Annotated in this window: 47 protein-coding genes; 33 read left to right on the top strand and 14 right to left on the bottom strand. The window is 43.6% G+C overall.

Translation table 11 applies throughout. The features are described 5' to 3' along the window. Nucleotides 1-108 precede the first annotated feature (108 nt). The 13 genes from HUJ21_RS15725 to HUJ21_RS15665 all read left to right on the top strand — a co-directional run bounded on the left by HUJ21_RS15725 (nucleotide 109) and on the right by HUJ21_RS15665 (nucleotide 14975). Entirely contained in the window at nucleotides 109-477 is a 369-nt protein-coding gene (locus tag HUJ21_RS15725) for a hypothetical protein (RefSeq protein WP_291371435.1), read from the top strand. After that, nucleotides 474-1232: an exodeoxyribonuclease III gene (locus HUJ21_RS15720; protein ID WP_291371433.1), complete on the top strand. Its 759-nt coding sequence runs from the start codon at nucleotides 474-476 to the stop codon at nucleotides 1230-1232. Before HUJ21_RS15725 ends, HUJ21_RS15720 begins: the two co-directional genes overlap by 4 nt. A 42-nt stretch (nucleotides 1233-1274) precedes the next feature. Continuing rightward, nucleotides 1275-1676, top strand: a complete 402-nt coding sequence (locus HUJ21_RS15715; RefSeq protein WP_291371431.1) for an ATP-binding protein — start codon at nucleotides 1275-1277, stop codon at nucleotides 1674-1676. A gap of 1 nt (nucleotide 1677) precedes the next feature. Next, nucleotides 1678-2124, top strand: a complete 447-nt coding sequence (ybeY, locus tag HUJ21_RS15710) for an rRNA maturation RNase YbeY (RefSeq protein WP_291371429.1) — start codon at nucleotides 1678-1680, stop codon at nucleotides 2122-2124. Between the two features lie 56 nt (nucleotides 2125-2180). Then, on the top strand, nucleotides 2181-4046 hold the full coding sequence (mnmG, locus tag HUJ21_RS15705) for a tRNA uridine-5-carboxymethylaminomethyl(34) synthesis enzyme MnmG (protein ID WP_291371428.1): 1866 nt from the start codon (nucleotides 2181-2183) through the stop codon (nucleotides 4044-4046). Between the two features lies 1 nt (nucleotide 4047). After that, complete coding sequence (locus HUJ21_RS15700) at nucleotides 4048-4932, top strand: class I SAM-dependent methyltransferase (RefSeq protein WP_291371426.1); 885 nt, start codon at nucleotides 4048-4050, stop codon at nucleotides 4930-4932. A gap of 71 nt (nucleotides 4933-5003) precedes the next feature. Beyond that, nucleotides 5004-6677 carry an Ig-like domain-containing domain gene (locus HUJ21_RS15695; protein WP_291371424.1) on the top strand — a complete coding sequence of 558 codons (1674 nt, stop codon included), beginning with the start codon at nucleotides 5004-5006 and terminating at the stop codon, nucleotides 6675-6677. A 604-nt stretch (nucleotides 6678-7281) separates the two neighbouring features. After that, entirely contained in the window at nucleotides 7282-7716 is a 435-nt protein-coding gene (locus tag HUJ21_RS15690) for a MarR family transcriptional regulator (protein ID WP_291371422.1), read from the top strand. 25 nt (nucleotides 7717-7741) lie between these two features. Continuing rightward, nucleotides 7742-10147 carry a 3-hydroxyacyl-CoA dehydrogenase/enoyl-CoA hydratase family protein gene (locus HUJ21_RS15685; RefSeq protein WP_291371420.1) on the top strand — a complete coding sequence of 802 codons (2406 nt, stop codon included), beginning with the start codon at nucleotides 7742-7744 and terminating at the stop codon, nucleotides 10145-10147. An 85-nt stretch (nucleotides 10148-10232) separates the two neighbouring features. Continuing rightward, nucleotides 10233-11408, top strand: a complete 1176-nt coding sequence (locus tag HUJ21_RS15680; RefSeq protein WP_291371418.1) for an acetyl-CoA C-acyltransferase — start codon at nucleotides 10233-10235, stop codon at nucleotides 11406-11408. Nucleotides 11409-11451: 43 nt separating this feature from the next. After that, a complete protein-coding gene (locus HUJ21_RS15675; RefSeq protein ID WP_291371416.1) occupies nucleotides 11452-13260 on the top strand; it encodes an acyl-CoA dehydrogenase family protein in 1809 nt (602 codons plus the stop codon). A 41-nt stretch (nucleotides 13261-13301) separates the two neighbouring features. Beyond that, nucleotides 13302-13814, top strand: coding sequence for a DinB family protein (locus HUJ21_RS15670; protein ID WP_291371414.1), 513 nt, complete (start codon nucleotides 13302-13304; stop codon nucleotides 13812-13814). 81 nt (nucleotides 13815-13895) lie between these two features. Further along, on the top strand, nucleotides 13896-14975 hold the full coding sequence (locus HUJ21_RS15665; protein WP_291371412.1) for a phosphoglyceromutase: 1080 nt from the start codon (nucleotides 13896-13898) through the stop codon (nucleotides 14973-14975). 292 nt (nucleotides 14976-15267) lie between these two features. Here HUJ21_RS15665 and HUJ21_RS15660 read toward each other — a convergent pair whose 3' ends face one another. After that, nucleotides 15268-15450, bottom strand: a complete 183-nt coding sequence (locus tag HUJ21_RS15660) for a fasciclin domain-containing protein (protein WP_291371410.1) — start codon at nucleotides 15448-15450, stop codon at nucleotides 15268-15270. A gap of 290 nt (nucleotides 15451-15740) precedes the next feature. On the opposite strand from HUJ21_RS15660, the gene HUJ21_RS15655 reads away from it, so the two are divergent. The 4 genes from HUJ21_RS15655 (at nucleotide 15741) to HUJ21_RS15635 (ending at nucleotide 20877) form a co-directional block, all read left to right on the top strand. Further along, on the top strand, nucleotides 15741-17591 hold the full coding sequence (locus HUJ21_RS15655; RefSeq protein WP_291371408.1) for a Xaa-Pro dipeptidyl-peptidase: 1851 nt from the start codon (nucleotides 15741-15743) through the stop codon (nucleotides 17589-17591). Nucleotides 17592-18115: 524 nt separating this feature from the next. Beyond that, a complete protein-coding gene (locus HUJ21_RS15650) occupies nucleotides 18116-18331 on the top strand; it encodes a helix-turn-helix domain-containing protein (protein WP_291371406.1) in 216 nt (71 codons plus the stop codon). A 239-nt stretch (nucleotides 18332-18570) separates the two neighbouring features. Beyond that, nucleotides 18571-19833, top strand: coding sequence for a PD-(D/E)XK nuclease family protein (locus HUJ21_RS15645; RefSeq protein WP_291371404.1), 1263 nt, complete (start codon nucleotides 18571-18573; stop codon nucleotides 19831-19833). Nucleotides 19834-20040: 207 nt separating this feature from the next. Continuing rightward, on the top strand, nucleotides 20041-20877 hold the full coding sequence (locus HUJ21_RS15635; protein WP_291371402.1) for a DUF3883 domain-containing protein: 837 nt from the start codon (nucleotides 20041-20043) through the stop codon (nucleotides 20875-20877). A 285-nt stretch (nucleotides 20878-21162) separates the two neighbouring features. Here the strand turns inward: HUJ21_RS15635 and HUJ21_RS15630 are convergent, their stop codons facing one another. Further along, on the bottom strand, nucleotides 21163-22257 hold the full coding sequence (locus HUJ21_RS15630; RefSeq protein ID WP_291371401.1) for a hypothetical protein: 1095 nt from the start codon (nucleotides 22255-22257) through the stop codon (nucleotides 21163-21165). A 1346-nt stretch (nucleotides 22258-23603) separates the two neighbouring features. Between HUJ21_RS15630 and HUJ21_RS15625 the strand changes: the two genes are divergently transcribed. Then, nucleotides 23604-24116 carry a redoxin domain-containing protein gene (locus tag HUJ21_RS15625; RefSeq protein WP_291371399.1) on the top strand — a complete coding sequence of 171 codons (513 nt, stop codon included), beginning with the start codon at nucleotides 23604-23606 and terminating at the stop codon, nucleotides 24114-24116. 118 nt (nucleotides 24117-24234) lie between these two features. Then, nucleotides 24235-25425, top strand: coding sequence for a cation:proton antiporter (locus HUJ21_RS15620; RefSeq protein ID WP_291371398.1), 1191 nt, complete (start codon nucleotides 24235-24237; stop codon nucleotides 25423-25425). A 92-nt stretch (nucleotides 25426-25517) separates the two neighbouring features. On the opposite strand, the gene HUJ21_RS15615 is transcribed toward HUJ21_RS15620, so the two are convergent. Then, a complete protein-coding gene (locus HUJ21_RS15615; protein ID WP_291371396.1) occupies nucleotides 25518-26738 on the bottom strand; it encodes a DSD1 family PLP-dependent enzyme in 1221 nt (406 codons plus the stop codon). 196 nt (nucleotides 26739-26934) lie between these two features. Here HUJ21_RS15615 and HUJ21_RS15610 point away from each other — a divergent pair, with 196 nt between their 5' ends. From HUJ21_RS15610 to HUJ21_RS15570, 9 genes are all read left to right on the top strand, one after another. After that, nucleotides 26935-27957 carry a zinc-binding dehydrogenase gene (locus HUJ21_RS15610; protein ID WP_291371394.1) on the top strand — a complete coding sequence of 341 codons (1023 nt, stop codon included), beginning with the start codon at nucleotides 26935-26937 and terminating at the stop codon, nucleotides 27955-27957. Nucleotides 27958-28037: 80 nt separating this feature from the next. Then, nucleotides 28038-29096, top strand: a complete 1059-nt coding sequence (locus tag HUJ21_RS15605; RefSeq protein ID WP_291371392.1) for a hemolysin family protein — start codon at nucleotides 28038-28040, stop codon at nucleotides 29094-29096. Between the two features lie 11 nt (nucleotides 29097-29107). After that, the gene (locus tag HUJ21_RS15600; RefSeq protein WP_291371390.1) at nucleotides 29108-29698 is read left to right on the top strand and encodes a Crp/Fnr family transcriptional regulator; all 591 of its coding nucleotides are present in this window, start codon (nucleotides 29108-29110) and stop codon (nucleotides 29696-29698) included. An 87-nt stretch (nucleotides 29699-29785) separates the two neighbouring features. Beyond that, entirely contained in the window at nucleotides 29786-30178 is a 393-nt protein-coding gene (locus tag HUJ21_RS15595) for a VOC family protein (RefSeq protein WP_291371388.1), read from the top strand. A gap of 10 nt (nucleotides 30179-30188) precedes the next feature. Continuing rightward, nucleotides 30189-30665, top strand: coding sequence for a DUF4199 domain-containing protein (locus HUJ21_RS15590; protein WP_291371386.1), 477 nt, complete (start codon nucleotides 30189-30191; stop codon nucleotides 30663-30665). 88 nt (nucleotides 30666-30753) lie between these two features. Beyond that, entirely contained in the window at nucleotides 30754-32055 is a 1302-nt protein-coding gene (locus tag HUJ21_RS15585; RefSeq protein ID WP_291371384.1) for a DUF2254 domain-containing protein, read from the top strand. 158 nt (nucleotides 32056-32213) lie between these two features. Next, entirely contained in the window at nucleotides 32214-32750 is a 537-nt protein-coding gene (locus HUJ21_RS15580; RefSeq protein WP_291371382.1) for an outer membrane beta-barrel protein, read from the top strand. A gap of 29 nt (nucleotides 32751-32779) precedes the next feature. Beyond that, nucleotides 32780-33364 carry a hypothetical protein gene (locus tag HUJ21_RS15575; RefSeq protein WP_291371380.1) on the top strand — a complete coding sequence of 195 codons (585 nt, stop codon included), beginning with the start codon at nucleotides 32780-32782 and terminating at the stop codon, nucleotides 33362-33364. A gap of 636 nt (nucleotides 33365-34000) precedes the next feature. Next, nucleotides 34001-34477 carry a Dps family protein gene (locus HUJ21_RS15570; RefSeq protein WP_291371378.1) on the top strand — a complete coding sequence of 159 codons (477 nt, stop codon included), beginning with the start codon at nucleotides 34001-34003 and terminating at the stop codon, nucleotides 34475-34477. 1 nt (nucleotide 34478) lies between these two features. Here the strand turns inward: HUJ21_RS15570 and HUJ21_RS15565 are convergent, their stop codons facing one another. Beyond that, entirely contained in the window at nucleotides 34479-35966 is a 1488-nt protein-coding gene (locus HUJ21_RS15565) for a DUF1501 domain-containing protein (RefSeq protein ID WP_291371376.1), read from the bottom strand. A 1-nt stretch (nucleotide 35967) separates the two neighbouring features. Further along, the gene (locus HUJ21_RS15560; RefSeq protein ID WP_291371374.1) at nucleotides 35968-39174 is read right to left on the bottom strand and encodes a DUF1553 domain-containing protein; all 3207 of its coding nucleotides are present in this window, start codon (nucleotides 39172-39174) and stop codon (nucleotides 35968-35970) included. Nucleotides 39175-39367: 193 nt separating this feature from the next. Here HUJ21_RS15560 and HUJ21_RS15555 point away from each other — a divergent pair, with 193 nt between their 5' ends. Continuing rightward, the gene (locus HUJ21_RS15555; protein ID WP_291371372.1) at nucleotides 39368-40213 is read left to right on the top strand and encodes an OmpA family protein; all 846 of its coding nucleotides are present in this window, start codon (nucleotides 39368-39370) and stop codon (nucleotides 40211-40213) included. A gap of 105 nt (nucleotides 40214-40318) precedes the next feature. Here HUJ21_RS15555 and HUJ21_RS15550 read toward each other — a convergent pair whose 3' ends face one another. The 3 genes from HUJ21_RS15550 to HUJ21_RS15540 all read right to left on the bottom strand — a co-directional run bounded on the left by HUJ21_RS15550 (nucleotide 40319) and on the right by HUJ21_RS15540 (nucleotide 44393). Next, nucleotides 40319-41056 (bottom strand): NAD(P)H-binding protein, encoded by a 738-nt coding sequence (locus tag HUJ21_RS15550; protein ID WP_291371370.1) that lies wholly within the window; start codon nucleotides 41054-41056, stop codon nucleotides 40319-40321. 277 nt (nucleotides 41057-41333) lie between these two features. Next, on the bottom strand, nucleotides 41334-41774 hold the full coding sequence (locus tag HUJ21_RS15545) for a DinB family protein (protein WP_291371368.1): 441 nt from the start codon (nucleotides 41772-41774) through the stop codon (nucleotides 41334-41336). A 384-nt stretch (nucleotides 41775-42158) separates the two neighbouring features. Further along, nucleotides 42159-44393 carry an NADP-dependent isocitrate dehydrogenase gene (locus tag HUJ21_RS15540; RefSeq protein WP_291371366.1) on the bottom strand — a complete coding sequence of 745 codons (2235 nt, stop codon included), beginning with the start codon at nucleotides 44391-44393 and terminating at the stop codon, nucleotides 42159-42161. Nucleotides 44394-44571: 178 nt separating this feature from the next. Between HUJ21_RS15540 and HUJ21_RS15535 the strand changes: the two genes are divergently transcribed. The 3 genes from HUJ21_RS15535 (at nucleotide 44572) to HUJ21_RS15525 (ending at nucleotide 49488) form a co-directional block, all read left to right on the top strand. After that, nucleotides 44572-45105 carry a CAP domain-containing protein gene (locus tag HUJ21_RS15535; protein WP_291371365.1) on the top strand — a complete coding sequence of 178 codons (534 nt, stop codon included), beginning with the start codon at nucleotides 44572-44574 and terminating at the stop codon, nucleotides 45103-45105. A gap of 619 nt (nucleotides 45106-45724) precedes the next feature. After that, complete coding sequence (locus tag HUJ21_RS15530; RefSeq protein WP_291371363.1) at nucleotides 45725-46642, top strand: sugar phosphate isomerase/epimerase family protein; 918 nt, start codon at nucleotides 45725-45727, stop codon at nucleotides 46640-46642. A 194-nt stretch (nucleotides 46643-46836) separates the two neighbouring features. Continuing rightward, on the top strand, nucleotides 46837-49488 hold the full coding sequence (locus HUJ21_RS15525; RefSeq protein ID WP_291371361.1) for a PVC-type heme-binding CxxCH protein: 2652 nt from the start codon (nucleotides 46837-46839) through the stop codon (nucleotides 49486-49488). Here the strand turns inward: HUJ21_RS15525 and panB are convergent. The 6 genes from panB to HUJ21_RS15495 all read right to left on the bottom strand — a co-directional run bounded on the left by panB (nucleotide 49482) and on the right by HUJ21_RS15495 (nucleotide 54251). Next, nucleotides 49482-50303, bottom strand: coding sequence for a 3-methyl-2-oxobutanoate hydroxymethyltransferase (panB, locus tag HUJ21_RS15520; RefSeq protein WP_291371359.1), 822 nt, complete (start codon nucleotides 50301-50303; stop codon nucleotides 49482-49484). The two genes, HUJ21_RS15525 and panB, sit on opposite strands and share 7 nt — an antisense overlap. A 1-nt stretch (nucleotide 50304) precedes the next feature. Then, nucleotides 50305-50808, bottom strand: a complete 504-nt coding sequence (locus tag HUJ21_RS15515) for a phosphoribosyltransferase family protein (protein WP_291371357.1) — start codon at nucleotides 50806-50808, stop codon at nucleotides 50305-50307. A 139-nt stretch (nucleotides 50809-50947) separates the two neighbouring features. Then, nucleotides 50948-51871 (bottom strand): ribosome small subunit-dependent GTPase A, encoded by a 924-nt coding sequence (gene rsgA, locus HUJ21_RS15510; RefSeq protein ID WP_291371355.1) that lies wholly within the window; start codon nucleotides 51869-51871, stop codon nucleotides 50948-50950. Then, a complete protein-coding gene (locus tag HUJ21_RS15505; protein WP_291371353.1) occupies nucleotides 51856-53106 on the bottom strand; it encodes a glycosyltransferase N-terminal domain-containing protein in 1251 nt (416 codons plus the stop codon). The genes rsgA and HUJ21_RS15505 overlap by 16 nt, the downstream gene beginning before the upstream one ends. Before the next feature lie 9 nt (nucleotides 53107-53115). Continuing rightward, nucleotides 53116-53763 carry a dienelactone hydrolase family protein gene (locus tag HUJ21_RS15500; RefSeq protein ID WP_291371437.1) on the bottom strand — a complete coding sequence of 216 codons (648 nt, stop codon included), beginning with the start codon at nucleotides 53761-53763 and terminating at the stop codon, nucleotides 53116-53118. Then, nucleotides 53763-54251: a cytidine deaminase gene (locus HUJ21_RS15495; RefSeq protein WP_291371351.1), complete on the bottom strand. Its 489-nt coding sequence runs from the start codon at nucleotides 54249-54251 to the stop codon at nucleotides 53763-53765. The genes HUJ21_RS15500 and HUJ21_RS15495 overlap by 1 nt, the downstream gene beginning before the upstream one ends. Before the next feature lie 398 nt (nucleotides 54252-54649). Between HUJ21_RS15495 and HUJ21_RS15490 the strand changes: the two genes are divergently transcribed. After that, on the top strand, nucleotides 54650-57127 hold the full coding sequence (locus HUJ21_RS15490) for a SusC/RagA family TonB-linked outer membrane protein (RefSeq protein WP_291371349.1): 2478 nt from the start codon (nucleotides 54650-54652) through the stop codon (nucleotides 57125-57127). Nucleotides 57128-57179: the final 52 nt, after the last annotated feature.

The raw sequence follows: 57179 nt of genomic DNA, 5'->3' as shown, positions 1-57179 counted from the left end.
ATTATACCTGTTATATTTGTACTTTACAGACACCATTGAATTTACAAAAAATTCGTTAAGGATAAAAAAACATGGTCAATGGGACTATCAATAAATAATCTTTCTTGAATGACATTATTAAAAAAAGATCTGGATCTTGAAAAAAGGTGGGGCAAACTTCTGGAGGGCTTAAGAGAAATTTTCGGTAAAAAACCTGCAGACTTAAATGCCGTACTGTTTATCATCGGGGTGCAGGAATTGGGCAAGGGACCCCGTCATTTTTCTAAAGAGGAAAAACAAGATTTGATGCATATTGCAACATGTAAAGTCCTGAGCTTATCAGGCTTTTATGTTTTGGATTTTATCGATCAGGATGGTTGGCCTCATTGGAAATTAGAGAAATCCTTGCCACACTTAAATGCCTCCGAACAGGAAAAATTATTAAAAATTCATGTTTTGGAGTATTTTGAAGAAGAATTTGAAATAGACATCCAATGAAAATAATAACCTACAATGTCAATGGGATCAGAGCAGCCATAAAAAAAGGATTTGTGGATTGGTTGAAAATTGCTGATCCTGACATTATCGGGCTTCAGGAAATAAAATCTCTGGAAAACCAGATTGATACCACTATGTTCAAAGACCTGGGATACCATGTTTATTGGTATCCGGCAGTTAAGAAAGGTTATAGTGGCGTAGCGATTTTAAGTAAAAATCCGGCTGATAAGGTCAAATACGGAATGGGAATCGATGCTTACGATGATGAGGGAAGAATCATCCAGGCAGATTACAAAGATTTCACCTTTATTAGTGCTTATTTTCCATCAGGCACCACAGGAGACATTCGACAAGATTTTAAATACCGGTTTTTGGATGATATTTACCATTATACTCAGGATTTATTAAAGGGTTATCCTGATTTGATCCTTAGTGGGGATTACAACATATGTCACAAAGCCATTGACATACACAACCCCATCTCAAATAAAAACACTTCCGGGTTCTTACCTGAGGAGAGGCAATGGATGGACAAACTCACCTCTTCTGGATTGGATGATAGTTTCCGTTTACTCAATAAGGAAGCCCATCAATACAGTTGGTGGAGCTATCGTGCCAATGCCAGGGACAACAATAAAGGATGGCGAATAGACTACCACATGACAAGTCCATCTATTAGCAAGCAGGTAAAGGAAGTAGACATACTACAGCAGGTACATCACTCGGACCATTGTCCTGTAAGCCTAAATCTCTAATTGAAAAAATTAATTTAATCATGATTAAAGCCTAAAAAATCAATGAAATCAATAAAAATTTCTATACCATCTATAATTGAAAATATAACAATTATTGAGAGTTTCATTGATAATGCCAAAGAGAAATTCCAAATCAGCGATGACATCTACGGCAATATCATGATTTCTGTTACCGAATGTGTGAGCAACGCCATTATCCATGGTAACAAGGAAGACAAAAAGAAATCTGTACGTTTAGAGGTAAAATTTCTGGAGGACCAGCTGAAATTCATCATCGAGGATGAAGGAAGGGGTTATGATTACCAACATTTGAACGATCCAACCTCGCCTGAAAACCTGCAAAAATCAGGGGGTAGGGGAGTCTTTATCATGAGGCATTTGTGCGATGAAATTAATTTTGAAAATGAGGGAAGCAAAATCACCCTCACTTTTTATATGAATTGACATGGCCATAAATTTCTTTGAAGAAGGAGTCCAATCAAGAATTAACCAAAAAAGAAAAATCAAGGATTGGATTAAAACAGCAGCAAAAGAAAAAGGATTCCATATTTCAACCCTCAATTACATCTTTTGCACGGATGATTACCTGTTACAAATCAATAGAAATTATTTAAACCATGATACATTCACAGATATTATCACCTTTGACCAGGCAGAGCAGGAAGGAGAAATTGAGGGGGATATTTATATCAGCATTGATCGTGTAAAAGAAAATGCAACCACCCTGGGAGTAATCTATCATGAGGAACTTTTAAGGGTATTGATACATGGTCTCCTTCACCTTTGTGGATTAAAAGATAAAAGTACAAAGGAAAAAAAACGGATGAGGGAGGAAGAGGAAAAAGCACTGAACTTGTTTCAATCACTAAGTGTTCCACGTGGAACACTTTAAGAATAAAAATCAAACAACATTTATGTGTTCCACGTGGAACACCTGAAAAAATCTATATGTTTCCAATTTATGATGTAATCGTAGTAGGGGCAGGGCATGCCGGTTGTGAAGCAGCACAAGCTGCAGCAAAAATGGGTTCAAGGGTATTGTTATGTACGATGAACATGAACACCATAGCGCAGATGTCATGCAACCCAGCTATGGGAGGGGTAGCAAAAGGGCAGATAGTTCGGGAGATTGATGCATTGGGAGGTAAGTCAGGAATCGTTGCAGACAAGTCAATGATACAATTCCGGATGCTCAACAGGTCTAAAGGACCAGCCATGTGGTCTCCAAGAAGCCAAAACGATAGAATGAGATTTGCCGAAGAATGGCGGTTGATATTAGAAAACACCCCCAACGTAGACTTCTGGCAGGAAATGGTTACGGGTCTCATCGTCAAAAACAAGAAAATCGCAGGGGTTAGAACAGGATTAGGACTCGAGATTCAGGCAAAGTCGGTGGTCCTGACTAATGGGACCTTCCTAAATGGTATCATCCATATAGGAGAAAAACAAATGGGGGGAGGAAGAACAGGAGAGAAGGCAGCAACAGGAATTACCGAAGATTTGCGTCAATTGGGCTTTGAATCAGGCAGAATGAAGACTGGTACTCCTCCCAGAGTTGACGGGAGAAGCTTGAATTATTCCTTGATGGAAGAACAAGAAGGAGACGAAAATCCCGAGAAATTTTCCTATTCTCCAACTACCCAGGCACCCATTAAGCAGAGAAGCTGTTGGATCACCTATACGAATAAAGAGGTCCACGACTCGCTTACAGAGGGCTTTGACAGGTCCCCCATGTTTAATGGCAGAATTCAAGGACTGGGACCACGCTATTGCCCTTCCATAGAAGACAAGATCAATCGGTTTGCCGAAAGAGACCGGCATCAAATTTTTGTCGAACCGGAAGGCTGGGACACGGTAGAGATATATGTAAATGGCTTTTCCACATCTTTGCCGGAAGACGTACAATTCAAGGCTTTGAGGAAAATAACCGGCTTTGAAAATGCCAAAATGTTCCGACCTGGTTATGCCATAGAATACGACTATTTTCCTCCCACACAGTTAAAATTGAGTCTGGAAACTAAATTGATTGACAACCTCTTTTTTGCAGGACAAATTAACGGTACTACAGGATATGAGGAAGCAGCCTCACAGGGATTAATTGCCGGCATCAATGCTCATAAAAAAATCAAGGATGAAGAACCATTTATCCTTAAACGCTCAGAATCTTATATTGGCGTTTTGATAGATGATCTGATCAATAAAGGCACAGAAGAACCCTATAGAATGTTTACTTCCAGAGCTGAGTTCCGACTGCTATTGCGTCAGGATAATGCTGATCTCCGATTGACATCCTATGGTTATCAAATGAATTTAGCTGATGAAACCAACTATCAGTTAATGAAAGACAAGATGTACGATACTGAAAAGCTCATAGCCAAACTGGAAAAAATCCGGGTTACCCCGGACGCTATAAATGCTGCATTGATTCAAAACAAAACGGCTACAATCAAAGAAAATACTACCATAGAAAAATTACTGAAACGGCCCCAGTTGGGAATAAGCGATCTGATGAGAATGAATCAAGAGCTAAAAGATGAGTTAGCTCCATTTGATAAAAATGTACTCGAGCAAGCAGAAATTCAGATCAAGTACCGATCCTATATAGACAAAGAGAGACAAATGGTGGAAAAAATAAGCAATCTGGACAATATGAAAATTCCCAGCCATATGGATTATTCAACCATAAAGGCACTTTCAGCAGAAGGAAGACAAAAATTAAACAAGATCAAGCCAGAAACCATAGGCCAGGCATCCAGAATAAGTGGTGTTTCACCCGCAGACATGTCCATTATAACCATATACCTAGGGAGATAAAATGTATGAAAGATTAACCAAATGCCCTCTTTGTAAAAGTGAGCTTTTTATTAATCAAATGGTGGTAAAGGACCATGCTTATAGCAAAGAATCATTCATCATTTGTGCATGTAAGAATTGCAACCTTTGGTTTACCAACCCGCGACCTGATGAAAAAAACATTGGAAAATATTACGCTGGAGACAACTATATATCCCATCAAAGTAAAATCAAAGGTTTAAAGGATTTCTTATACAAGGCAGTAAGAAAATATACCTTAAAGCAAAAGCTGAAAGAAATTAATTCGCGTTCCATTCAAAAAGGGAAAATTCTGGATTTCGGTTGCGGTATGGGCCATTTTGTCAAAACCTGTCAGGATAATGGCTGGGAAGCTTATGGAATGGAACCAAACCAATCAGTTGCTAAACTTGCTCAAGAAGACAATAAAATCAATTTAATTGAAGATTTTTCTGCTCTGGAGAAACAAAAAAAATTCGATGTTATTACGCTATTCCATGTTCTGGAACACATACACCATCTAAATAAAACAGTTAAAATTCTATTGAGCAAATTAAAGAAACGGGGACTTCTTTATATTGCAGTACCCAATAGAACATCTCAAGACGCAGCATTTTTTAAGGAAAATTGGGCAGCATTGGACGTACCAAGGCACCTGTATCATTTTAATGAAGCATCCATGAAGTACCTGGTAGAGAAAAATGAATGTAGAATTACTGAAATCTTACCCATGCCTTTTGATAGTTATTATGTGTCACTTTTAAGCCATCAATACACTGGATCAAAAAACAAATACTTGAAAGCCATAAAAGCCGGGTATCTGTCCAACAAAGCAGCGCAAAAGAACAATAATTATTCAAGCTTACTTTTTATCATCAAAAAGAAATGAGGTTCATCTTTAGGTACTTTCTTCCAATAACCACTCTAATTATTAGCTCATGTGCAAAACAAAGCTCTCCAATGGGTGGACCAGTAGATGAAGATCCACCAGTCCTGCTATACTCCAATCCACAAAATGAAAGTACGAACACCTCACCTTCAGAAATCAATTTGGAATTTAATGAATATGTGAAATTAGAAAACCCAAACCAATCCATAATCATTACACCAAGAGTTGAAAAAGATAAAATGGAATTTCTGGCTATCAAAAATAGAGTCAATATTGAATTGAATCAGGAATTGGAAGAAAATACAACTTACTTATTCAATTTTCAAAAAAGTATACAAGACATTACAGAAGGCAATCCCGCAGAGAGATTGAAACTTGTATTTTCCACTGGCGAAAATATTGATAGTTTAAAAGTTTCAGGTACGGTTGCTTATATTGATCCATTTGTGGAACAAAATTTCGAAGATGTCCTTGTCGGTCTGTACAGCATTGCCGACACTACAGATTTATTCAATGCTCCGCCGTATTACATTGCACAACCCGACTCAACCGGATATTACGAGATAACGAATATTAAGGCCGGGACATTCAAGGCTTACGCCTGGCATGATGAGAACGGATCCTTAAAGGCAGAATACAGAAATGAAGCTTATGGCTTTGCACCAGACACCATTACCATAGATAAAAACCGGCAAAATTTACACTTCAATTTAGCCAAAGGAGATTTATCGCCATTAAAAATTAATCGAAGTTCAAGCACAGGCTCAAATTTCGATATCATTCTTAGCAAACCTCTAGCGGAATTTTCTATAGTCCATCCGGATATCAATACCAACCTTTTTTACAGAATCAATGATAAAAACATCAGGCTATATCATAGAACAATCAAAAATGATAGCATTCCAGTCAACATACTACTTCAAGATTCAGTAGGTTTTAAGGTTGATACAACATTATACGCAAAGTTTGAAGAAAGCGACCGACCTAAAGAAGAATTGAAAATAACTACCAACACGGGTGCCAAGTTTAATCAAACTATCCAGGCAAAACTGGACTTTAACAAACCTCTTTACCAAATAGTCTACGATTCCCTTTACGTACAGTATGATTCCGCTTCCTATATCCCGATAAATCAATCAATGGTCAGTATACCTGACAGCAGTCATTTACATACTACGATTAACATTAATATAGCATTACCCGATTCGGTAAAGAACAGTTCTTTTAAGCTATTTGCAGCTGATTCTACATTTATGGATGTGGAAGGTCTTTGGAATGAGTCACCTGTAGACGCTACTTACACACGGTTGAAAACTGATAATCTTGCAGACGGTATTAATGGAACAGTTAATATAAACGAAAGACCGATTATCTTACAACTACTCAATAGCAAAGGACAGCTCATCAGAGAAATATACCTGACTGACACCAATTATTTTGAATTCAAGGCCATAGAAGCTACCAATTACAAGATACAAGCCATTATTGACAGAAATCAAAACAGAAGATGGGATCCAGGTAATTATTATGAGAATATTCAACCAGAACCTATTTATGCCTTCTTTGATGAAGAAACCAACAAACATGAGTTTATTTTGAGAGGAGGATGGACATTAGATGACCTGGTTATAGAACCAAAATTAAATTCTGGGTTTAATATAGAAGAAGATATGACCAAGGATGGACCCGCAATAAAATTACCCATTGAAATTTTGACCATTACTGAAGAAGACTTACTTAATTAACTCATAATCAGACAATTATGTTAATTTTATTTCAAGAGAAAAACTGTTGATAAGACAAAATTAACAGTGGATAAAAAACAAAAAGACCTGAATAACAAACAACGGAAGTTCATTAAAAAAAGCCATTACCGTATAGAAATGTATCCCTGGTGATAAGTCCATTTTTATCAACCCTTATCAACACCTAACCACCAAAATAAATATACACATCATTGCTTGAAACACATTATCAACCAAAAACAACCGAATCAAATTAAACATCTCATTTACACTAAATTAAGCAAGAAATAATTGTGTATAAGCTGTTGATGAAAGTAAATTGATGAGGGAGAAAAGTTGAAAACATTTATTTAACTGAGATACCCACATATCCACCTTATAATAATAACAATAGATTTTTTTAATTCAATCTTTTCTAATTGTTATATCCTTGTTGATATCTCTTTTCTGTTTTTGAATCGTAGTTCTTAGGTGGCTTATTTTTGAATCGATTCTTTATTTTAAATGCAGTTTATACCTAGATGATTCTCAAAAATAAATTATCCGTTTTATTATGCATGCATAATTATTTTCAGTAACTTAAAGTTAAGATTAACTTTAACTGATGAAAAAGGAAGAAACGATAGATTTTCATATCAAATCCTGCTGGCATTCCATATCCAGAATGTACAATCAAAAAGCCAATATGGAGGGCCTTACGACATCTATGGGATTTGTTCTGATTAATATTGATTCTACCGAAGGAGCGGCAGCAACAAAAATTGCCCCCTTGATGGGTTTGGAATCCAGAAGTTTGACCCGGATCTTAAAATCCATGGAGCAGAAGGGATTGATTAGAAAATCTCCGGATCCGGTCGATAAAAGATCCGTAAGAATATTTCTTACACCACTGGGAAAGGAAAAAAAATCCGTTGCGGTACAGACTATAAAGTATTTTAACGAACAGGTTAGGAATGTTCTTTCAGAACAGGAAATGAAATCGTTTTTTACGCTGTTTGAAAAAATTAATCGGGTGATTCAAAACATTCAGAAAGGTTAGAAAGCATTAAAAAAATAATAGATCAATGAAAAAAAGCATAAAAAAAGTAGCCGTTTTGGGATCAGGAATTATGGGATCCAGAATAGCTTGCCATTTTGCAAATATCGGCGTTCAGGTATTGCTTTTGGACATGGTTCCAAAAGAGCTTAACGATCAGGAAAAGAAAAAAGGGCTGACACTGGAAAATGAGCAGGTCAGAAATAGGATTGTAAATAAAGCTTTGCAGGATACGCTATCGGCTAAGCCTTCTCCCATATATGACAAAGAATTTGCCAATCGTATTGCTACCGGGAATTTTGATGATGATTTACCCAAAATCAAAGATGCTGACTGGATCATTGAAGTGATTATCGAGAACCTTGAAATCAAACAGGGACTCTTCGAAAAAGTAGAAAAATACCGGAAACCCGGCACTTTAATTTCTTCCAATACTTCAGGTATACCTATTCATTTGATGGCAGATAACAGATCTGAAGATTTTCAACAATGTTTTGCCGGTACCCACTTTTTCAATCCACCAAGGTATCTTCGCTTATTGGAGATTATCCCCGGTCCCCAAACAAACCCGGAAATTATTGATTTCATGATGGATTATGGGGATCGATTTTTAGGGAAAGAAACAGTTTTGTGCAAGGATACACCCGCATTCATTGCCAATAGGATTGGAGTTTATGCCATCATGTCGGCCATACATATTATTGAGAAAATGGGTATGGGCGTATCAGAAGTAGACAAACTTACTGGTACAGTCATTGGCAGGGCAAAATCAGGAACTTTCAGAACCTTAGATGTAGTAGGATTGGATACCACTGTACATGTAGCCACGAATTTGTACCAGGTTCTTGAGCATGATGAATCAAGAGAGCGATTTAAGCTGCCAAAAAGTGTATCTGTACTCAAGGAGAATGAATGGTATGGTGATAAAAGTGGCAAGGGCTTTTACCATATGATCCGACATGAGAATGGCAAAAAGGAACTTAAGGAAATTGATTTCAATACCTATTCCTACAAACCAGCGGAAAAACCAAAAATCAAAGCTTTGGAGGCTTCCAAAGGAATAGATAACCTGAAGGAAAGAATCAAATTTCTTGTAAATTTTGATGATAAAGCCGGTGAATTTTACCGGGCAACATTTTATGATCTTTTCAGGTATTGTTCTTTTAGAATTCCTGAGATAGCCGATGAATTGTACCGCATCGATCAGGCTGTTTGTGCAGGTTTTGGTTGGGAATACGGACCCTTTGAAAACTGGGATATTCTTGGCGTTAAGGAAACGGTTCAACAGATGGAAAAATCCGGAGACAAACCGGCCAGCTGGGTTTATGAAATGTTGGAACAAGGAGTAGGCAGTTTTTATAAGGTTGTTAATGGAAGTAAAAACTATTATGATATAGCGTCTAAAAGCTATAAAGTCGTCCCTGGATTGGAGGATTTTATCTTGCTGGATACCCTCAAATCGGCCAACAAAAAATTATGGGGAAATGAGGGAGCTTCTATTTATGATATCGGCAATGAAGTAATAGGTTTGGAATTTCATACAAAAATGAATTCTCTGGGCCAGGAAGTAGTGGAAGGCATTAACAAGGCAATCGGTATGGCAGAGAAGTCGTACAAAGGTCTGGTAATTGGCAATGAAGGAGCAAATTTTTCCGCAGGTGCAAATTTGGCCATGCTGTATATGTTTGCCGGAGATCGGGATTTTGATGAAATTGATATGATGATTGCGCAATTTCAACAAACCATGATGCGAGCCCGTTTTTCATCTATTCCAGTCGTGGTTGCACCACACAATATGGCATTGGGGGGAGGATGTGAATTGTCTCTTCATGCAGATCTCGTACAGGCCCATGCAGAATTGTATATGGGATTGGTAGAAGTAGGTGTTGGCTTAATTCCGGCTGGAGGCGGGACCAAGGAAATGACCCTTAGGTTTTCAAAGAATCTGGTTTCAGGAGATGTTGAACTCAACCGATTACAGGATACATTTATGAATATAGCCACAGCCAAAGTTTCCACATCAGCGGAAGAGGCCAGAAATTTAGGTTACCTGGAACAAAAGGATAGTATTTCCCTGAACCGAAAAAGACAGTTGGCAGATGCCAGGGAAAAAGTCTTGATGCTGCATGATGCCGGCTATAGCAGGCCACTGGAGAGAGAAGATATCCGGGTGTTGGGCAAATCTTCTTTGGCCTTGTTTGAAGCGGGAATTACAGGTATGCTTTATGGATCTTATATCTCTGAACATGATGCCAAAATAGCTAGAAAGCTGGCCTGGGTCATGAGTGGTGGGGATTTATCCGAAGCTACCGAAGTAAGCGAAAAATACCTTTTGGATTTGGAAAGGGAAGCCTTCCTAAGTCTTACCGGAGAAAAGAAGACCTTGGAAAGAATTCATAGTATTCTATTTAAAGGAAAGCCTTTAAGGAATTAAGCAATAACATGATGCTGCAGGGAAAATACCATTCCGTATTTCCTTTGGCAGTGATTATACTTAAAATTTTAAATCAAATCTAACAATGGACGCATATATCATCGAAGGTTATCGGTCAGCAGTGGGAAAAGCAAAAAAAGGAAGTTTTCGTTTTTATCGACCGGATGACCTGGCAGCTGATGTTATCAAACATTTGGTTGCTGAAATTCCCGGCTTGGAAAATAAAATGGTGAACGATCTTATTGTCGGCAATGCCATACCGGAAGCGGAACAGGGTATGCAAATGGGGCGCATGATTTCCTTGCTGGCATTGGGAAAAGAAAATCCGGGCTTTATTGTTAACCGGTATTGTGGTTCGGGTTTAGAAGCCATTGCCCTGGCTACAGCGAAAATCAAAATGGGTATGGCAGATTGTATCATTGCCGGGGGTACGGAATCCATGTCAATGGTACCGATGATGGGTTATAAAACAGCATTGAACTGGAATATTGCCTCAAAAAACGCAGACTATTACCTGAGTATGGGTTTGACAGCCGAAGAACTGGCCAGGGATTACCAGGTAAGTCGTGAAGATGCGGATCAGTTTTCCGTCAAATCTCATGAAAAAGCATTGAGCGCCATAGAAAATGGCAGGTTCAAGGACGAAATTGTCCCTGTGGAGGTAGAAGAAACCTATCTGGATGAAAATAAAAAAAGACAAACAAGAAAATTCACTGTGGAAACCGACGAAGGTCCCCGCCCAGGTACTACCATGGAGGTTTTGGCAAATTTAAAACCTGTATTCAAACAAGGAGGACAGGTAACGGCAGGTAATTCTTCTCAGACTTCTGATGGGGCTGCTTTTGTGGTGGTTATGTCGGAACGATTGATGAAAAGCCTTAATCTGGAACCTAAAGCAAGGTTGGTTTCTTACAGCGTGGCTGGGGTTGAACCCAGGATTATGGGAATCGGACCTAAAGAAGCTGTCCCAAAAGCCTTAAAGCAGGCGGGTTTAAGCCTTAATCATATTGACCTGATAGAGCTGAACGAAGCATTTGCCACTCAGGCACTGGCCGTGATCCGTTCGCTGGATTTTGATCCGGATATTGTAAACGTAAATGGTGGGGCTGTGGCATTAGGTCATCCTTTGGGATGTACGGGTGGAAAACTTACCGTACAGATGATGTATGAATTGGCCAAAAGGAACAAAACATATGGTCTGGTTACCGCATGTGTCGGAGGTGGTCAGGGCGTAGCTGGGGTAATCGAAAGGCTCAGCTAAAAAAAATGCTTGATAAAATTCTCTAAGCTAACAAAAAATTAAAATGGAACCGTTGACAAAAAATAATGCCCTAAATGGTGGAGCGTATTTGATCAGGGAAACAGCAGCTGCTGATGTTTTTATTCCTGAGGCATTTACCGAAGAACAAAAAATGATGGCGCAGGCTTGCCAGGAATTTTTGGATAAAGAAATTTTACCCAAAATGGAAGAAATTGACAGCATGCAAAACCCTGATTTGGTACCTCAAATTTTAAAAAAGGCAGGAGAATTGGGTTTGCTGGCAATTTCGGTGCCGGAAGTGTATGGGGGTCTGGGCATGAGTTTCAATACTTCCATGCTGATCGCAGATATCATTGGTGCTGCCGGTTCTTTTTCTACTACCTATGGGGCGCATACCGGCATTGGAATTCTCCCTGTATTGTATTATGGTACTGATCAACAAAAAGAAAAATACCTTCCCAAACTTTCCAATGCAGCATGGGCAGCTTGTTATTGCCTGACAGAACCTGATGCGGGATCGGATGCCAATAGCGGAAAAACCAAAGCTACCTTAAATCCGGAAGGGACCCATTACCTGATTAACGGGCAAAAAATGTGGATTTCCAATGCAGGCTTTGCCGATTTTTTTATTGTCTTTGCCAAAGTGGATGAGGACAAAAATCTTTCCGCCTTTTTGGTGGAAAAAACCTTCGGTGGTATTTCCATGAATGAGGAAGAGAAAAAGATGGGCATTAAGGGAAGTTCCACCCGCCAGGTATTTTTCAAGGACTGTCCGGTTCCGGTAGAAAACATGCTCGCTGAAAGAGGTCAGGGATTTAAGATTGCCGTTAATATTCTGAATATTGGCCGGGTAAAATTAGGGGCAGGCGTGCTGGGAGGATGTCGCAGGATTTTGGGTCTTTCCCTACAATATGCATCCGAAAGAAAGCAATTTGGGGTTTCCATTGATTCCTTTGGTGCAATAAAGGCCAAACTGGCAGAGATGGCCGTCAAAACTTATGCATGCGAATCATTGTGTTACCGTGCCGGACAAGATATAGAAGATCGTATTGCAGCATTGGAGGCTGAAGGTATGGAATCCAACAAAGCCAAGCTTAAGGGTGTTGAGGAATTTGCCATTGAATGCGCTATTGCAAAGGTTCATGGGTCTGAGGTATTGGATTATGTGGTAGACCAGGGTGTTCAGGTATACGGAGGCATGGGTTATTCTGCCGAAGCACCCATGGAGCGGGCTTACCGCGACGCACGGATTTCCAGGATTTACGAGGGAACAAACGAAATCAATCGGATATTAATGGTGGGCATGCTGCTAAAGCGAGCCATGAAAGGGGAATTGAACATCATGGAGGCTGCCCAAAAAGTAGGGGAGGAATTAAAAGCCGTTCCCGATTTTTCAAATCCGGATGATGATGCACCTTTATCCAGGGAAAAAGCCGTTTTGAATAATCTGAAGAAAGTTTTCCTTATGATTGGAGGGCAGGCAGCCCAAAATCTGGGAGATAAACTGGAAACAGAGCAGGAGATCATGATGAATCTGGCCGATATCATGATTGAAATATATGCAGCGGAGTCGACAATCTTGAGAACGGAGAAGTTGATTGCCCTGAAAGGCAAAGACGCTGCGAAGATCCATCTGGCCATGAGCCAGGTGTATCTTTATGAAGCAGTGGAAAAAATAAATGCTGCCGGCAAAGAAGCCATTTATTCCTTTACCTCCGGGGATGAGCAAAAAGTACTATTAATGGGATTGAAAAGGTATACTAAAATTAATGCAGTCAATACCAAAGCCCTGAGAAGGGAAATAGCGGCTTCCCTGATAGCAGAAGGCAAGTACTTCTTTTTTCATGCCTGAATGCTGAGCAAGTAAAATGTTACCTACTAATACAGATCAAAATGCCTGAAGCCTGGCTTAGGGGAGCAGTCCCCGAAATTCCTTTTTTATTGCAACCTGCTGCCCATGCCCTGATACAAAGTGCAGAAGACCTGAAAATTTACATGGAAAATTTTCGGGAGGAATATTTATGGGAAAAAGTCGCCGGCCGTGCTGCTGTGGGCTTTCATATCCAGCATATGGCAGGAGTAATAGACCGGCTTTTTTCCTATGCGGCAGGAAAATCCCTGAATAGCAAACAACTCGAATATTTAAAAAAAGAAGGTATTCCTGATCCCGGATTAACAAGCCAAATGTTGGTTGATACTTTTGAAAATAAAGTGATGCAGGCCCTGGCTATTTTTAAAAGCACAACAGCCGAAACTTTGATGGAACCCCGTTATGTTGGACGGAAAAGGTTACCCAGTACTGTTTTAGGTTTATATTTTCATGCTGCCGAACACAGCCAGCGGCATCTGGGTCAATTGTTGGTAACGGTAAGTGTGCTTAAAGAAAAAGAAGAAAAGCGGATATAGACAACTGTTAATTCAAGGAAAAAATAATCCTGCAGACCCTAGGAAAAAATCAAAATCCTTATCTTTAGTCCTATGAAAAAAATGGCTATTCTACTGATATTGATGGGGCTGGGTTTTGGTTATGCCCCTGCTCAAAAAACCACCCAAACCGAAAACATCTTCCTGATAACAGTGGACGGCCTTCGCTGGCAGGAAATGTTTAAAGGTGCTGATTCTTTATTTGTGGATGACACGGGAATGATCGAATCTCAAGGCTCACTGCTGAAGGAATTTTGGGATACAGATCCCCAGAATCGCAGGGAAATGCTCATGCCCTTTACCTGGTCTACTCTGGCAAAAAAAGGGCAGCTTTATGGCAACCGTGCCTATGGAAATCAGGTCGATCTGCAAAATGATATGCTTTTTTCCTACCCTGGCTACAACGAAATTTTAACCGGCTCTGCAGATGATGAACGCATCAATTCCAATGCAAAAAAAAATAATCCAAACATTACCCTGTTGGAACACCTGCAACAGGTACCTGAATTTAAGGGAAAGATATTGGCTTTTGGCAGTTGGGATGTTTTTCCCTATATCATCAATAAGGAGCGCAATGGAATCCCGGTGAATGCCGGGTTTGATAAAGCAGCAGGTCCCGATCTCACTGAGAGGGAAATGCTGATCAACCAGTTTCAGGATGAAATTCGTGGTCCCTGGGCAGGGGTAAGGCTGGATGCCTTCACCCACCACTATGCCATGGAAGCCATCAAAAAAACCGGTCCCAGATTGGTGTACATTGCTTACGGGGAACCTGATGACTGGGCCCATGACAACAGGTATGACGAATACCTGCATTCCATCAAGCAGTTTGATGCCTACCTGAAAGAACTTTGGGAATACATTCAGTCCACACCACAGTACAAGGACAAAACCAGCATGATCATTACCACAGATCATGGCAGAGGTATTGATAAGGCTACCTGGACGGGCCATGGTTCAGAAATTCCCCGTTCCAAAGAAATTTGGCTTGCAGCTATCGGCCCTGATAGTCCGGCATTGGGAGAAGTGAAAAAGGAGGAAGTATCTTATGCCTCCATGATTGCCCGGACAGTATTCCAATTGCTGGGACTGAAATATCCCGATGATAAAGCTGCAGCTTCCATTGCCGGGATTTTGCCATGAATAAGTGGTTTGCCCTGATTTGGCCATGTTTTTTTCTCCAGGCTCTTGGGCCGGATCAGGAATGGGTAGGCTATAGGGAGGCATTTTTTGAAAATGATCAAAAATCACCTTTATGGAATCCTGGAGATCGATTCGAGCAGAATACATTTCAAAGTCTATGACCTGGAAGGAAATACCATGGATGAAATGAGCTTCTCGAAATGAAAATAATCTGAATTTATTCTCAGGAAAGTGACATAAACGAAAAAAGGCCTGCCATTTGGCAAGCCTCGCTGATTAGGTTTTTATGGTATTATTCTGGTAACAAGACTCCGTCTATGACATGTATCAGGCCATTGCTTCCGGAAAGATCAGCAGTTGTGACCGCGGCCCCATTGATCATCACTTTTCCGTCGGTAATGGAAACGGTTATTTCCTGTCCATTTAGCGTTTTTACTACCTGTCCGCCTGACAAATCCGCTGCCAACCATCGCAACGACAGGCGAGGGGAGATCCTCTCTCAGGATTCGGAAGGGTTTAAAAAAAAAGTTATTTTTAAGCCTTGAAATCGACACGATTAATATAATCATTAAATCCAGGGCAATGATTATTTTAATCGTCAAAGATTCCATCTGACCATTAAAATCAAATTATAAACAGATGAAACGGAGCCTGCCTCAGGCATGAGGGGAACGTCAAACAGGGGGATGGATGTGAGCTTCTCCCGAAAGTCGGAAACCTTCAGTCGGGGGCAGGTTATGACCATTAAAGAACAATTGTAAACATATGAACAATAGATCAGGAATACTTTATCCATTGACGCTCCTTTGCCTGATCCTGGCAAATGGATGGACCATTCACTTGCTGCCAGCTCAATCCGGTGCAAAACCCAGAATTGAGAATGGCGAAGCACAGGAAGTGCTGGCCTTCAAGGATCCTTCCCGCTGGATCCGGCATGACCTGTGGGTTGAAACCGAATTTGATTCAGATGCCGACGGGCAACCCGACCGCATGCATGTGGCCGTGACCCGTCCTTACCAAACCGAATATGAAGGCTTAAAATTGCCCGTGATTTATGTCAGCAGTCCTTATTTTGCAGGGGTGGCACCGGATGTGGACGGCTTGTTCTGGGATGTGCGTCACGAACTGGGTTACCCGCCGGAAGAAAGGGTCTCTCCGCAAGTAACCCCCATCAACAACCGGCCATTTATTTCCGATTCGCATATCCAAACCTGGGTGCCCAGGGGCTATATCCTGGTACATTCCTCCTCTCCGGGAACAGGCTTGTCACAAGGCAGCCCTACCGTGGGTGGTAAAAACGAATCTTTGGCTCCCAAAGCCGTAATCGACTGGCTCTGTGGAAGGGCCAAAGGCTTCACCCATCCTCAGGGAGGAGATCCTGTGGAGGCCTATTGGTCTACCGGAAAGGTAGGCATGACCGGCACTTCCTATAATGGCACCATTCCCCTGGCCGCAGCCACTACTGGCGTGGAGGGACTGGAAGCCATCATTCCCATAGCGCCCAATACTTCCTACTACCATTATTACCGCTCCCATGGATTGGTGCGTTCTCCGGGAGGTTACCTGGGAGAAGATATTGACGTATTGTATGATTTTATCCACAGTGGCGACACCTCCAAAAGGGCCGGGAACAATGCCCGTATCCGCGATATCGAAATGAAGGAAGGCATGGATCGGGTGACCGGAGACTACAATGATTTTTGGGCGGGCAGGGATTACCTGAACCAGATGGAGCCCATGAAAGCCGCCCTGCTGATGGCGCACGGATTCAACGACTGGAATGTGATGCCCGAACACAGTTACCGGATCTATAAAAAAGCCGAATCCATGGGCCTTCCGGTGCAATTGTACTATCACCAGGACGGGCATGGCGGACCGCCTCCCATGCGCATGATGAACCGCTGGTTTACCCGGTACCTGCACGGGGTAGAAAACGGGGTTGAAGACGATCCAAAAGTATGGATCGTTCGGGAAAATGACAGTCAGGAGAATCCGTCCCCCTATGAAGCCTACCCCCATCCACAATCTGAAGCCGTCCCGCTTTTTCTGGAAGGGGCCGCCCCGGCAGCAGGTAAGCTGCAGCTGGAGAAACCAGCCCGGCAGGGAAAGGAAACCCTGGTGGACAATTTTTCCTTTGACGGAGCTTCACTGGCCAGGGCCGAAATTACCGATCACCGCTTGTTGTTTTTAAGTCCGGAGCTGAAGGAGGACCTGCACCTCTCAGGGCTTGCAGAGATGAACATCCGGCTGGCTTCCAGCAAGCCTGCCGCCAATCTCTCCGTTTGGCTGGTTTCCCTGCCCTGGAACGAAGGAAAAAATGCCAAGATTACGGACAATATCATCACCCGAGGTTGGGCCGATCCGCAAAATCACCGTTCCCTGACAGAAAGCGAGCCCTTGAAGCGGGGCCGGTTTTATTCGCTTTCCTTTGAGCTGCAGCCTGATGATCAGATCATACCCAAAGGGCAGCAGATCGGTTTGTTGATTTTTTCCAGTGACAAGGAATTTACCCTCTGGCCTGAACCCGGCACGGAGCTGACAGTGGACCTGGATGCCAGCTACCTGCAATTGCCGGTAGTGGGAGGTATGGAGGCCTATCAGGCGGCTACAGAATAATAAATTCACCACAGATAGGTTCAGGAAAAATAGGCACCACGGATAACACAGATAAACACAGATAAATTGGGGATTGGGTCAGGTTTATATTCAGGAAAAAAATAATCTGTGCGAATCCGTGAGAATCAGTGGTGGAAAAAGAGTTTACCACAGATAGCGCAGATTAACACAGATAAATAAGTGATGATTTGACTATCATCTAATAAGCCAAAAAAAATCTGTGGAAATCCGTGAGAATCTGTGGTGAAAAAAAGTGGATTCACCACAGCTAGCACAGATTAACGCGGATAAATTGGGGATTTTATCATTTGGTAGAAAAAAAATTATCTGTGCAAATCCATGTAAATTTGTGGTGAAAAAAGTGCACCACGGATTACTTAGATTAGCACAGATAAATTATGCATTAATCTGGTTTACATGAAACCAAAACAAAAGGGTTATTTTAATCTGGGTGAACATTTAATGATATCCTTTTACATATAATTTAAATGAATCAGATAGTATTATACGTTAATGCATATAATATGAGCCAATTATCAGATTTTGTAAAGACGAGAAGGAGGAAATTGGCCATCACGCAGGAAGAATTCGCAGAAAAGGCAGGGGTTGCACTTACGGTTATTCGAAAGATTGAACAGGGCAAAGAAAACCTCAGTTTGACAAAGGTCAATCAGGTACTCCAAATGTTTGGCCATGTGGCGGGTGCTATAAATGAAGACCATGCGGCAGAGGATAAATAAAGATCTGCTCAAAGAAATCCCCAAAAAATCTGTGGAAACCCTGCGAATCAGTTCCTGTACTTTTGGTGTAAAAAGATTTTCCCCTTCCAAAAAAAGCCACTATCTTGTTAGGGAATTTACGGGAGGAAATGCAGGATTTTTTGACTAATGAAGTTGGGAAGATCTGGTATTTTGTAAGCAGTTAGCTATCTGGGAATGTTTTTAGGGAGGTAAGCAAGTAGTACGAATCGAAAAGAGTAATGACAGATAATTTCACGATAGATCAAATCAGGGATGAGATTATAAAATTTAAAAATGATCCCGACTTCCAAAAGTTGGAAAACTTTTACTATTCCAAATCATTCTCAGAAATATTGGGCGTTAGCCGAAGGGAAATCAGCCATAGCGGATTTCTTGCCTGGTTGTTAGGAAACCAGGAAAGCCATAATTTGGGAGAATTTCCGATCAAGAAATTTTTAGACATAATTTTAAAATTTAGCAGTGATAAGTTAAAAAGCAAGCACCGCGACCTTTTAAATTCTTTTGTGACAGAGGACTACCTGGTTGAAAGGCTTTTCATTAAGCCTGAGTATTCGATCAAAAATTTTGGGAGACTTGACCTCTATATTGAATTGACCCTTTTAATTGCAGGAAAAAAGAAGAACATACGATTGGTTATTGAAAATAAAGTTGAAAGCAGAGAGAACAACGATCAAACGAACAGCTACTTCAGATTCTTTAATCCTTCAGAAAACAATGACAATATTGTAATCTATATTTACTTAACCCCTATCTCAACGCTTGAACTAATAGAACTAACCGAGCCGGAATGTAACTGCAAAGAATTTATTCAAATTAATTACCAATCTATTGTAGACTACTTGATTGAACCCGCATTAAACCAAAATATTTCTGCGCGTACAGAGAATATATTAACTGAATATTTAAAATCCTTAAGTCAACCTTCGATTAACGAAGAAGCTGATGGACACAAACAGGAATTGATTATGGCACTCGGTAATGAGGAGAGGAAACTATTATCTAGTTTTTGGGAAAAAAACCAAAAACTAATTTTGGCGTCCCTGTACGCAATTAGTTCTGATCCGGAACAGGAAAAAGATACAAGGGAAAATATTAAAGAAGCTCTTGATAGTTTATCCTCCGACAGAGACCGAAGTACCTATAACCTAAAATACAATGGGGAAATTTTTAGCAGAAATTTTAAAAAATCTGACATTGGACTTCAGACAATTAACTTGCTTGAAGCCAATGGCCTTATTGACGATAATGTTATCAGCTTTTTGAGAGAGGACAAAAGTTGTAGTTTTTTTCTGTTAAAGAAAAAGGAAGATTTTACAGACACGGAAATTAAGTACAGAAAATACAGAGCAAATGAGGCTCCTGAGCTCATTTATAAAGGAGATGGGTATTATGTTGCAAGAAATTGGGGAATCGGCAACATACATAAACTTATCAATAAATTCACTGAAAAATTCCCGGGACTAGAATATGAAACAAATTAGGGGGAGCCAACGCCTTCCATCCTTGGTATTTCAAATACACCCTTATTTCAGTAAGACAAATTAATTTTATCATGGCAGACGTTCACGAACCGGAGGTAAGAAGCTATAACATGAGCCGGATCAAAGGGAAGAATACTAAACCAGAAAATTTGGATATGGAATTCCTTCAAGAACCAGTTTTCCCTTTCTGTTAATTTAGTTAAAAAAATGAGCGCATGGTCTAACATCGAAGTCGAGTTGATTGTAGCAGATTATTTTAGCATGCTTCAAAAAGAATTGTCTGGGCAGGAATACAAAAAATCAGAACACAGAAAGAAATTGCTGCCTTTGCTTTCTAGTCGATCAGAAGGGTCTATTGAATTCAAGCATCAAAATATTAGTGCAGTTCTGATCAACCTTGGTCAGCCTTACCTAAATGGGTATTTACCACGATATAATTATCAGTGGAAATTAGAAGAAGTAGTAATTGTCTATCTCAATGGCCATCAGTCAATAGAGGAACTATTTAAACAATTTGCAGAAAAGGAAATAAATCAACCATCAAGGATAAAAGATTTTAAAAATCTAGTTGTGGATGCCCCCTTCCGAAACAATAAATTAGAGGAACCATCTGCGGCCTATACTAGAAACCCTATTAAAATTAATTATTTAGAAAAGGAACAGAAAAACAGGAATCTTGGCTTATTGGGAGAAGAAATGGTGTTAGAATATGAAAAATGGCAACTCAGCATTTCTGGAAGAGAAAATTTGGCTGATCAAGTAAAGTGGATTTCAAAAGAAGAGGGAGATGGAGTCGGCTTTGATATTCTTTCAAAAAACCCCAATGGCACCGATAAGTATATAGAAGTAAAGACCACCAAACTGGGAAAGGAAACCCCATTTTTTTTCTCAAGAAATGAGTTGCAGTTCTCAAAACAGAAATCGAATAACTTTCATTTGTATCGGTTATTCAACTTTGAAAAAAATGCAAAAATGTTTCTTAAAAATGGAGGTTTGGACACGATTTGTACGTCAATCCCCATAACATTTAAGGGATATTTTTAAAAGGTAAAAGTAAAAACAAACGTAGAGTATTCCATCAGCTAACCATCATTCCTCGAATAGTAATTGTCAAAACGAATGATCCACCCAAAAAAGTTATCTGTCTGTAAAATTTGAAGGAGGCCAGAACACAGCTGTAAAAAATCCGCAAAAAAGATTTTGGTCAAGCAATTTATTTGTATATCAAATAAATGGAATCGGAGTTATCAATACACTTTTTGATGTTTGATAATTGCAAATATTCCGTATTCGAATATGGAATAATGTCTTTAAACCCGATAAGGTATTTTAGAAACCATTGAAAAAAGAAGTTTCGTTGATGCCGCCATGCTGCAGGTTCTCCAGGCGCTCGTTTAAGGCATTTGAAGTTTCCGGTTCATTATATCTGGCATAAATTTCCTTTAAAGCAATGAGCGTCTCCACGCTGTTCGGGTTGATCCTTTCCGCCTTCTGGAAATAAGGAAGCGCTTGGTCAAATGCAGCGAATACCCCGGCTTCCATGGCTTCGTATTTCTCCATACCCGCCGGGCTATTGTCTGAGGACAGTTCACTCAACGCTATTGTCATCGTAGCAGCGCGGTTGTAGTACAGGGTACCGGTGCTATACAGCGCATCGAAATTGGTTGGATCTTTTTCCAGGGTCTGATGGTAATAATTGAAGGCTTGGTCGAAGTAATTCCTGGCCCGGTCGCTGTTTCCGGCCGCAAGTTCGCGCTGGTACAAATTATCGTATACGCCACCCAGGGTGATGTAGAGTGCCAGATTATCTGGTTCCCTATTGATGGCCATTTTCAATTTATCAATGAGTTCATCGAGTCGGTTGAGCTTCAGGAAATGATTGATCTCGGCAAACAGCAGCGAGGTCTCCCCGGGATATTTTTCCCGACCAGCCTTCAGGTACGGATAGGCGGCTTCCATGCTGGCTACTTCGCCCCTGGCATGGATGGTGTACAGGGCTTCATAGATAGCGGCGTTATCGTAATTCGCCTGGTAGAGCTCTTCAAAGAGCGGCCTGGCCGCCTCGGGCATGTGGTTGTTCAGGGCCGCCAGGGCCGTGATGTATTTCTGGTCCATCATGGCGTATGCATCATCCAGAATGCTTTCCTCACCTTGGTTTTTCAGGATTTCATGTGCGGCCAGACCCGAGGAGAAGTTGAGATAAGCCGATCCGTAGTCTTGGGCTTCGAAAGCGTAGATCCCAAAGTTGTAAAGGTGCCCTTGTACTTCCAGGATACCCTTTAATGCGTCCTGAAGAAGATAACGAGGAGAATTTATTACCTGCGCATGCTTCTCTACAGCAGTTGCATACGCGTTAAATGCCTTGACAGCCACACCGTCTACCTGCGGAAGTTCTTCTAAAGAACCCAGGCAGGTCTGTTTCACAACAACGATTCGGCTAGCCAACGTGTTCAATATTTCCCCTTTCAGGATGTAAAATTTCGGATCGCCAACATCTTCGCCAAGAGGGTCCGGCAAAATGGCGGCTACGGCTTCTTTAAGCCTTTCTTTAGAAGCATGAGGATCGAGATTGTATGCGGCCAGTGCTTTCGCAGCGGCCTTCACGCCTGCATGTTGCGCCTGTACCGAAACAGCGGCCAAAACAAGGGCAAGCATTCCTAAGATCATTTTATTCATAGCCGTTCATATTTAATTGATCAGGAAATGGGAGTTTTGATCGTAAAAACCAAATTAGCGCATGTGAATAGAGATTCAGTAAGTTAGGAAATATTTCTGTTAGAAACTGTCATTATGCTGCGTATTGCCGAATGCTTGCTGGTCCTTTTCGTTTTTTGGGAAGGATTAGGGTGAGGATGGAAAGTGTGCCTTTGGGGGATCCATTAACTTCAAACCTCAGTTGCTTCCTAGAAATGGTCCCGGCCATCCCTTGCCATAAAACAGGCCCTTATATTCCTTCTATGGTTTCCTGTTTTTGAACCATATAAGGCATATAAGCACATATAAGGTGTTTTTGAATTGGGTCAAAGTTGTAATACCGTCAAATTGCTTTTATCGTGTCAGTTGAAATGAAGCTGTAAAATTGAAAGGAGCCCACTTCTATGCCCTTATATTTCTTCAATGGTTCTATTTTTTTGAACCATAGAAGGCATATAGGAACATATTAGGTTTTTTTGAATTGGGTCAACGGGGTTATTCCGTCGAAGTGCGTTTATCCTGTCAGTTAAAATGAAGCCGTAAAACTGAAAGAAGTCTTCTTCTATGCCCTTATATTCCTTCTATGGTTCCCTATTTTTGAACCATATAAGACATTTAAGAACATATAAGTTTTTTGAATTGGCTTTAAACGGTTTTTCCGTCAAAGTGCTTTTATTCCGTGAGTTAAAAGGAACCCTATCGCTAAAAAGAGCCCTCTTCTATGCCCTTATATTCCTTCTATGGTTCCCTGTTTTTGAACCATATAAGGCATTTAAGAACATATAAGGATTTTTGAATTGCCTCAAAGCGATTATTCCGTCAAAGTGCTTTTATTCTGTTAGTTAAAAAGGGACCCTATCACTAAAAGCAGTCCTCTTCTATGCCCTTATATTCCTTCTATGGTTCCCTATTTTTGAACCATATAAGGGATAGAAGAACTATAAGTTTTTTGAATTGTCTTTAAACGGTTTTTCCGAGGGCCAATAATTTCGAATACCTGCTGGCTACTGATTGAGATTTTCTGTACTTTCAGTGCTGCTTATCCGGTAGTTAATTCACAAAATTACTTAACAACTATGAAAATTTGTTTAATAGTTCTCCTGACAGCTCTTTTCACTGTAGTCCAGGCCCAGGAAAAAGTCCAGGATTTTTCCCTTCCTTCTGCTCTGGGAAACCATGCGCCGTTTAAATTAAGCGAGGCCAAAGGCAAATATGTGGCCCTCCATTTTTTATTGAAGACAGAGTGCCCTTTTTGTATTCGCCATACCCACGAATACGTGGAAAATTCACCTGAAATGGATCAGGTCATCCATGTATTTATCAAACCGGATACGGAGGAAGAGATCCGGCAATGGGCAGAAAACCTGGAACAGACAAACTTTCCCATATACCGTGATGCAGAAGCTAACCTGGCAAAACGGCTGGATATACCGGGAGGTTACCCCTTCCACGGTCAATTGGTTCATTACCCCGCATTGATCCTGATCAATCCTGAAGGAAGAGAAGTGTACCGGTATATAGGAAAAAACAACAGAGACCGCCTTCCCTTTAAAGAATTTAAAGCCATGATGGACAATATGTCGGAATAGGCAGGGCGACAAATAAACTTTTTATTTGAAATCATTTATTGTAAATTAAGCCAATGCCAAACTTCTTTGCGATTTTTAGAGTTTGATATTATTTACCGGGACTTAAAACCAACCCTGCATGACTTTGCCAATAATAATAGCTTTATGTATACTGATGTTGTCAGCGTATTTTTTCGACATCACCTCGGCCAAAACAAAGATTCCTCCGGTGATCCTGCTGTTTGCCTTGGGCTGGGCGGTGAATCAGCTGGCGGAAATCTTCTGGTTGGGCATTCCGGACCTGAGTACTGTTTTGCCCTTTTTGGGTACCATAGGTTTGGTGCTTATTGTACTCGAAGGGTCTCTGGAACTAGATTTTGATGAATCCAAGTTTTCCTTTGTAGGCCGAACCATTCTGATTGCAATAATTCCCGTGCTGATTTTCAGTTTTGGGCTGGCATTTGTATTCAGGCAGTTTGTGGATGTGTCGTTTAAAAGCGCTCTGCTTAATGCCATACCATTTGCCGTTATCAGCAGTGCCATCGCCATACCTTCAGTTAATAACCTGAGCGCTAAAAACAAGGAATTCGTAACTTATGAAAGCAGCCTATCGGATATTTTTGGCGTAATCTTTTTTAATTTTTTATTGGAGAATGAAAAAATCGGCCTGGCTTCGGTGGGTTATTTTTTTGGAGAAATCATATTGATCCTGATCATCACTTTTGTTGCCAGCATCATTCTGGCTTTTTTAATCAGCAGGATCAAACATCCCGTCAAATTTGCTCCGATTATTCTGGTCATTGTATTGATTTTCGCAGTCTCCGAATTGTACCATCTTCCGGCACTGATCTTCATTTTGCTCTTTGGTTTGTTTATTGGCAACCTCAATCAGCTCAAGCAGCAAATATTTGTAAAGAAGCTCCATACCAAAAGTTTCAAAAAGGAAATCAGGAAGTTTAAGGAGTTGACCATGGAACTTACTTTTTTGATACGGAGCCTGTTTTTTCTGGTATTTGGCTTTCTGATCAATACCAGCGAACTTTTCAATTCGGAGACAGTGATCTGGTCCCTGACCATTACAGGTGGGATACTCCTGTTAAGGTTTTTTATTTTGCGTATTTTCAAGATCAAAATTCTCCCCTTATTGTTCATTGCTCCCAGGGGATTAGTTACCATATTGCTTTACCTCAGTATTCCTGCTTCGCTTGCCATCGACATTGCGAATGACTCCCTGATCATCCAGGTAATCATTTTTACCTCTGTTGCCTTGATGCTGGGCATGTTGACCGCAAAGCCTAAAGAAGAGGAAGCTTCCAGCGAAGCGACCTAAATTATTTTCTCCCGGCTTGCCTGAAAAATTGTGAGTCGCTTACTTCTGAGGAAGCAGTATCTGTCAATTGTAGATCCAGCTTGCAAGCTGGCTTACCGGGACATGCCCCTGGCCATTATGGGGATGATCATTTCTACCTTACCCCTGCGGATGCCATAAATGCGGTCATACAAATTGATTGCGGGGTCACAATGAGGAACGATCACCTCTAATTTATCGCCTACCTGGTAGGACTTATTGGCTGTTGTGTAGGTAATGGTGCCATATTCATCTGAACCTGCATTGTAGGTAAAATCCGGTTCACTGATAACGATTCCGCTGGGTTTGTTGATGGTAAATGCCTTGGCACCCGAATCTGTGATCAGGCGGTTGGGATGGTTGGTGTTGATGATAGTGGTCATGACAGTTAGCGAGGGGTCAAAATCATCGTAAAGAGCCGCATTGTCCTTGCTTCCAATGGCCATGTACTGGGCGTCCATAAATAAATAGCTGCCTACCTGTACATCTGTAAAACCAGGGATATCTGCCATCATGTCGTAGGTACCGGTGCCGGCTCCGCTGAAAATTTCCACATTGAGGCCTGACTTAACAAGGCTCTCGTAGGTTTCCACTACAGGTTCAAAAGTCTGTACTGTTCGCGCTTTCCTTGCGGCATGGCCTTTGACATGCTGTGCTCCTCCGTCATAAGCCAAAATACCCATGAACCGAAGATTAGGAGCGCGGTCTACCAGCTGAGCCAATTCAAGAGCGGGTATACCGGTAGGTACTCCAGATCTCCTGATTACATCCAGGTCCACCACCACCTCCGCAACGATACCTGCTGCTTTGGCCGCATCCTGAAGGTCCCTGGCATTTACCGGGTTGTCCACGGCTTGAATAAACCCGGAGTGTTTTTTTCTCAGGGCCATGGCCTTCCTGATTTTTTCGGGTGTCACATTTACGCCCGTCATCAGGACCTGGGAAATGCCATTTTCCAGCATGATTTCCGATTCCGACAATTTCGCCGCACAAACACCTACGGCACCCGCTTCCATTTGCATTTTGGCCAGGAAAGGACTTTTGTGGGTTTTGATATGCGGCCGCACACCTATACCCGTACCCTGGAGATTTTGATGGACTTTTTTGAGATTGTATTCCATGACCTCCAGCTCCAGACAAAGAGATGGTGTCTCCAGTTCCCATTTGGAAAGCCCAATTTCGTTTGTTGTGAGAATGGGAGCTGGTGTAGCGGTACTTTTTCCGGGAAGAAAAAAGGCACTGCCTGCCATGCCGGTATATTGAAGGAATTTTCTGCGGTTAAATTGATTTGTCATGGATAGTGGTTTTGGTGGTTTTTAAAAATAGTGATTTTACCTGAATGGGCCAGCATGATTTTACCAGTGATCGATAAAAATGCTGTAAGTATGGCAGTTATGCCCCTCCTTTGGAAGAAAATTTCCGTCGCGGAGTACCCCTAAAGTTTTCTCTTCATTGAAAATAGCCTATATTGAGGTATCTTAAAATAATTTCATGCAACAATTAACCATTGTAAAATATGGAGCCGCCAGAGAGGCCTTTGAACTCCGGGAGGTTTCACAGCCTGAACCTGAGCCACATCAGGTGTTGGTTAAGGTGGAGGGTTTTGGCCTCAACTACGCCGATGTGATGGCGAGAAATGGCTTGTATAAGGAAGCGCCTAAAATCCCTTTTGTTCCAGGCTACGAAATCGTGGGATTAGTGACCGGGAAAGGTGCCGGAGTATCGGAAAAATTCCTGGGAAAAAGGGTGGTTGCATTTACCCGGTTTGGGGGATATGCTGATTTTGCCCTGGCCGATCACAGGGCCATTGTCCTATTGCCTGCGGATATTCCGGGTGGGGAAGCCTGTGCACTCGCTACCCAATATTGTACGGCATATTACATGACTGACTATCAGGGCCGTCTTCATGCCGGGGAAATTGCCCTGATACATGCCTGTGCCGGAGGAGTAGGTACAGCCCTAACCCAATTATGCAAGCGTATGGGAGTTAAGGTGGTAGGCCTTTGCAGCTCTGCCCGGAAGATGGAATATCTGGAAAAGATGGAGGTAGATTTTCGGGTCAATTATAAGGAGGTAAATTACTCAGAGGCCATTGAGAAGGAATTTGGGAAACGAAAGATGGACCTTATTTTTAATACCGTGGCGGGCAAAAGTTTTAAGGATGACCTGAGGCTGCTTTCCTATGGCGGGCGCATGTTTTGTTTTGGAGGCGCAGCCAGGAGCGGTCAAAAGGCCCATGTCTTCAACGATCTCGCATTTTTACTAAAAACCGGGTTTATCAGTCCTCTTTTTATGATGATGAAGTCTCAGGGCATTATCGGGGTTAACATGCTACGGCTTGCTGATCACCGCATCGATATCATAGGCCATTGTTTACATGCCCTGGTGGGTTTATGGGAAGAAAATGAAATCCAACCACAGGTAGGAGCAACATTTAAGGCAAAAGATATAGCAGCGGCACATGAATTGCTTGAATCAGGGAATAGTACCGGAAAAATATACGTGAATTGGTGATGCGGAAAAGTAAAAACAGCTTTATTGTCCCTTACCCTCACTTGACTGTTTTAAACTTAGTATAAAATTAACCAAACCAGATGATACTCTTGTTTTTTTATTTGTTTTTGGCCATAGGGGTATCTTTTGTTTGTTCCGCCCTTGAAGCGTCTTTACTCAGCATCACTCCTTCCTACATAGAATCCCTGAAGCAAAAAGGGAAAAGCTATGGGAAAGGATTGGAAAAGCTGAAAGGAAATGTGGACAGGCCGCTTGCGGCCATATTGAGCTACAATACCATTGCCCATACGGTAGGTGCAGCAGGTGTAGGTGCTCAGGCGACCAAAATTTTTGGTGAGGCTTACTTTGGAATCATTTCGGCATTATTGACACTGGCTATTCTGGTGCTTTCAGAAATTTTCCCCAAATCACTGGGGGCTACTTACTGGAAACAAATGGCACCCATTATGGGAAAAGTACTTAATTTCATGATTTTGTCCATTTATCCCCTGGTGAAGGTATCGGAATGGATGACCCGTTTTTTCAAGGATCAGGGAGCAAACCAGACCAGCAGGGAAGAAGTGGCTGCGTTGACCAACATGGCCACGAGAGAAGGGGTATTGGAAGAAAATGAGTCCAAAATTATCTACAACCTGATCCGCTTCCAGTCTATATTGGTGTACCATGTAATGACTCCCCGAACTGTTACGGTAGCTTTGGAAGAAAACATGAATTTAAAAGAATTCTTGCTACACCCTGGGATCAAGAAATTTTCCAGGATTCCCATTTATGAACAAGCCATCGACCAGGTAACGGGATATATTTTAAAATATGATGTACTTGAAAAGTTGGCACAGGATCAGTTCGGATATGTGCTCAAGGATTTGAAAAGAAATATTCTGGTAGTGGAGGTAAACGATCCAATTCCCGAGGTTTTGGAAAAGTTGATGCAAGCCAGGGAACATCTGGCCATGGTAACTGATGAGTTTGGGGGATTGGCCGGAATAGTGACCATGGAGGATATCCTTGAAACACTGTTGGGATTGGAAATTCAAGACGAAACGGATGGGGTTACAGACATGCAGGAGCTGGCCAGAAAGCAATGGAAGGAGCGGGCACTTAAAATGGGATTGTTTCCTCCGGGAGAAAATATAGATTAAAAGTATTTTTGATGATGATCTATCCTTCTTGCATTACGGAAATATATGCCCATCCCGGAATTAGCGATGCGGATCTGGAAAGTATTTTTAGGGCTCATGAGAAGGTTTTTTTCCATAAAGGGGATTTGATTTTAACCGAGGGACAGTTATCCAATGCCTATTATTGTCTGGAAAAGGGCCTGGTCCGGGCCTTTGCCAGAAATATCGACGGTAAAGACATCACTACCGGTTTTATCAGTAAAAATGAAATTGTCATTGAAGTGGCTTCCCTGTTTTTAAGGCAGCCTACCAAGGAAAATATTCAGGCACTAAGTGATTGTGACTGTTGGATGATTGGCTATGAGGCTTTTCAGGAGCTTTTTGAAAGAATTGAAGGCTTTACGGAATGGGGAAGAACCTGGATGTCCAGGGCACTTCTGGCCAATAAGCAGCGGTCTTTAAGCATGATTACTGATTCTGCCACCAACAGGTACCTGCGCTTGAGAGGAGAACAACCCGAAGTGTTGCAGGTGGCTCCATTGAAACACATTGCCTCTTATTTGGGGGTGACTGATTCTTCTCTAAGCCGAATCAGGAAAGAAGTTGCCCAAACGGGTCGTTGATTTCTTGCCTTAGGGCAAGTAGTTTTTTCAAGGGAATGCTTATTTTGTGAAAGTTTAATCCCAGATATAACCTCAACTGTTTGTTTTATGGCAAGAAAAGTAAACGTAGGAACCTGGTTTGAAATCTATGTCGGCGACATGGATAGGGCCAAGAAATTTTATGGTACAGTATTGAATGAGGAAATGATAGATATGGAATTACCGGATGGTTCGGAAGAAGACATGAAAATGGTCTCATTCCCCTGGGTGGAAGGAGCACCCAATGCCAGCGGTGCCCTGGTCAAATCTGACAGCGTGCAGCCTGGTGCTGGAGGCACGTTGGTTTATTTTACTTGTGAAGACTGTAAAGTGGAAGAAAGCCGGGTGGAAAAGGCAGGTGGAAAGATCGTTCAGGCCAAATTCCCCATTGGAGAGCACGGGCATTGTTCCATATGTATGGATACGGAAGGGAATGTTTTTGGTCTTCATTCCATGAAATAAGCAATACCTCATGAAAAAACACCAAACAGAAATCAAGTGGGGAATAATTTTTGGGCTGATGAGCCTGCTTTGGATGGTGTTGGAGCGGATGGCAGGACTCCACGACCAGTACATTGAGCAACATGCCATTTATACCAATTTTGTGGCTATTCCGGCCATTGCTATTTACGTTTTGGGTCTACTGGAAAAAAGGAAAAAGTACTATGGCGGAAGCATGACCTACGGTCAGGGTTTTAAGACGGGTCTTATCATCACACTTGTGGTTACCCTGTTGACACCTTTGACAATATGGCTTACCCTGGCATTAATTACCCCTGATTTTCTTGAAAATGCCAGGTCCTATGCGGTGGAATCCGGAAAAATGGAACAGCAAGCCGCCGAAGCCTATTTTTCCCAGGGCAACTACATGATTCAAAGCATTGTGGGGGCACCGATAATGGGCATCTTGACAACTGCGATCGTGGCATTGTTTACCCGAAAGAAATAAATACCACAACAGCGGCCAAAAATCAACTTCCGGGATAGAATTGTAGTCTTTTTTGGGTACCTTCCACCAGGTAAATCCCTTTGATAGCATGAAAAAATTATTGTTTTGGTGGTCAGAACTTAAATCTACTTTTTGGTTTATTCCTGTCTTTATTATTATTAGTGGGATAGCTTTGGCCATAGGGCTGGTGTATTGGGACAGCAATTCGGAATTTGAACCCAGTGGGGCCATTAGATTTTTTTTTCCGGGTAGTCCTGATGCCGCTAAAGATATTTTAACCATTATATCTGGGGCCATGATCGGCGTGGCAGGAACCGTTTTTTCCATTACCCTGGTGGCCCTTACCCTGGCAAGTAATCAGTTTGGTCCAAGGCTAGTCAAAAATTTCATGTATGACAGAATCAATCAAACAGTTTTGGGAACCTATGTTTCCCTGTTTATTTATTGTCTGATCGTTCTCAATACAGTGAAGGATACCGGGGAGATGCAATTTATCCCCTTGTTTTCAGTGGCCTTTGCTTTGCTGATGGCCATTGCCAATATCGTATTGTTGATCGTATTTATCCACCATGTAGCGATCAGCATACAGGCGGATTATATTATTGGAAATATCTCCATAAATCTATCCCGCCACCTGGCCCAACTTTTTCCCCAGGATATGGGAAATAGGGGGGAACAGCAGATTCATGATATTGAAAAGGTGAAAGAGAGCCATTCCTCATCCCAAAAACTCACCTGCGAATTTGATGGCTACCTGCGGTACATCGATAGCGAGGCTTTGATGAAAGATGTCCGTGAACTGGATGTATTTTTAGACCTGTACCACCGGCCGGGCAGCTATCTGGTTAAAGATCTTGAACTGGGAGAGGTGTATGCACATAAAGACCTGAAAAATGAGGAACTCGACCGTTTGCGGCAGCACTTTTTGGGAGGAAAAACAAGGACTCCCCAACAGGATGCCGAACATGCCATTCATCAAATGGTGGAGATCGCCGCCAGAGCCCTTTCTCCTGGGGTAAATGATCCCTACACAGCGATTTCTTGTATAGATAACCTGTGTAGCAGCCTGGCCTATCTAACAAGTATTCGCTTTCCATCTCCCTACCGGGTAGATGCTTCCGGTACTTTGCGGATAAAGGCTGACGTACTCACCTTTGCCGGAATGATGGATGCGGCATTTAATGCCATCCGCCAGTATGCCAGGGACAGTCCTCCCGTGATCATCAGATTAATGGAAGCCATGATTACGCTCAGTAAATTTGCCCAGACAGAAGAACAAAAAGGGGCTATAAAAAAGCATGCAGAAATGACCTGGAACCTGGCCAAACAGCAGTTTGAAGAAAAAAGGGATTTGGAAGATTTGGAAAAGCGCTACAAAAAAATATCCTGAAAGGAAACAGTCTCTACAACGAGATTATTCGTAATATTGCATTTTCATCAGCAAAAGGTCTGTTTGAAATGGAGTAATTTAACAGTTTCATTTACAAGGTGCTTACAAATTATATTTCCTTCCCTGCTCTTAATAGAGGGCTGATTTTTATTTTGCTTTTGTCAGCCTTATTTGTTTCTGGTGTTCAGGCGCAGCAGTATACCATAGGTTTTCATTCGGGCATGTTTACTCCCATCGATTATGGCAGCAGGTACCCAAATGCCCAATTGGGTTATTCCATGGGCCTGAGTTTTGATTACCGGTTTCAGGGTAAACTATCTTTGGGCTCCCATTATCAGTTTGGAAAATTTTCCTATTCCCCGGAAGCTACCCAGCAAACGGGCTTACCTGAAAAATCCGCGGTTCAGGTTCATTTGATTTACTGGACTTTGCAAAGAAATTTTTCCCTGGGAAATGATTGGAACATGGCAGTAGGAACTGGTCCTGGATTTTTTCTGGCAAGCTACCCTGATGAAAGGGATAGTCAGACAGGTTTACCCCTGTTTACCCGGGACTTTAGCATGCCCTTATTGCTGAATTTATCCAAACCTTTAGGTACCATCGGGACCATAGGATTGAAAACCGGTTTGTTTTTTACACCTTTCTATGCCATTGGGGGCTTCCATTTGGGGCCTGAAATTCGATTTCTTTTTTAATGATGAACGTCAAAAGAACAATTTTATCAATGTTGCTGATTCTCTCGGCAAATGCAATAGCAGCGCAGGGCTTTGATATCCGGCTAGGTCTTGGGTCCTTTAGTCTGAACCGGGATTACGGTTATGAAAGGCCTGCTGTCGGTTGGTATTATTCTATTGGACTCACCCATGACTGGACACCTGAATGGACCATGGGTACGGTTTTTAACCGCTCCTTCAATGCTTATTTTCGGGAATCAGTCGCTGAAACACCAATAATTATTGGAGATCTGCCCATTAGAAGCGAGATTATTTCGGATCATTTTTCATTTATTTTAAGCAGGAAATTTCCCCTTCCATTGGGTTTGAAAGGCCGAATTGGTTTGGGGCTTGGATTGGCGGTAGATGAAAACCGGTTTTACCAGCCGATCCTGTTTGATGAAGAACGGGGAGCCTACAGGGGTTTCAACCTGGTAGACCAATACGCTGTGGGTCTTATTTTTCCTGGTCAAATTTCTTTGCACAAGTCTCTGGGAAATCGGTTGCGCCTCGGCCTGCAGGCAGGCATCATGATGGATCAGCAATTCCGGATGCGTGAAAGCTATTGGGGACCTGAGTTGGGTTATCGGTTTTAAAATTCCGTTAGCCTTTCAGGTTTTGTTGGTATTCAACCAACTACCAATTCCGTGTTTATTAAATACCTGTAAATCAATGTGGTGAAAAAAAACTCTATCATCCTGATTTGTGTATTTTCTATATGCTTAGCCTACCGGTGACGAAATTGAATCATTTATTTTTGATAAAGAAGAAACCCTAAAATATTTCTTAAATAAAGAAGAGATAAATTTTAATACGAAAAGAGCGCAAGCCCGACAAAAAACCGGGGTGCGCAGGAGGCTTGTGGGAGGAAGGATTTTTTTGTCTTGATTTTTTGGTACTTTTCATCAAGGAAAAAGTACAATAGAAACAAGCTAAAATGTCATAAATAGCCTTTGACTCATAATTATCCATTAAACAATGAGAAGTTTATATTCCCTTATAACTGATTTTGAATCCTGGGAATTCTCAAAACCATTTACTCTTCCTTTGGTTTAAGATGGTAATTGTGGCAATAAGCTTATGTGGTAGAACTGTCCAGTATGCCAGGAGCCTAGTCTGAAATTAAAAAATTAAATGTTTTTATCTATCTCCGACCCCAAAACTCTAACCGAAATAAGTTAAATTTAGAAACAAAAAAAGGCATCTTTCTAAAACCTACATCCTATCAAAACATGGAAAATTTAAATGCAATAGGCCTGGATATACAGCGCTCAGAAGAGTTGGCGAAGAAATTAAACGTTTTGCTGGCCAATTATTCCATCTTCTATCAAAATACCAGAGGATATCACTGGAATATCAAAGGGGATAAGTTTTTTGAACTTCATCTCAAGTTTGAAGAGTTGTACACAGACTTGCAGGTGAAGATTGATGACATAGCAGAAAGGATCCTGACCCTGGGCCATGCTCCTCAGCACCGGTATTCCAAGTACCAGGCAGCGTCTGCCATCCAGGAAAGTCAGGAAGTAACTGATGGCATGAAGGCCGTAGAAAATATTTTAGCCTCCTTGAAAAGTATCCTTACCCTGCAAAGGGAATTACTGGATCTTTCCGGTGAAATCGGCGATGAAGGCACCAATGCCCTGATGAGTGACTATATCCGGGAGCAGGAAAAACTTGTTTGGATGTATTCTGCCTTTTTAAAGAAATAAATCAGGCAAACAAATCATTGACCACCTTTCCGGCCACATCTGTGAGCCGGAATCTTCTTCCCTGATGCTTGAATATCAATTGCTCATGGTCCACCCCAAACAGGTGTAGGAGACTGGCGTGAAAATCATGTACATGCACGGGATCCTGAGTTACATTGTATCCAAACTCATCCGTAGCACCATAGGTGAAACCTGGCTTGACGCCAGCGCCCGCCATCCACATGGTAAAGCAGCGGGGATGGTGATCCCTGCCGTAATTATCGGCAGTGAGCGTACCCTGACTGTACACCGTCCTGCCAAATTCACCGCCCCAGACGACCAGGGTGTCTTCCAGAAGGCCCCTTTGTTTTAAATCCTTGATCAAAGCTGCCGTCGCCTGATCGGTTTTGGCGCACTGGTTTCGGATTCCTCCCGGAAGGTTACCATGCTGGTCCCAGCCCTGGTGGTAGAGTTGTACAAACTTCACATCCTTTTCGATCAGTTTTCTGGCCAGCAGGCAATTGGCTGCGTAAGTTCCGGGGTCCCGGCTATCTTCCCCATAGAGATCAAAAACCCAATCCGGTTCGTCTGACATATCGCTTACCTCGGGGACGGAGGTTTGCATGCGAAAAGCCATTTCATATTGAGAGATCCGTGCATTGATTTCCGGATCCCCATAGGTATCGTATTGCAAGCCATTGAGTTCCTTCAGGTAATCCAGCATTTCCTTTCTGTCCTGTCCTTCATAGTTTTCAGGATTACTCAGGTACAATACCGGATCCTTTCCCGATCGAAACTGTACCCCCTGATGCTGGGAGGGCAGGAAGCCATTGCCCCAAAGGCGGGCATACAAAGGTTGATCCCTGACGGCATTTTTAGAGACCAATACCACAAAGCCCGGTAGGTTTTGGTTTTCGGATCCCAAACCGTAGGACATCCATGCACCCATGGAAGGCCTTCCCGGCAATTGGTGGCCCGTTTGCATAAAGGTAATGGCGGGATCGTGGTTAATCTGTTCGGTGATCATGGATTTGATAAAACACAAATCATCCACCACTTCTGCTGTATAGGGCATAAGCTCGCTTACCCAGCTCCTGCTCTGCCCATATTGTTTGAAATTGAAAGCCGATTGGGCCACGGGGAAAATACTTTGGTTGGCACTCATGCCGGTCAGGCGCTGACCTCCCCGAATGGATTCCGGTAGGTCTTTTCCATGCATGTCAGTTAGTTGGGGTTTATAATCATACAGATCAAGTTGAGAGGGTCCCCCGCTTTGAAAGAGATAGATAATACGTTTGGCTTTAGGCGGATGATGTGGAAGTCCGGGTAATCCTCCCCCGGGCCCGAGGCTTTTTGCCATCAGACCATCCTGGGTAAAAATAGAGCCAAGGGCCAGTGCGCCCATGCCCATGGCCGTTCTGGAAAGAAAATCCCTTCTATCCATCTTTTTTTCCAGTTCATGGAGCTCAGGGAGGCCCTGAAAGCGGTGTTTTTTATGGTGATGGCACATGTTATCTTTTCGTTATGGTGGCATCGGAATTCAGAATGGCACTGGCTACCACCGTATTGGCAGCCCAATCCAGGCGATCCGGTTTTTCCTGAACGGGATAGGATCCGGTACTAAGCCAGCCATCCATCTTTTCCGGTGCGTTTTTGAATTTATTGATTTCATTGGTCCTTAGGGCCAATAATACTTCTATTTCCTGCGGCTGGGCAGCTCTTCCCGTAAGTTTTCGGAATGCTTCCTGTATGCCTTGCCGGGTTTCCTGATGCCGGGAAATGCCGGCACCCAGCACCTTGGCGATTTCTACATAAATGGGGTCATTCATCAAAACCAAAGCCTGAAGCGGGGTATTGGTCTCCTGCCTTTTGATCGTGGTTTCAGAACGCTCCGGACTGTCAAAAATATGTAGGGTAGGATGTGGAACAGATCTTTTCCACAGGGTATACAGACTGCGCCGGAAAAGATTTTCCCCTGTATCTTCTGTGTATTGGCCGCCATTGACTGACCAAAGACCGTCGGGTTGGTAGGGTTTCACACTGGGGCCGCCGATGGTTTTACCCAGCATGCCACTTGCCAGCAAGGCATTGTCACGGATCATTTCTCCGGGCATTCTTCCAGAAGGTCCCCTGGCCAGCAAAATGTTTTCAGGGTCTTTTTCCAGAAGTTCCGGGCTCGTCACGGACGATTGTTTGTAGGTCTCGGAAAGGACGATCATTTTCTGAAGCTTTTTCACGTCCCAGCCAGATTCCCGGAAGGTTACCGCCAGCCAATCCAGTAATTCAGGATGGCTGGGCATTTCTCCCTGATTGCCAAAGTCAGCGGCTGTAGCCACCAGCCCCCTGCCGAAAAATTGCTGCCAAAGCCGATTGACTGCCACCCGGGCGGTGAGGGGATGACGCTCATCCAGGAGCCATTTGGCCAGTCCAAGCCGGTTTTTTTCATAAGCATCTGCCATGGGTAATATGGCTTCTGGAGTCCCGGCCTGCACTTCCTCTCCATGAGCATGGTATTCCCCTCTTTCCAGTACAAAAGTAGGTCTTTTGGGTTCCATGTCTTGCATGATCATGACCTCCTGTATGGGTTCTACCGTCTCAGAATGCTTTTTTCTTGCGGCCGCTAATTTTTTAAGTTGACTTTTGTAGGCCGGAGAAAGGTTGTGCCAGTAAAAGCTTTCCATTGCATTTCTTTCCTCCGAACTCAAATCGTTTGGAGATTTTTTTAGTATGGCTGCCAGCAGATCTGGTTGTAGCCACTGCATGATCTCCACTGCCGACAATTCCTTATCAAATACCTTCAGCTCATCAACTGCGGCCCCTTTCAGTCCCTTACCTCTCCAAACGGCGCCAATTTGAATACCCGGTTGGTTATTGCGGTCAAATAAAATGTCTTTGTATAGCTTGTCTTTGACCGTTTTGCTGGCCATTAGTTTTCCGTTCAGGTAGGTTTTTATTCCCGAAGCTTTGGAGGAGCCATCATAGGTCATCAATAGATGTATCCATTCATTTCTCGGTATACCTTCCAGAGTAAGGTTGCTGATGACATTGTAAGGAGCCGTGTGGGCAAGAATCATTTCCAACTTGTTATCTTTCAAGTATAAATGATAACCGCGTCGATTGTAAAGTACCGCTCCGTCTCCGGTATGAAAAATGGCCCCATTATCCAGATTTTCGGGAACAGTGAGCCAAATTCCCACGCTAAAGGGTTGGTCCTTGGAAAAACTTCCTACGCCCCCCATTTTCAGCCAGGAGTCACCATTAAGAGAAGCCGCTTTTCCCCGGTACCCGTCCACCAAAGGCGGTTGTTTACTTTCCTCTCCTATACTTTCCATACTACCGGCTATGGAAGGATTTACCTTGTCCTGCAAGGGAACCTCATCAAAATCAAAGTGCGCGATCAAGGAAGTAGCAGGACGGTAAAAGCGCGTTTCTTTATACCCTTGACTGCTTATCCAGCTGTCAAAATCAGCTTTTTCAGCAATTTTGATAGCGCTGAGTGCTTTTTCTGTCTCCGTTATTTCCTTTTTCAACATTTCCAGCAGGGCGTCCTTTTCACTATCTGTCCAGAGCATGGTGGGCACAGGCATGGCATTATCCCAGGAGATCTGACCGGCTTCGTCCACCTGATTGAAAAAGCTGCTCATTTGAAAATATTCTTTTTGACTTACTGGATCGTATTTGTGGTCATGACACCGGGCACATTCCAAACTCAGGGCCATAAATGCTTTGCCTACCGTATTGGTCCTGTCTGCGACATATTCAACTCTAAACTCTTCTTGTACGATACCCCCTTCCATGTTTTGCGGATGGATTCGGTTAAATGCCGTGGCCAGCATTTGTTTTTTAGTAGGGTTGGGCAGAAGATCCCCGGCAAGCTGCTCGGTGATAAACTGATCGTACCCCATGTTTTGGTTGTATGCTTCAATGACCCAATCCCTCCAGGGAGACATGTCTCTAAAGCGGTCTACCGTATAGCCATGGGTATCGGCAAAACGAGCCACATCCATCCAATGCATGGCCATTTGTTCACCATAATGTGGAGAAGAGAGCAAACGGTCTACCTGTTTTTCATAAGCCTTTTCTGAATCATCGGCCAAAAAGGCATCCAGTTCTTCCAGGCTTGGAGGCAAACCGGTTAGGTCCAAACTTAGTCTTCTGAGTAACAATTCCTTATCCGCTTTTTCATTGGGTTTTAAACCGTTGTGATGCAGTTTCTGAGCAACAAACAGATCAATGGGCTGTACGGACCAATTATCCATTTTTGGATCGGGCAATTCAGGCTTGTTTGCCGGGATAAATGCCCAGTGCTTTTTATACTCCGCACCGGATGCAATCCATTTGACAATGATGGCCTTTTCCCGGTCGGTAAGGCTAAGGTGAGATTCCGGGCTGGGCATCAGGTAGTCGGGATCTTCAGAAAGAATCCTGTGGAAAACTTCGCTTTTTCCGGGTTTTCCGGGCTTGATGGGAATCAAGCCACTTTCTGAGGTAGGAGCATAGGCTGCTTCTGGCAGATCCAGCCGGACTCCGGCTTCTCTGGCTGCTTCATCCGGCCCATGGCAGGAAAAACAATTGTCTGATAGAATGGGCTTCACATGAATGTTGAAATCCAATTCCTCCGGCAATTCTTCCATGGCGATTTTTATTTCTTCCGGCAGGTTTGGCTTGCAGGAAACGGCCAGGGTGATACTAAATATGCATAAATAACGTACTAACATTATTTTACATGGGACAAGTTTAATGATAAAGTTAAAACTAATCGAAATTTTACTCAGTTCCCATATTTTCATAAAATAATAGGCCCTCTGATGGAAAGAAACCCCATTGATAGCCTGGTGTAAGGAAGGGAAATTGAAAATTGGCCCTGTTTTTGAATTGGGGCTATTTCAAGAAAACCAACGATTAATTACCATGAAAAAACTACCTTTTATTTTCACATTATTGATCATGGGAGGCCTGGCTTCCTGTGTGTCCAAAAAGAAATACACCTCCCTTCAGGGGGAATTGCACAGCACTCAGGTTGAGTTGGCCCAAACCAGCTCTGAAAAGGAGGCCCTTGAAGCCAAATTCGACCAAATCCAAAGCAGGGTAGCCGAGTACAACGCCAAAATTAATTCCTTGAGGGGTGATAATGAACAATTACTGGAAAAGAATGGCAGGATGATGTCTCAAAGCGGAGATATCTTGGTTTCTGACCAATTGAGAATGCAATTGGAAAAGACCATTAGCAAGATAGATACCGAAAAATTGGCTCAGGCAAAGACCCTTGAGGACTCCGTTAACCTGGCGATTTCTCATAATCTTTTAACGGCTATCGGTGGAAAAGGAAACGAACAGGAGGAGGACATTGTCATTGATATTGACAAAACAGTGGTCATGATTTCGGTTTCGGACCGGCTATTGTTCAACACTGGAAGTTTCCGGGTAAATCAGGAAGCCAATCCACTGCTGGAGAGACTATCCGCAGTTATCAATTCGGAACCCAGCCTGGAGGTAATGGTGGAGGGTCATACTGATCCCAGGTCGATTTCTACAGCTACCGTTCAGGATAACTGGGACCTGAGTGTAAAGCGGGCAACATCTATTGTCAGAAAGCTGGTGGAGAATCATGCTGTAGCTCCGGAACAACTGATTGCAGCCGGAAGGAGCAGTTTTTTCCCGGTAGTGGAAAATGACAGCCCTGAAAATATGGCCAAAAACCGAAGAACCCGGATCATATTGATTCCGGATCTGGATAAGTTTTTTGCTTTGATGTAATTATTTTAAGAAGCCCGGTCTACTTACCGGGCTTTGCTTTTTACCATTGTATTTTCCTGTTCCGGATAGCATTCCTTAAGCCCGATGATGGTATCAAGTTTCGTTTCATTTTATTTCTTTATTGTAGATTACAGGCATTTGTCCTTTCCATTTTTCCCATAGGCCATTTTCTCCAATCAGTTTGGCCATAGCATGCGCTACATTTATCCGGCTGGTTTTACCCGGATTGAAAAGTGCGCTTCTTGTTGGAGAAGCATGTAAGGTATAATCGGAGACTTCTTCCCTGTCAATCAATGTGTCCGGCCGTACCACCACCCATTCAAGGAATGGGTGCTTTTGGCCGATTTGATTTCTTAGAAAATCAGCGGCTGCTTCATTGTCGGTATGGGGTGGTAACAGCAGCCGGATAAGGGCGATCATGCATTTTTCTGCGAAAGAACCAGGTTCGGATAAGTCTCTGTTTTGGTTGCCGGCCGTATTCATCAACACCAACTTGACGGGATTTTTGGATTTATTCTTTTCAACAGCCCGGCAAAGCAACTGAACGGATTGGCTTACCAATTTTCGAGGAGCACCATAAATGCCTTTCAAGCTCAGGTTGTGGCCAAGACAGGAAGCCAGGGTCTGACAATCTTTAATGTAATCAGCTAATTCTGCCTCACTGAGGCTGGATATTTCAGTCCTAAAGACGGAGACTTTGTCATTTGTTAGCCAGGCATTGGGTATTTTCGCATGGGGACGAACGATAACTTTGACGCCTTGCCCCAGCAGCAGCAGTTGGCTTACCAGGTGCTTTCCTGTAGCGCCACTGGCACCGATGACAAGTGTTTTATTGTTTTTCATAGTTTAAATCACTTAGATCAGTTAAACTGGTCAATGCTTTCATTATCTCAATCGGAAAAGCATCCAGGGCGATGTTGCTTATATCTATTTATAAATCCGCACGGGCATAGAAATCCTTAAAATAATTGTAATCTGCTTCTAAATTCTTTAAGGTAAAACTTTTTCTTTGATGCATATATTTTTTTAACAATAGGGTTGGAGTCTTTATCAAAAAAGGTGATCCTTTCCAATACGTTTTCAAAGGAGTCCTTGATGTTAATGGATAAGATGTACTTTTTTACCTTTTGTATAAAATATAGTCAGTTTTAATAGGCGCAATGCCACTTTGCCTGAAATCCGATATGATCTGTCCTTTGTGGTGGCTGAAATGATTGGCCACGTGGAATAAGATCTCCTGAACCGTATTGGTAAATTCTGTTCCTTGTGAATTGCCATATACGATCATTTCATCCAGTGCTCTCTCCTCTAAAATCTGCAGGGTTTCCTGATAATTTTCCCGATCTAAACTTTTGCAGGCCTCCAGTGGATGGATTTGGTGCACACCTAAGGTGTCTTTTTTGGTAATCCGGGAATTCCAAATTTGGTGGGCATTCAGGGTATGGCAAAAAAGTGGGATGGTTCGATCTGGCAATCTTTTTTCGTGTGCAATCAGTTGGTCGATCAGTTTTTGATTGAAGTGATGGTGGTAAGTAAAAATGTCGATAAAGAAGGTTTTCATATTCTAAGTCCTTTCCAATAATCTATTTTTGAGTTCTTCCTTTATAAAAACGACAGGAATATTTAAATTATTAACATGTTGGCTTCAATATCGGGATTATCCAGATCATTTAACAAATAGTTTGATGGTTTAATTTGATTATTGCTAATCTATTAAGTAGCCCAGTAAAACCATAAAAATCAACAGGAAATCCAAATTTTAGTGAATCCTCCTTAGTAAGGGGGATTTGGATACGTACGGATTACCGCTCACGGTATTACCAGAGAGTTTTCTCAGCCCGTTGCAACGATACCCATTCAGCACAAATAGCCCTGGAATTTCTATATAAGCAAAAAAGCCGCTGATTTCAGCGGCTTTTTTTTAAGTAAAGTGTAAGTTATCAAACTAAGCTACAATGGATTCCAGTATCTTATTTAAGGTAGCACTGGGCCGCATCAATTTGGAGGTCTTATCTCCATCGGGCCGGTAATAACCGCCGATATCCATGGGTTTTCCCTGCGCCCCAATCAGCTCCTCATTGATAATATTTTCCTTTTCCGCCATTTCTTTGGCCACCGGTGCAAATATTTTTTTCAATGCTCCGTCTTCTTCCTGATTGGCCAGGGCCTCTGCCCAGTACATGGCCAGGTAAAAATGACTGCCCCGGTTATCCAACTCATTTACTTTTCGGGAAGGAGACTTGCCCTTTTCCAAAAATTTGGCAGTGGCCTGGTCCAGGGTTTTTCCGAGAACTTTAGCCCGTTTATTATCGAAGGTATCTCCTAAATGATCCAGAGACACTGCCAGCGCTAAAAATTCTCCCAGAGAATCCCATCGAAGATGTCCTTCCTCTACAAATTGCTGCACATGCTTTGGCGCAGATCCACCAGCCCCGGTTTCAAATAAACCTCCACCATTCATCAGAGGTACGATAGAAAGCATCTTGGCACTGGTACCCAGTTCCAGGATAGGGAAGAGGTCGGTAAGGTAATCTCTCAGCACATTTCCGGTTACCGAAATGGTGTCTTTTCCAGCCTTGATCCTTTCCAGGGAAAACCTGGTAGCTTCTACCGGAGACATGATCCGGATATCCAGGCCACTGGTATCGTGGTCTTTGAGGTATTTTTCTACCTTTTGGATCAATTGGGCATCGTGGGCCCTGTCTTTATCCAACCAAAATACGGCAGGAGAACCAGTAGCTCTGGCCCGGTTCACGGCCAATTTGACCCAATCCTGAACCGGCGCATCTTTCACCTGGCACATTCTCCAGATATCGCCCTTTTCAACGGGATGTTCAAAAATCACTTTTCCACTTGCATCGCTTACCTTGACCGTTCCATCCGAAGGAATTTCAAAGGTTTTGTCATGAGAACCGTATTCCTCAGCCTTTTGTGCCATGAGTCCTACATTGGGCACGGAGCCCATGGTGGTAGGGTCAAAGGCACCATGCTTCTTGCAGAAATCTATGGTTTCCTGATATACGCCTGCATAAGAACGGTCCGGGATGATGGCTTTGGCATCCTGCAATTCATTGTTTTTATTCCACATCTGACCGCTGGACCGGATCATTGCCGGCATGGAAGCATCGATGATCACATCAGAAGGAACATGCAGGTTGGTAATCCCTTTATCGGAATTGACCATGGCCAGGTCCGGGCTGTCTGCGTAGCAAGCCTCAATATCGGCTTCTATGGCTTTCTTCTTATCAGCGGGCAATTCGTCCAGGGCGGATACCACGGCCGCAAATCCATTGTTGGGATCTACACCGAGATTTTTTAAGGTAGCCGCATGCTTTTCAAAGACAGGAGCAAAAAAGACGGTCACCGCATGCCCGAAAATGATGGGGTCGGACACCTTCATCATGGTGGCTTTCATGTGCAGGGAAAACAGTATCCCTTGTTTTTTAGCTTCCTCTTTTTGTTCCTGCAGGAATTTTCTCAATGAGCGGGTGCTCAATACGGCGGCATCTACCACTTCCCCAGCCTGAAGGGCAAGCTTTTCTTTCAATACTTTTTTGCTGCCGTCTTTAGCCGTCAATTCGATTTTTACCGAAGTGGCCTCCGGAATGGTAACAGACTTTTCGCTGCCATAAAAATCGCCTTCAGACATACTGGAAACATGGGTTTTGGAACCGGCTTCCCATTTGCCCATGCTATGTGGATTATTTCTGGCAAACTGCTTCACCGCCTGTGGTGCCCTGCGGTCTGAATTTCCTTCCCGCAATACGGGATTCACAGCAGAACCTTTTACTTTGTCGTATTTGGCCTGAATGTTTTTTTCCTGCTCATTCTGAGGATCATCAGGATAGTCGGGAAGGGGATAACCCTGAGACTGCAATTCCCTGATCGCTGCCTTCAATTGTGGCAGGGAAGCACTGATGTTGGGCAATTTGACGATATTGGCTTCGGGGGTTTTGGCAATATCTCCCAGTTCGGCCAAAGCATCATTGATCCTTTGATCCGCTTTTAAAAATTCCGGAAAAGTAGCGATGATCCTCCCGGAAAGGGAGATGTCCCTGGTCTCCACCACCACACCGGCCGAATCTGTAAAAGCTTTGATGATGGGCAACAAAGAATAGGTGGCCAGAGCCGGTGCCTCATCAGTCAATGTATAAAGTATTTTTGGGGTTTTGTCACTCATATGGTTATTTGTTTTCTGATTTTCGTTAAAAATGAATGTCGATTTAAAATCGGTGGCTAAAATACGAAAAAAAAATGTATTGGTAGACCCGCCTGCTATATTAAGCGAAATTCCCCTGCATCCAACAAAATTGAATCAGCCTCGTTTAGAAAATCTGTAATCATTAATTTCTATGGCAATGTATTTGATTTTATTGTGGCTGTTCCTGACCAGTGGAGCAGTCGGATCCACAGCCTTTCCTACTGTTTCCCCGAATGAAAAACAACTGTTTGAGCTGATCAATACCTATCGGCTGAGCCGGGGCCTGGAGGCAGTTCCCCTTTCAACAGCTCTGACAAAAGTAGCTCAGATCCACGCCAAAGACCTGATGGAAAATTACCAGCAGAGCAAACGCTGCAACATGCATTCCTGGTCCAGGGAAGGTCCCTGGACGGATTGCTGCTATACCGACAACCACAAAGACCCCAACTGCATGTGGGACAAGCCAAAGGAAATCGCAGGATACGACAGCCCCGGATACGAAATTGCCTACTGGCACTCTGCTGCCGCCCAACCGGAAGATGCCCTGGAAGTCTGGAAAAAAAGCCCGGGTCACCATGCTGTCCTCGCCAATCTGCCGCCGTTCAATGTGGCCAATTGGAAAGCCATGGGCGTGGGGATCTATAAGGAATATGCGGTGGTCTGGTTTGGGGAGATGGAGGATATTCCATAAAGTCTTATAAAAAAAGTGCACCACAGATTACGCAGATTAACACAGATAAAAGATTGGGTGAAGAACGCCACTGGGTGAAGTAGGCCACTTCACCCTGCTATCTTCGCCGTCGTAAATTGAAAAGACCTGCCTAAAAGCCATTTGCAATGGCTAAACGTAAACGCTTCCAGCAATGATTTTCTAAACGGTCTGTCCATGGGACCCGGCATTGCAAATGCCTCACTGGCGTAAATAAAAGGATAAAAGGGATGTAGATGCAATCTACACCCAGGCCTGGTAAAAGAATAGAGACTGGGTGAAGTATGCCACTTCACCCTGATATTTTCGGAGTCATAAACGGATTTGAACCGTCCGAAAACCATTTGAAATGGCTAAATGGGCGCATTTCCGGGAGTGATTTTCATATGTCCGTAGTATCCGGCTTTGCAAATGCCTCGGCTCTCGTTTGTCAACGGAAATTAGGCATGTAGTTGCGGCTTATATCCGGTCTAGCTCGGAAGCTAGCAGATTGTACTTGCATTCATTGAACCCAAATTAGTAGCACACAAAGGATCAATGCTGCAAAATACCGCTTCTGATTGGAATTTTTAGTACTTTAGGGAACGATAAAAAGCAGCGCATGAAAAACGTAAACCTTCAGGATTCAACGCATGACCGGCGTAAATTTCTTAAAAAAGCAGGTTTGGGCATGGCAGGCCTGGCATCTTTTCAGCCCGATTCTCTGGGAAACTTCCGGCATTCAATAAGCCAGGAAAAAAAGGTGGAATTGGCCATTGCCACCATCACCTGCGATGGATTTGGGGACGAGAACTTTGAGAAAGCCTTTGAAATCATTCCTCAACTCCCTTTTAAAAATGTGGAATTCAACTGCTGGTATGGCCGTAACCTTACCCCTTCGGGCATTGGCAGCATACAGCGACGCTGCTACGAACATGGCTTGACCCCCATCTGTGTGCAGGGCAGCTCCTTTGGGGCAGAAGGAAACATCGTAAAGGATGTTGCCCATAAACTGTGGCTGATGGAAGCAGCAAAAAAACTCGGTTGCCGCCGTGTAAAATGTACCGGGGCCGGCCGGGGGAAAGCTGGAGGTCCCGAAGCCGTGGTGGAAATCGTTCGGGAATTAGCCCCTGCTGCGGAAGAAATGGATGTACTGCTCCTGCTGGAAAACCATGCCAATAACAACATCGAATTCATTGAGGATTATGGAAAAATTTTTGATGCCGTTAATTCCAGCCATCTGGGCATGTGCATGGACAATGCCCACTTCAATGGTTCCAATGTGGACCTGATGGAGGTCGTGGATAAATTTCACGAAAAAATCCTCCACATAGACATCAAGGATACCGAAAAAATGGGTGTCCATAAGGTGGTCAATTTTGGTGAAGGCGTGACAGACAATGATGGGGTGATTCAAAAAATGCTGGAGCATGGGTATGAAGGTTACCTTTTGGTAGAAATGGCCCCGCCAATCAATGAGGCTACCCTGGTAAATGACCTGACCCGGGCTTACCAATTATTCGAAAAATACCAGAAATAGTGATTGCTTTATTCCATCATCCGCCAACCCTAGTCGTGTTTTGATGGGTTGAATCTGGTCAAGAAAATCACGTAAAACCTGTCAGGTTTCATTTACTCAAAGTTTGTTGTTGATTGAATATCAACAAAAACCTGACAGGTTTGCGAATTTTGGGTAATAACCAAAGCGCTTCCAAAAGAAAAAACAACACCGTCATGCGATTAAAAAAACCAGACCTATACCTGTTTTCACTAATCATTTTAATGGTACCTGTTATTTTCTCCTGTGGCAGCAATGAGGAAAAGTCCGGACCCAGGGTAGTGAAAGGAGTCACCCTATTGGATGATCGCCTGGAATTGACCCTGATGAAGCAGGCTCCTGATATTGTTACCCCCATAGGCATTGCGGTAGATGAGCAAGACAGGATATATGTGTTGGAGTCCCATACCCACCAGCCGCCTAAAGACTATGGTGGTCCCGACCATGATATCATTAAAGTATATGAAGACAGCAATGGAGATGGGAACTGGGACAAAGAATCGATATTTGCGGAAGGGTTAATAGAAGGGTTAAATATTGCCTTTTCACCGGAAGGTCAACTCTATGCGGTGACCTCCAAAGAAGTGTGGAAATTTTATGATGAGGATTGGGACGGGATCAGCGAGAAAAGCGAAAAGCTGATGGCCTTTGCCCAACCCAAACAGGTCTATGTCCATGCAGCCATCCTGAGCATTGCCTTCGACACGGAAGGATACATGTATATCGGCAGGGGCAACACCGGAGCAGCCCACTGGGTTTTTCAGGGCAGTGATGGCAAAGAAGTATCTGGTTATGGAGATGGCGGCAATATTATCCGGGCCAGAACAGATGGCTCCGAAGCTCAAATCTTTTCTACGGGTTACTGGAATCCGTTTGACCTGAAATTTGACAATTACGGTCGCTTGCTGGTGGCAGACAACGACCCCGACAGCCGCGGCCCCAACCGGTTGGTGCATGCGGTAAGAGGCTCCCATTTTGGCTACCAATCCTTGTTTGGGGGCAGCGGCATTCATCCCTACCTGGCTTGGAATGGTGAATTACCAAATACCTTACCTTATGCAGTCCCTTTGGGTGAATCTCCTTCCGGACTGCTGAACGCCAACCTGGGCAGACTGCCTCAAGATTACCATGATCAGATGCTCTGTACCATTTGGGAAGAAAGCAGCATTGTCCGCATTGCCATGGAAGAAAAGGGCCTGTCCGTTAGCGGATCCACGGAGGTGATATTGCAGGGCGGCGAGGACTTCAGGCCGGTGGCTTTTGCCGCTGACAGTAAAGGCAATATCTATTTTACCGATTGGGTGGAAAGAGTGTACCCCAATCACGGAAAGGGCAAAATATGGAAGCTTTCGGCAAAAGAAAATACAGAACTTTTGGTGCAAAGAAGCCTTTACGATCCCCCTATTGCCAACGAAAAGGTGAAGCGGTTAAACCAATTGCTATCAGACTCAACTAATTTTGACCAGCATTTCAAAAACCTGCGATCCGATGATCCCTTCGTTAGACATGCTTCGGTTATGGGCTTAAGCAGGGAGGTGCACCGTGAAAAATTGGTGCAGGCCCTACAAAATGAATCCGCCCATGTGCGGCTGGGCGTACTATTGGCCTTAATGGAATCAGAGCATCCCGATGGGGCTGAGCTTGCAGGGCAATTTTTGGAAGATCCTGATCCCGAAATCCGAAAAATGGCACTGATATGGATAGGCAGCCAGGGCTTCGTCTCTCAAAAAGCAAATCTGGAATTGGCCCTCACCACTGGCGAGTTTACGACAGCATTGTTCGAAACCTATCTGGAAACAGTCAAACTTCTGGAACCGGGATTTTTAAAGGCATTCACTAATAAACAGGAAGAAATTTCCAAACGGATTCCTTTAAAATTACCGGATGGATTTATTGCTGAAATCGTCAGTGATCCTTCCAATCCTTCGCAGATGAGGGCCTATGCCCTCCGCTACCTGGAGGATCCTGCGGAGCAGAAAGACCTTCTCCTGGATTTTTTATCCCTGGAAAAAGAGGAGGACCTGCTAATGGAAGTTATCCAGACCCTTGCCAATATACCGGATAAACAAGTAGCCGAAGCCCTGCTTCAGGTGAGTCTGTCAGGAAGCAGGCCCATAAATTTACGGGCAGAATCGCTGTCGGCACTCTCCAGGCAGCCTCTTGAGGCCTGGAGGGAAATTATTCCCCTATTGGAAGTTTCCAGTGAAAACCTTGCCATAGCTGCAGCCAGGTACCTGCGGAACAAAAACGGAGAAGATGAGGTAAAACAAGCCATGGAACGGGTATTGAATGACGGCAGCAGTTGTGACAGCGAAGGCCTGCGACAACAGCTGATGCTGGCCTTGTCACAGGATACCGGCAAACGACCCGATCCACAGGAATTGGATCAGTGGAGCTCCCTCCTTGAAGGCCCGGCCGATCCGGACCGGGGCAGGAGGGTATTTTATTCCAACACTTCGCTTTGTTCCACCTGTCATGTAGTAGAAGGTCGGGGAGGAGACCTGGGGCCCGACCTGAGCAATGTAGGCAAATCAAAGGACAGAAAGGGACTGATCGGTTCCATACTGATGCCATCAGATGAAATGAGTCCCGAATGGCAAGGCTGGTACATAGCCATGAAAGACGGCACCCGGTATGATGGCCGGCAAATAGACGTGGGTTATGATGACATCAAATTGTATACCCAGACAGCGGGATTTGTCCAGGTAAAAAAAGCGGATGTTTCGGAATATGGCATGTCAGAAACTTCCCTGATGCCTGCAGGCCTGGAACAGCGGCTAAGCAATCAGGACCTGAAAGACCTGCTGGCCTTTCTGGAAAGTCAGTAGCTCTCCTTTTCGTTGGGAAAATCCTTGGCTTTTACATCTTTAATGTAATTGCTGACCGCCTCGTGCATGGTGCTGCGGATATCGGCATATTGCCGTAGAAAACGAGGCTGAAACTCCTGGGTGATGCCCAGCATATCGTGCAATACCAGCACCTGCCCGTCTACATCCGGACCAGCACCAATTCCGATTACGGGAATAGAAACCTGCTCAGCCACCTTTTTGGCCAATTTGGCGGGAATTTTTTCCAGTACCAAGGCAAAACAGCCACAGTCTTCCAGTACTTTGGCATCTTCCAGCAACTTGTTAGCTTCATCCTTTTCCTTTGCCCTGACGGTATAGGTACCAAATTTATAGATTGATTGAGGGGTAAGGCCCAAATGACCCATTACAGGTACCCCGGCGCTTAAAATCCGGACCACCGATTCTTTGATCTCTGCTCCCCCCTCCACCTTTACGGCATGGGCTCCGGACTCCTTCATGATCCGGATAGCAGAGCGAAGAGCTTCAGAGCTATTGCCCTGATAGGAGCCAAAGGGAATGTCCACCACTACCAATGCCCTTTCCACCGCCCGCACCACGGAGGTGGCATGGTAAATCATCTGATCCAGGGTAATGGGAAGCGTGGTTTCATGACCGGCCATTACATTGGAGGCAGAGTCGCCCACCAAAATCATATCTATGCCGGCACTGTCCACAATTCCGGCCATGGAAAAATCATAGGCGGTAAGCATGGAAATCTTTTCATTCCGCTTTTTCATCTCCTGCAGGATATGCGTGGTGATCCGTTTCAGGTGGGTAGATTGGTGTACAGACATATCAGTGCAGGTGAACGGTGGAGGCTTCAGGTTTTAAATCTACAGTAATGTGTTCGCTAAGGGTAGTGGCCAGTTCAAAGCCGGCATAATCAGGAGAAACGGGAAACAACTTATGACTTCTGTTCACCAGTACGGCCACTTCTATTTGCTTGACATTGTCTTCCAAAAAGGGAATCATCGCATAGGCCAGGGTTTTACCCGTATTGAGCACATCATCTACGATGATGATGCATTTTCCATCAAATGGACCCTTGTCCGACAGGACGATCTCCCCGATTTTGGGCTTGGATTTGTCCAGTGTCACTGCGATCAGGTCCACCTTTATCGGAGATATTTCGCTTAGTTTTTCAGCGATCAATCCTGCCAGGACATGACCCATGCCTGTCAATCCGGCAAAAATCAATGCTGTTTCTCCCACATTGCGTTCATAGATTTCATAGGCTATCCGCACGATTTTCTGTTGGATCTGCTTGTGGTTCAGCACTAGGGTTTTTGTTTCACTCATGGGACAATTAGGATTTTAACCCGAAAATATATCCGGATGGAATAAAAAAAGAAAATTACTTTAAAAGAAACTGATTTCAAAGGATTGCCGGTTTTTTACGGCTTCCGGTGTCCTGAAGTCACAGCGGATTTCCCGTCAACTAGCGGTGGTCATCTTCTTCGTACAAAATCTTTAGGTAGCTTTCATAGCGATAGGGATGAATGTATCCCTGCTCCAGCACCTCCAATACCTTGCATCCCGGTTCATTGACATGCCGGCAATTATTGTACTTGCACTGGCCCAGGTATTTCCTCAATTCCACAAAGTAATGAGAGAGCTCCTCATCACCAATATCCAATATGCCAAATTCCTTGATGCCGGGTGTATCCACGATGTAAGCATCCTGGCCAAAGGGAAACATTTCGGCAAAGGTAGTGGTATGGGTCCCCTTTGAGGTGGATTTCGATACCGGCTGAGTGGTTTGCCGGGCAGCAGGCACCAGGCGGTTGAGCAGGGTAGATTTTCCCACCCCGGAATGTCCGGTCATCAGGGTGGTCTTCCCTTCCAGCAGCGAACCAAAAACCGGGATCATTTCCTTGTCATATAGTGCTGAAATAAGGATCACCGGATAACCCAGCGGCTCATAAATTTCCTTGATCAGTTCAGCATATTCCTTGTCCTTTTCCTTGATGATCTCATCCGATTTATTGATGATAATGCTGGCAGGAATCCTGAAACTTTCTGTACTTACCAAAAACCGGTCAATAAAACCGAGTGAGGTCCTGGGATTGCGCACGGTCACTACCAGGTAAGCCTGGTCCACGTTGGAAGCCAGGATATGCGAAAAGTGCTGCTTCCGGGTAGATTTCCGGATGATGTAGTTTTCCCGGGGAAGGATTTCACTGATGACGGCAGTTTCCTGGTCTTTCTCCTTTTGCAGGAGGACATAATCTCCTACCGCAATGGGATTGGTGAGTTTGAGCTCATCCTGCTTGAACTTGCCCCTCAGCCGGGCTTTTAACAGGCCTTCCGGGGTTTGCACCTCGTACCAGGATCCTGTGGTTTTGATTACCCTTCCTTCCATGTTATCTCTTTGATGGTGTCGATGGTTTTTTCTGCACTGCCCAGGTTGGACAAAAGCAGCTTTTTGGCAGCCTGGCAGGTCTTTTGATAAGGTTCAGGCTGCATCAATTGGTTCATGGTTTCAGCCAGCATTGCTTTATTTTTTACCGGGAAGCCACAGCCATATGCTTCGCTGATGCCTGCCTCCGGAAACCTGGATACCTGTTTCAGTTCTCCAAACAAGACCGGTATGCCAAAAGCCAGCGGCTCCAGAATATTGTGCAGGCCTTTCCCAAAAGCTCCTCCCACATATGCCCATCGACCAAACTGGTAGAGGGAGGAAAGCATGCCAATATTATCAATGATCAATACCTGCCAATCACTTTTGTTTTGGACAAATGCCGAATACCTGATGCAGCGTTTTTGGATGGATTGCTCCCACCGCTGGATGGTAGGTACGTGAATGTTATGTGGGGCAAGTATAAATTGCATGTCTTCCGCCTGGTTGATCCAGGGTATCAGCAGGTCCATGTCTTCCTGCCATACACTCCCCAGCACCATCACAGGAGCTGTGATCCCCTCCCGGATATCCGGAAAAGATTTGGGTTGAGTGCTGATCCGGGCCACGTTATCAAACCTTGGGTCTCCGGTGACACTTACCCGGGTACAATTGATTTTTTCCAAAAGATCTTTGGACAGGCTGTTTTGGGTGAAAATATGGTCGAATTGGTAAAGTAGGTTTCGGAAAAAGCCACCATACCATTTAAAAAACACTTGTTCCGTTCTGAAAGCTGCCGCCACCAGAAAGAGCGGAACACCCTGCTTTTTCAATTCTCCTATATGATTGGCCCAAAGGTCATATTTGATAAAAACAACTATATCTGGAGAAAGGATTTTCACAAACATTTTGGCATGGGCAGGGGTATCGGTGGGAATATAGGTAATGTGATCCACCCACAACTGTTTTTTCTTGATCGCCTGTTCATAGCCCGAAGGACTGAAGAAGGAAACGGCTACTGCCCAAAAGGGATATTTCTCCTTGAAGGCAGCGATTACCGGTTTCGCCTGTTCGTATTCCCCCAGGGAAGCCACATGAAACCAGACCAGTGGACTGGGATGTTTTTTTCTAAATGCCTCCAGTTTTTCAAACAAGCCTTCCCTACCTGCGACTCCCTGTTTCAACCTGGGAGACCAATGGCTGCCCAGCTTCATCAGCCCATCCATCAGCAACATCCCCAGTTGATATAAAATCTTCATGGGGCAAAATTACATCAAAAATATTTCTTTGAGCAACCCGGCTTCCAGTTCATGTCCTCCGGGATAATATTTGATTTGTAACTGGGATAGACCTGCGCTTGTTAGTTGTTTCAGTTGCGCCTGAAAATTAGCTGTTGCCAGAAATGGATCTTCTTCTCCCAATGCTGCGATTACCCGGCTGTTGGCCAGGGTCTTTTGGAGTAATTCTGGATCCAGGTCATGGGCCGGAGCGCCTCCCCAGAAAACGACCTTGTCCAAATCCAGTTCAGCCTGACAGATCCAACGGCTCATGGTGGCGGCTCCCTGAGAAAAACCCAATACATGACTGTGTTCAAGTTGGGGAAGTTGCTGGCGCAGGTTTTTGATCAGGGCATTGAGGTAGCTATTGGCATTGGCCATATCGTTCTCCCGCTCATGTTTGGTCATCCAGTTGGCACCCACCCTTCCGGAAAAACCCTTCAGATAAAAGCGGTTGAGACCTTCAGGAGCCACCATCAAGGTTTTTGGATCAAAAAGTGCTGAAAACTTCTTGAGAAAGAAATTCCCCAATTGCCCGTACCCATGAAATACCAGCCAAAGGGAGTTCTCCTCTCCGGACGGCTGATGGCTCAGGTGGTACATGTGCTGCTGCCGGAAGGAAATATTTTGCCGAACCATCACTGATTCAGGTCTTCAAACTTAAAAGGCAGCAAGGCATCTATTCCATGGGCCTGAAGCACCGTTCCATCAGGCCTGTACATCAGTATTTCGATGGGTTTTTTGAATTTCATTTCGTATTCACTGATACTTTGCCTGCAAAGGCCACATGGGGTGACGGTGGCCAATCCACTATTATCCGCTTTTTTTGCCACTATGGCCAGGATTTCAGGTTTCAGATCGGGGTGATTGGCATGGGTATAACCCAGCAAAAGCCGCTCTGCACATACCCCCACCGGAAAACAGATGTTTTCCTGATTGTTGGCCCAAAAGGTTTGACCATTTTCCAAAACTACTGCTGCACCAACCCGAAAATTGGAGTAGGGGGCATAAGCCAGATCAACCGCTTTGGTGGCCAGTTGGATCAAATCCTTACGTTTATCATCCAGATCATTCCAGGGGATGACTTGTAAAGTGTTGGTATGTGTAATTTTTTGGTATTCTTTCATCTGTTTATAATTGCTTCTTTAAGGTCACGCCGATTAGTTGGGTGAGGCTATGGAATCTTTGACGATTTCAAGCAATATCCTTAAATTATCCAATTAACATTTTGTGTTAATTCAAAAGCTACAGTAAATATTCGGATTTTCACTTTCTGATACCGAAGCTTTCTATAAATAACAGAAAAAAATTTGAATCAAATTGGACTAAATTATTTTTTTTATGTTTAACTTAATTTTTTAATTTCATGAAATTCTAAACCAAATACCGACACTATAGTTTTAATTCCAGGATTGCGGGTTAAAAAAACACTTGAAAATCCGGTCCTTTAAGGTCTTTCAGACAAATAAAGCATAAAATTCAAGAAACTTAATCAAGCATTGTTCATCTTATAAACCATTTTCCTATGAATAGAAATTTTACACATTATTTATTGCTAATCTGTTTGCTTTTGCTGCAACTGCCTTTATTGGCCCAGCAAAGGAGCGTTAGCGGAAAAGTGACTTCCACGGAGGATGGAGGAATTCTCCCTGGGGTCAGCATAGTAATAGAGGGTACCACCACAGGGACGGTATCGGACATTGACGGCAATTATTCCATCGATGTACCAGGCCCCAATGCGGTTTTGGTGTATTCTTTTATAGGTTTTGCTTCCCAATCCCGTCAGGTAGGCAACAATCAAACCCTGAATGTTGCATTAAGCCCAGAGGCCGGGGATTTGGATGAATTCATTGTGACGGCCTTTGGCATTTCCCAGGAGAAAAAATCACTGGGATATGCAGCCCAAAGCATAGATTCGGAAGCGATCACCAAAATGAAGCAGCCCAACCTGGTCAATGCGCTGCAAGGGCAGGTAGCAGGAGTTCAGGTTACCAATTCGGGAGGTGCTCCGGGCCAATCTGCCCGAATCATCATCAGGGGCATTAACTCCCTGGATCCTGGTGCGGATAACCAGCCCCTCTTTGTGGTGGACGGTGTCCCTGTGGATAATTCCACCATTGAATCCTCTGGCACACCCAGGGGCCTATCCAACCGGATGGCTGATGTCAACCCAAATGATATTGAATCCATGTCCGTACTGAAAGGAGCTGCGGCCACCGCCCTCTACGGGGTACGTGCAGCAAACGGTGCAGTCATCATTACCACCAAAAAGGGGAAAGAAGGTCAGATCAGGGTCAATTACAACGGATCGGTTGGCTTTGAAGAGCTGAACCGGCTTCCCAAACTACAGGATCAGTACGGGCAGGGTTTCAGCGGAGAATACCAACCCAACAGTTTCTGGCCTTCCTGGGGGGCGCCCATCAGCGAGGTGCAGCAGACTGTACCTGATCACAGGTACCAGGACAACTGGAACAGGGCTTTCAACACCGGGGTGCAGATTGACAACAGTGTGAGTATTTCCGGAGGAAATGAAGTTGCTACTTTCTATGGCTCCTTTGGCAACCTTACCCAGGAAGGGATCATACCCTTTTCCACCTGGGACAGGACCACGGCCAAGTTATCCGGTTCGGTAAAAGCAAGTGATAAATTTGATTTTTCCGGTTCAATCAATTTCTCCAATACAGGAGGAAACCGCGTGCCACATGACCGTTTTATGGAACGCATGATGTACTGGTCTGAAACAACCGATGTCCGGGATTACATCAACGAGGATGGTACCATGCGTACCTATGGCAATACCAACCCCATATACGATGCCCGCTTTGCTACCTACGAAGACGATGTGAACAGGATCATCGGTAATATCAACCTCAACTACCACCCTACAGACTGGCTGTCATTCTCTTACCGGCTTGGAAATGATTTCTACAGTGATACCCGTACAGAAATCACTCCTGGACCAAAAGGAATAGACGGGGAAGTGGCATTGAGCTCCACCGGTCTGTTGGAAGAGACACGGATCAATAGCAGAGACCTTACGTCCAACTTCTTCATTACCCTGAAAAAGCAATTCAATTCGGATTGGAATACCAGCCTCCGACTAGGAAATGATATTTTTGAAAGGCGATTTGACGAAGTTACCGCCCGTGGAGAAAATTTTGTGATCCCTGAGTTTTATAACCTGAACAATACCACCCAGATTTTTGCCAGTCAACGGAAACGACTAAGAAGGCTGGTAGGCTTTTATGGTGATCTGATGGTGGATTATAAAAATTACCTGTTTCTGAATATTACCGGAAGGAATGACATTTCCTCCACCTTACCCAAGGACAACAATTCCTTCTTTTACCCTTCCATAAACCTGGGTTATGTATTCAGTGAAAACATGACATTGCCTTCATGGGTCACCTTTGGTAAATTACGGGCCTCATGGGCGCAGGTAGGTAAAGATACCGATCCACACATACTGGGTGCTACTTACGCCTCCCCGGATATTTTTCCATTGAACGGGCAAGTGGGATTTACCAGGAATTCGGTATTTGGAGATCCTAACCTGAGACCGGAACAAACCACCTCACTGGAATTTGGCCTTCAGACAGCTTTCTGGAATAACCGGGCCAATTTTGATGTCACCTATTACAAATCAAACGCAAGGGACCAGATCATTCCGGTGCCGATTTCCGATGCCACAGGCTACTCGTCTTATATTACCAATGCGGGAGAGATAGAAAACACCGGATTTGAGTTTATTCTGGGTGGTACTCCGGTTCAAAGCCAGGATTTTTCCTGGAACATCAGTGCCAACTTATCCATCAACGACAACGAAATCAAATCCATCAGAGAGGGAATCGATGAGATTGTGGTCGGCAGCCAGTTTGGCTATGTGGGTTCCACCGTAACCATGAAGTTAATAGAAGGGGAAGCTTATTTCATTATTTTCACCACCACCAAAACTCTGTTATCAGCTGTCGAAAATATCCTCATTAGCTTCACCATCTACTAGCTTCCTGGTTACGTGTTTACACACATAGCCAAACTGCTTGCCGACCTCCATA

Source organism: Cyclobacterium sp. (genome assembly GCF_014762705.1).
GTDB lineage: Bacteria > Bacteroidota > Bacteroidia > Cytophagales > Cyclobacteriaceae > Cyclobacterium.
The sequence above is the reverse complement of the archived record's forward strand: the minus strand, read 5'-3'. Positions and strand labels throughout refer to the sequence as shown.

What these genes read in the sequence shown, in the direction of transcription:
- HUJ21_RS15725 (WP_291371435.1), top strand. Translation starts at nt 109, where the DNA reads ATGACATTATTAAAAAAAGATCTGGATCTTGAAAAAAGGTGGGGCAAA.
- HUJ21_RS15720 (WP_291371433.1), top strand. Translation starts at nt 474, where the DNA reads ATGAAAATAATAACCTACAATGTCAATGGGATCAGAGCAGCCATAAAA.
- HUJ21_RS15715 (WP_291371431.1), top strand. Translation starts at nt 1,275, where the DNA reads ATGAAATCAATAAAAATTTCTATACCATCTATAATTGAAAATATAACA.
- ybeY (WP_291371429.1), top strand. Translation starts at nt 1,678, where the DNA reads ATGGCCATAAATTTCTTTGAAGAAGGAGTCCAATCAAGAATTAACCAA.
- mnmG (WP_291371428.1), top strand. Translation starts at nt 2,181, where the DNA reads ATGTTTCCAATTTATGATGTAATCGTAGTAGGGGCAGGGCATGCCGGT.
- HUJ21_RS15700 (WP_291371426.1), top strand. Translation starts at nt 4,048, where the DNA reads ATGTATGAAAGATTAACCAAATGCCCTCTTTGTAAAAGTGAGCTTTTT.
- HUJ21_RS15695 (WP_291371424.1), top strand. Translation starts at nt 5,004, where the DNA reads ATGGGTGGACCAGTAGATGAAGATCCACCAGTCCTGCTATACTCCAAT.
- HUJ21_RS15690 (WP_291371422.1), top strand. Translation starts at nt 7,282, where the DNA reads ATGAAAAAGGAAGAAACGATAGATTTTCATATCAAATCCTGCTGGCAT.
- HUJ21_RS15685 (WP_291371420.1), top strand. Translation starts at nt 7,742, where the DNA reads ATGAAAAAAAGCATAAAAAAAGTAGCCGTTTTGGGATCAGGAATTATG.
- HUJ21_RS15680 (WP_291371418.1), top strand. Translation starts at nt 10,233, where the DNA reads ATGGACGCATATATCATCGAAGGTTATCGGTCAGCAGTGGGAAAAGCA.
- HUJ21_RS15675 (WP_291371416.1), top strand. Translation starts at nt 11,452, where the DNA reads ATGGAACCGTTGACAAAAAATAATGCCCTAAATGGTGGAGCGTATTTG.
- HUJ21_RS15670 (WP_291371414.1), top strand. Translation starts at nt 13,302, where the DNA reads ATGCCTGAAGCCTGGCTTAGGGGAGCAGTCCCCGAAATTCCTTTTTTA.
- HUJ21_RS15665 (WP_291371412.1), top strand. Translation starts at nt 13,896, where the DNA reads ATGGCTATTCTACTGATATTGATGGGGCTGGGTTTTGGTTATGCCCCT.
- HUJ21_RS15655 (WP_291371408.1), top strand. Translation starts at nt 15,741, where the DNA reads ATGAACAATAGATCAGGAATACTTTATCCATTGACGCTCCTTTGCCTG.
- HUJ21_RS15650 (WP_291371406.1), top strand. Translation starts at nt 18,116, where the DNA reads ATGAGCCAATTATCAGATTTTGTAAAGACGAGAAGGAGGAAATTGGCC.
- HUJ21_RS15645 (WP_291371404.1), top strand. Translation starts at nt 18,571, where the DNA reads ATGACAGATAATTTCACGATAGATCAAATCAGGGATGAGATTATAAAA.
- HUJ21_RS15635 (WP_291371402.1), top strand. Translation starts at nt 20,041, where the DNA reads ATGAGCGCATGGTCTAACATCGAAGTCGAGTTGATTGTAGCAGATTAT.
- HUJ21_RS15625 (WP_291371399.1), top strand. Translation starts at nt 23,604, where the DNA reads ATGAAAATTTGTTTAATAGTTCTCCTGACAGCTCTTTTCACTGTAGTC.
- HUJ21_RS15620 (WP_291371398.1), top strand. Translation starts at nt 24,235, where the DNA reads ATGACTTTGCCAATAATAATAGCTTTATGTATACTGATGTTGTCAGCG.
- HUJ21_RS15615 (WP_291371396.1), bottom strand. Translation starts at nt 26,738, where the DNA reads ATGACAAATCAATTTAACCGCAGAAAATTCCTTCAATATACCGGCATG.
- HUJ21_RS15610 (WP_291371394.1), top strand. Translation starts at nt 26,935, where the DNA reads ATGCAACAATTAACCATTGTAAAATATGGAGCCGCCAGAGAGGCCTTT.
- HUJ21_RS15605 (WP_291371392.1), top strand. Translation starts at nt 28,038, where the DNA reads ATGATACTCTTGTTTTTTTATTTGTTTTTGGCCATAGGGGTATCTTTT.
- HUJ21_RS15600 (WP_291371390.1), top strand. Translation starts at nt 29,108, where the DNA reads ATGATGATCTATCCTTCTTGCATTACGGAAATATATGCCCATCCCGGA.
- HUJ21_RS15595 (WP_291371388.1), top strand. Translation starts at nt 29,786, where the DNA reads ATGGCAAGAAAAGTAAACGTAGGAACCTGGTTTGAAATCTATGTCGGC.
- HUJ21_RS15590 (WP_291371386.1), top strand. Translation starts at nt 30,189, where the DNA reads ATGAAAAAACACCAAACAGAAATCAAGTGGGGAATAATTTTTGGGCTG.
- HUJ21_RS15585 (WP_291371384.1), top strand. Translation starts at nt 30,754, where the DNA reads ATGAAAAAATTATTGTTTTGGTGGTCAGAACTTAAATCTACTTTTTGG.
- HUJ21_RS15575 (WP_291371380.1), top strand. Translation starts at nt 32,780, where the DNA reads ATGTTGCTGATTCTCTCGGCAAATGCAATAGCAGCGCAGGGCTTTGAT.
- HUJ21_RS15570 (WP_291371378.1), top strand. Translation starts at nt 34,001, where the DNA reads ATGGAAAATTTAAATGCAATAGGCCTGGATATACAGCGCTCAGAAGAG.
- HUJ21_RS15565 (WP_291371376.1), bottom strand. Translation starts at nt 35,966, where the DNA reads ATGTGCCATCACCATAAAAAACACCGCTTTCAGGGCCTCCCTGAGCTC.
- HUJ21_RS15560 (WP_291371374.1), bottom strand. Translation starts at nt 39,174, where the DNA reads ATGTTAGTACGTTATTTATGCATATTTAGTATCACCCTGGCCGTTTCC.
- HUJ21_RS15555 (WP_291371372.1), top strand. Translation starts at nt 39,368, where the DNA reads ATGAAAAAACTACCTTTTATTTTCACATTATTGATCATGGGAGGCCTG.
- HUJ21_RS15550 (WP_291371370.1), bottom strand. Translation starts at nt 41,056, where the DNA reads ATGAAAAACAATAAAACACTTGTCATCGGTGCCAGTGGCGCTACAGGA.
- HUJ21_RS15545 (WP_291371368.1), bottom strand. Translation starts at nt 41,774, where the DNA reads ATGAAAACCTTCTTTATCGACATTTTTACTTACCACCATCACTTCAAT.
- HUJ21_RS15540 (WP_291371366.1), bottom strand. Translation starts at nt 44,393, where the DNA reads ATGAGTGACAAAACCCCAAAAATACTTTATACATTGACTGATGAGGCA.
- HUJ21_RS15535 (WP_291371365.1), top strand. Translation starts at nt 44,572, where the DNA reads ATGTATTTGATTTTATTGTGGCTGTTCCTGACCAGTGGAGCAGTCGGA.
- HUJ21_RS15530 (WP_291371363.1), top strand. Translation starts at nt 45,725, where the DNA reads ATGAAAAACGTAAACCTTCAGGATTCAACGCATGACCGGCGTAAATTT.
- HUJ21_RS15525 (WP_291371361.1), top strand. Translation starts at nt 46,837, where the DNA reads ATGCGATTAAAAAAACCAGACCTATACCTGTTTTCACTAATCATTTTA.
- panB (WP_291371359.1), bottom strand. Translation starts at nt 50,303, where the DNA reads ATGTCTGTACACCAATCTACCCACCTGAAACGGATCACCACGCATATC.
- HUJ21_RS15515 (WP_291371357.1), bottom strand. Translation starts at nt 50,808, where the DNA reads ATGAGTGAAACAAAAACCCTAGTGCTGAACCACAAGCAGATCCAACAG.
- rsgA (WP_291371355.1), bottom strand. Translation starts at nt 51,871, where the DNA reads ATGGAAGGAAGGGTAATCAAAACCACAGGATCCTGGTACGAGGTGCAA.
- HUJ21_RS15505 (WP_291371353.1), bottom strand. Translation starts at nt 53,106, where the DNA reads ATGAAGATTTTATATCAACTGGGGATGTTGCTGATGGATGGGCTGATG.
- HUJ21_RS15500 (WP_291371437.1), bottom strand. Translation starts at nt 53,763, where the DNA reads ATGGTTCGGCAAAATATTTCCTTCCGGCAGCAGCACATGTACCACCTG.
- HUJ21_RS15495 (WP_291371351.1), bottom strand. Translation starts at nt 54,251, where the DNA reads ATGAAAGAATACCAAAAAATTACACATACCAACACTTTACAAGTCATC.
- HUJ21_RS15490 (WP_291371349.1), top strand. Translation starts at nt 54,650, where the DNA reads ATGAATAGAAATTTTACACATTATTTATTGCTAATCTGTTTGCTTTTG.